The organism is Intrasporangium zincisolvens, from assembly GCF_034724055.1.
GTDB lineage: Bacteria > Actinomycetota > Actinomycetes > Actinomycetales > Dermatophilaceae > Monashia > Monashia zincisolvens.
Genome location: NZ_JAWIIL010000008.1, coordinates 115,145 through 172,375 on the forward strand (window position 1 = coordinate 115,145; position 57,231 = coordinate 172,375).

The window sequence follows — 57,231 nt, forward strand, 5'->3', positions numbered from 1 at the left end:
GGCGAGGCCGGCTGACGCGTCGACCAACGGCCGCTCGCCGGCGGGCCCCGCACGGGAGCGACGCGTCAGGCGCCCTCGAAGCGGCGCAGCAGCTCTCGGATCGCGGCCATCTCCTCGGCGAGCGCGTGCCGCCCGGCCCGGGTGATGGTGACCCACGTGCGGGGGCGCCTGCCGGCGTAGCCCTTCTCGACGTGGACCAGGCCGCTGCCGGCGAGCACCTCGATGTGCCGGCCGAGGTTGCCGTCGGTCAGCCCGAGGTTGGACTTGAGGTAGGTGAAGTCGGCCCGATCGGCCTCGGCGAGCAGGGCGAGGATGCCGAGGCGCGCCTTCTGGTGGACGACGTCGTCGAGCCGGCTGGTCGGGTGCGGCTCGTCCACGCCCGACGCGTCGGCCACCTCGACCGGGTCGACGGGCACCGCGTCGGGCGGGGTCACGACGCCACCGGCTCGCGGAGGCGCGGGGTGGAGGCCCCCGCACGACGACCGCGGAGGGCGACTCCGATCAGGACAAGACCGAGTGCGGCCATGACGACGAGGTCGGCCTGGACGACGACGTCCACCGAGACGGAGTCGTCCAAGCCCACGATCCTGAGCAGGTCACCGAAGCGGTTGGTGAAGAAGCCGAGGTGCGCGAGCGTCACGACGACGCCGAAGACGACGACCCACGCGGCGAGCCGCCGGTCACGACGACGCCAGGCGATGAGCAGCAGGGCGATGCCGATGAAGGCGGTCGGCGCCATGAACCCGACGATGCCGAACATCCCGACCATGCCCCATGCCGAGAACGGCAGGCCGAACGTCGCGATGAGGAGCAGACCGACACCGCCCGCGATCCAGGCCCCCGCGCCCGCCCCGGCCCCGCGTCGCCGGCTCCGGACGCCGAACCACACGCCGATGACGAGCAGGCCGGCGCCGCCGACCATGGCCCAGTAGTTGTCGACGAAGTGGGAGAACCACAGCTCGGCGTCGGTGCTGTACCTCGACTCCCCCGGGCCGAGGTCGGAGTAGAGCACGTTCTGCTCGACGTGGCTGACGGCCGCGTAGCCGAGCGTCAGGACGCCGAGGACGAGGAGCGGGATCTCGAGACCCCGGGTGTCGCGGCGGGCCACCCGGCGCAGCTGCTCGGTGCGGGTGAGGACGTCCTCGGCCGCGGCGAGCTCGGCGTGCCGTACGGGCTGGGCGGACTGGGCGGACTGGGTGTCGGACATCGGCTCTTCCTTCCGCGGCGGGCGCCCCTGTGCGCCCGATGCGTTAACTCTGCACTGCAGAGTAGTCATGCGTCAAGAGTTCTCGACATGACCAAGCCACCGCCGACGACCGTTGGGGCACCCGACCTGTCCCCGGCAGGCGTGTCGGCGCCGACACGCCGCGACCCCAGGTGACGCGTCGACCAACGGTCGTCCGGCGGCGGTGCTCCGGCACGTGGCGGTGCTCCGGCACGCGTCGACGCTCAGGCACGCGTCGACCGACGCCCTCCCGACGGCGGGACCGAGGGTGCGCGGAGCGGGCCTGCCGGCCCGGGCACCTGCGAAAGGGTCGCCCGGGCCGGCCCCTCCCACTCAACCCGCGGGTCGCTGCCGGCCCACGCCCTGCGCCATCCCCCAGACCGCCACCAGCAGGAGGGCGACGATGAGGCCGATGACGAGGACGACGAGGCCGGACGGGTTCTCCCAGAGCACGAGCACGAGGGCTCCGACGGCGAGGATCCCCCCACCGACGGCGAGTGTGTGGTGCGCCACGGTGTCGCCCACGGGCCCGCTGCTGAGCGAGCTCCACGAGCGGCCCGCGGCCTCGCCCACCCGGCGGCCGCCCCGTGCGAGGGCCGCGCGGCGGCCGAGCAGGATCGCGACCGCCGCGACGACGAGGGCGATGATGAAGACGAGGCGGATGCCGTCGCGCAGGAAGCGCGTCACGGTGTCGAAGACGTAGGCCGACGCCTGTGGCGACATGACGTCGGTGGGCATCTGGTCGAGGTAGATCCCTCGGACCACGACGAGTCCGATGCGCAGCAGCAGCAGGCCGATCGCGGTCCCGAGCGCGGCCCACATCAGGGTCTGACGCCGGCGCCCCCGGGCCAGCGCGATGGCGCCGGCGAACGCGACCAGGCCGATCCACGGCAGCCAGTTCGCCAGGGTGTTGAGCGTCCGGACGGCCTTCTGGGCCTTGTCGACGCCCTGGAGCCGGGCGATCTCGATCGTGGCACCCACTGCCGGGATCTGGGCCGCGACCGTCAGGCCGGCGGCGACGAGGCGCGCCTTGACGGCCTCGATGATCGGGCCGAGGTTGAGCAGCACGGCGCCGTTCGACACCGTGACCACCTTGCCCTGGTCCTCCCCGGTGAGGATGCCGACGAGGGAGTCGTGCGCGGTGCGGTTGGCTGCCGTCCAGAGGGTCGCGAACGCCTCACTCGTCACGGCGCGGTGCACGATCGTGGAGATGAGGCCCGACACCGCGTTCTCGATGGGGGCCTTGAGACGCGCGGCCTGCGGCGGGAGCGCCTCGTCGACGAGGGCGCCGATGTCGAGCCGGGCCGCGATCTGCCGGTTGACCGCCGCCTCGACGGCCGCCTGCACGTCCGGGTTCGTCGCGAGCGGTTCCATCGTCGCGACGTAGCGGTCGGTGTTGAGCACCTGGTTGCGGGCCCAGATGGCCGGCACCGCGAGGGTCAGGCACAGCGCGCCGATGATGACGAGGATGACGGCGCCCGTCGTGCGCGCCGCACGGCCCACCCGGACCGCCGTCGGCGACTCCAGCTCGGCATTGCGACGACGCAGCCTCTCGTTCTCCGCCTCGAGCGCCATGACGTCACCCGCGGACGCGGCGGCCACGGGAACAGCCCCCACGGGCACGTCCCCCGCGGCAAGGGCCCCCACCGGCACCTCCGCCCGGGGCACGTCGCCCAGAGAGACGTCCCCCGTGCGAACAACTCCCACGGGCACGCCCTCCGGAGGCACCTCCCCCGCAGGCACGGCCGCCGCGGGCCCGTCGCCCGTCGGCACGTGCTGCACGGGTACCGGCTGTGTCGGTGGAGTGGCGGGGCCTGCGCCCACCGGGTCCTGGTCCGTCGTCATGTCCGGTCACCTTCCCCACGCTCGCGTGCCCCTCGTGGGCGCCCTACCGCGACCCACGGGCCCCTGACGGCACGGCTGGTCTCGCGCCCACCATCGCGCCGGACGCGCAGCCCGCGCATCACGCTCCGGGAGTGAGGCGCTGCCGTGCCACACGGGCGCACCATCGGGCGCATGCCCAGCGACGCCGACGGTCCGGGTCAGGGACCGGGTCGAGCCGCCCGGCTCCTAGACCGGGGTCGGCACCTGCAGTCCGAGGCGGGACGACGCCTGCTGACCGCACGCGAGGAGCACGCGTCGGTCCGGCTCCTCACGGACGCACTGCGTGAGGACCGGGACACCGGCGGCGCGCTCCTCGCCGGCGCCCTCGCCTTCCGCCTGTTCCTGTGGCTGCTGCCGGCGGCGCTCGTGGTCGTCGCCCTCTTCGGCTTCTCCAGCCCGGACCGGGTGCGCACCGACCTCACCCAGGCGGGCCTCGGGGGCTTCATGGCCTCGACCATCTCGCAGGCCACGGCGCAGGCCCACCAGGGACGCTGGATCCTGCTCCTCATCGGCGTCGTGGCCCTCTACTCGACGTCGGTGGCCCTCGCCAAGGCGATGTGGATCGGCACGAGCCTCGCCTGGCACCTGCCCGTGGCCAGGCTGCACCGCTCGCCCCGCGCCGCAGCAGCCGTCGTGGTCCTCATGATGCTGGCGGTCACGCTCACGCTGGCGGCCGGCTGGGTGCGCTCCGTCGCGTACACCGTGGGGGTCGTCGTCACGCTGGTGATGCTCGCGCTGTACACGCTGCTCGGCTGGTACGTCCTGTCCGTCCTGCCGCGACCGGCTGGCGCGTCGGTGGTCGACCTGCTGCCCGGGGCGCTGCTCATCGGCGCGGGCGTCCAGGTGCTCCACCTCGTCAGCGCCTTCTACCTCGTCAACCGCATCAGCACCTCCTCCCAGCTCTACGGCGCCCTCGGCGCGGCCGCGACCGTCCTGCTCTGGGGCTACCTGCTCGCCCGCGTGCTCATCGGCGCCTCGACCCTCAACCGCACCCTCGGCCGGTACCGGGACGCGGCACGGCTGCCCACCGGGAACGAGCACGCTGCGGCGGTGCCCCTGCGCGGCCTGGCGGCCCGGCTCCGGGCCGACTGGCGCGACATCGTGGCGGGCACCCACACCGGCGGACCCGGCCCCTCCGACGGGCCGGATCCGACCGGGGCCGGGCAGGCCGCCGCTCTGACGGTCTGGCGCTTCGACGACGAGACCGGGGCGCAGGCGGCCGGCCGCACGTTGGGCGAGCTCGAGCGTCGCGGGGCCCTGCGCGTCCTCGACGCAGCGGTGGTCACCTGGCCGACGGGCGCCTCACGCCCACGGGCCTCGCAGCTGGCGTCCACGCGGGCGAGCGGGGCGCTCGGCGGCTCCTTCTGGGGCCTGCTCCTCGGGATCATCTTCTTCGCACCCGTGCTGGGGCTCGCCGTGGGCGCGGCGGCCGGGGCGCTCGGCGGTTCGCTGCGGGAGGCGGGGATCGGCGAGACCTTCATCCGGCAGGTCCGCGACGAGGTCACCCCGGGCACGTCCGCCCTCTTCGTCATGACCTCCGACGTCGACCTCGACGAGGTCCGCACGGCGTTCCTGGCCCATCACCCGACGCTGCTGCACACCAACCTCACGCCGGAGCAGGACGCCGCGCTGCGTGAGTACTTCGACGCTTGACTCCCGGGTCAGGGCACCGACGCGTCAGGCGGACGGGGAGGCGTCAGGCGGAGGCGTCGGCACGCTCGGACGCCGAGGCCCAGTCGTAGACGACCGAGGTGCGCAGCAGGACGTCGACCCCCGAGCGGTTCTCGCGACTGAACACCACCCAGAAGAGCAGGATCGGCACGAGCACGCACAGGAGCGCCCGCGCGACGGCCCGGACGGGCCCGATCCGCCGGCCGTGGGCGTCGACGACCCGCAGGCCGAGCAGGCGGTCGCCGTAGGTGCGCCCCGTGATCGCCCACGCGAGGCCGAGGTAGCAGGTGAGGAACGCGAGGAACACGGCCAGGAGCAGCTGGAAGCCGGGGTCGGGGACGGTGAACTCCCGTGGACGCAGCAGGTAGGTCACGGCGACGACGCCGCCGTACCCCACGGCGACGGCCACGACGGCGACGAGTCCGTCGACGATCCCCGCGAGCACGCGCGTCACGACGCCGGCCCGGTGGCCCTGCACCGACCGGGCCGCCTGCGGGACGGTGAGGCGCGCGATCGGACCCGGGCGCGGGTCCAGCGGCGGTTGCGCGGTCATGGTCGTCAGGGGGCCGGGTCGGGGCCGCCCGGATCCGGCCCGCCCCATTCACGGCGGATCTGCGGACGCGTCGGCGGTGTGCCGTCCCCGTCCTCGAAGGTCGGGCCGGGAGCCCGCTCGGGCCGGTGCAGCAGCCGGTCGACGACGTGCGCCACCCGCTCGTCGGCCCCGATCCCCTGCCGGCGGACCTCCCGGATCCCCTCGGAGGCCATCGACCCGGTGGAGCTGCGGATGATCCCGGGCAGGTCGATCCCCTCGACGACGACCTCGGCCAGGGCGACGAGGTCGAGCTTGGCGATGACCGCGTCGATGTCGGCCTGCGCCACGATGGCGTTGACGTCGATCCGGTCGATGATCCGCTGCAGGTCCACCCCGGCGACGATGCCGTCGATGTCGAGTGAGGCGACGACCGCACCGATGTCGGCCCGAGCCACGATGGCGTTGACGTCGATCCGGTCGATGATCCGCTGCAGGTCCACCCCGGCGACGATGCCGTCGATGTCGAGTGAGGCGACGACCGCACCGATGTCGGCCCGAGCCACGATGGCGTTGACGTCGATCCGGTCGATGATCCGCTGCAGGTCCACCCCGGCGACGATGCCGTCGATGTCGAGTGAGGCGACGACCGCACCGATGTCGGCCCGAGCCACGATGGCGTTGACGTCGACCCGGTCGACGATCTGCTGCACGTCCACGCCGGCGACGATGCCGTCGATGTCGAGTGAGGCGACGACCGCACCGATGTCGGCCCGAGCCACGATGGCGTTGACGTCGACCCGGTCGACGATCTGCTGCACGTCCACGCCGGCGACGATGCCGTCGATGTCCACGTGCTCCTGCACGACCTCGTCGAGGTCGACGAGGCCGAGCACCGAGTCGACGAGCCGCGGGGCCACCTGCTGGGCCACCGCGTACGCGCGCCTCGTGGCTTCCTGCCGCTCCTGGGTTCCGCGGGCGATCAGGCCGTCGACCCAGGGCACCGACCGCAGCTGTCGGCCAAGGGCGAGTGGCACCCAGGCCAGCGCGGTGACCGGGCGGGCGAGCAGGGCCGCCAGGCCGGCCATCCGGACGGCGCGCTCGACGACGAGCGCCACGATGGCGACGGCACCGTCCGCGACGTCGACCGGCGACCACCCGGGCGGCGCGCCACCGGCGTCGGGCGACGGCGGCGCAGGCGTCTCGACGGGCTCGTCCGGGGGTTCGATGAGCACGGTCTCTCGCTCCTCACGACGGACGGTGACGACCCCTCGATCGTCCGGCCCCGCGCGCACCCGCGCGTCATCCTCAGCGGGTGACCCGCCGCGTCGCGGTGGCGCCCAGACTGGGGGCGGACACCTTCCGGCTCCCCCGCGCTCGGCGGCTCCGGTCACTGCACGGGCCGCTGCACGGGCCACGACCCATCGGACCGAGGACCCCGATGCGACCACGACGCACCCCCACCCCAGTCCGCGCCGCGCGCACCGCCGCGTGCACCACCGCGCACGTCGCCGCAGGCCTCGTCACCGCGGTCATCGCGGTCGCCGCCCTCGGTGCGTGCTCCTCCACGACGGGCTCGGGCACGCCCGCGTCGGAGTCACGGCCGGTCAGCGGCTTCTCGGCCGTCGAGCTCGCCGGGGTCGGCACGGTCGTCGTCGAGCCGGGCACGACGGAGTCCGTCACCGTCGAGGCCGACGACAACATCCTGCCCATGCTCAGCTCGGACGTGGCGGGCGACACCCTCGTGCTCGGCACCGAGCCCGGGTCCTCGATCTCGCCGCGGACCCCGATCAGCTACCGGGTGACCGTCACCGACCTCTCCGGACTCCTCGTGAGTGGGTCGGGCGACATCACCGCCGGCGGGGCTGCCGGGCCGGCCCTGTCGGTCGCCATCTCCGGCTCGGGCACGATCACCACGGCCGGCACGACCGACCGGCTCTCCGTCGACATCTCCGGCTCGGGCGACTTCGCGGGCGGTTCGCTCACGGCCCGTGACGTCGACGTCACAGTCTCGGGCAGCGGCAGCGCCCTCGTCCACGCGAGCGCCACCCTGCACGCGTCGATCAGCGGCAGCGGCGACGTGCGCTACCTCGGGGAGCCGACGGTGACGAAGGACGTCAGTGGCTCGGGCGAGGTCGTCAAGCAGTAGCGTCCGGCGAGCGGCTCAGGCCTGCGGGCTGCGCAGGCGCGCCGCCCGCGTCGCGAGGTGGCGGCGCTCGGCGTCGTTGGTGGCCAGGCCGGCTGCCGCGTCGAGGGTGGCGGCCGCAGCGGCGTCGTCGCCCGCCATCTCGAGCAGCTGGCCGCGCACCGCGAGCCACCGGTGCGTGGTGCCGAGGCGGTCCTCGACCTCGTCGACGACCGCGATGGCGGCCCGCGGGCCGTCGACCATCGCCACGGCGACCGCGCGGTTGAGGGTGACGACCGGGTTGCCCGTGACCTCCTCGAGGAGGCCGTAGAGCGTGAGGATCTCGGGCCAGTCGGTGGAGGCGGCGGTGGGCGCCCGGTCGTGCACCGCGGCGATCGCGGCCTGCAGCTGGTACTCACCCACCGCACCGATCGCCAGGGCGCGCGCGAGCACGTCGAGACCCTCCGTCACGAGGGCGCGGTCCCACCGCGAGCGGTCCTGCTCGGGCAGCGGCACGAGCCCGCCCGACGCGTCGCTGCGGGCCGGAGTGCGGGCCTCGAGCAGCAGCATGAGGGCGAGCAGCCCGAGCGCCTCGGCGTGCTCGGGGACGGCGGCCACGAGCATCCGCTGCAGCCGGATCGCCTCGCGGGACAGCTCGACCCGCTGCAGGTCGGCCCCGCGCGTACCGGTGTAGCCCTCGTTGAACAGGAGGTAGAGCACGTGCATGGCCGACGCCAGTCGCGCGTCGAGCTCGCCGGGGTCGAACCGACGGAACGGCTCGCCCGACGCGCGGATCGTGGCCTTGGCGCGGCTGATCCGCTGGGCCATCGTCGCCTCGGGCACGAGGAAGGCGGCTGCGACCTCGGCCGTCGTCAGGCCGCCGACGGCGCGCAGCGTCAGCGCGATCGCCGACGCCGGTGTCAGCGACGGGTGGCAGCACATGAGCAGCACGGTGAGGCTGTCGTCGTGGCCGGCCGCGTCGGATGCCGGCACCTGCCAGTCCACGGCCCGCGCCTCGCGCTCGCGGCGGGCGCTGTCGCTGCGCCACTGGTCGACGAGCCGGCGCGAGGCCGCCCGCACGAGCCACGCGCGTGGCTCGTCGGGCAGACCGTCCACCGGCCAGTGCCGCGACGCGGCGATCAGCGCCTCCTGCACGGCGTCCTCGGCGGCGTCGAAGTCGCCGAACCGCCGGCTGAGGATCCCGACGACCTGCGGCGCGAGGGTGCGCAGCAGGCCGTCGAGCGGCGGCATGCTCAGCGGGTCGAGCCCGCCGTGCGCAGGAACGCGTCCATCTGCTCGGTGTCCGCCGGCGCCTGCTCCATGACCCGACGCACATGGATCGGCTGCTGCGTCGGGCGGCCCCCGCGCCCCGGGACGGCCGAAACCCTCGCGGCGATCTCGAGAGCCCGCTTCTCGGTGTCGACCTCGACGACCTGGAAGCCCGCGAGCCAATCCTTGAACTCCTGGAACGGGCCGTCCGTGACGACCGGGGCGCCGCCGTCGGACGTGACGATCTTGGCGAGGTCGGGACCGGTGAGGATCGTCGCGTCGACGAGCTCGCCGTTCGCGACGAGCTCGTCGTTGAGCGCCGCGTAGTAGTCGAGGTGCGCCTGGACCTCCGCGGGCTCCCACTCCGACATCGGGGTCTCGTCGGGGCCCGACTGGAAGTCGACGCCGATGAGGTACTTCGCCATGGTGCTCTCCTTCGTGTGGGGCGTGCCCAGCGTGGCACGCTCACCCCGTCGACGGAGCCGGAGGCGCGACCTCGACATCCGGCGGCGGTCCGCGACCACGACTGTCGAGGGTTGACGCCGGGACCCCGGCCTGTTGGCAGCATGTGCCAACGCCCCGACACCCGCTCCCTCGGTTGAATCCTGACCATGACAGCAGCGACCCCAGCGGCGTCCACCAGCACCGACGCGTCGGCCCGCCGGCGCCTGCGCATCGGGATCGACACGGGCGGCACGTTCACCGACGTCGTCGCCCTCGACGAGGACTCGGGCGAGCTCGTCACGACGAAGACGCCCTCGACGCCGAGCAACCCGGCCGACGGCTTCCTCGCCGGGGTGCGCAAGGTGCTCGACCTCATGGGCGCGAGCGGCGACGACATCACTGCCGTCTCGCACGGCACCACCGTCGCGACGAACAAGCTGCTCGAGGGCAAGGTCGAGGCGCTCGGCTTCGTGACGACCGAGGGCTACGAGTTCATCCTCGAGATCGCCCGCCAGGCCGTGCCCGACGGCTACGGCAACTCCTACTTCTGGGTCAAGCCGCCGCGCATCGTCCCGGCCGACTACGTCAAGACCGTCGGCGGTCGGATGGACTTCGAGGGCAACGAGATCCGCCCCTTCGACGAGGACGGCGCGGTCGCCGCCGCGCGGTGGTTCAAGGACCGCGGCATCACGACGATCGGCGTCTGCCTGCTGCACTCCTACGCCGACGACAGCCACGAGGTCGCGATGCGCGAGGTGCTGCGCCGTGAGCACCCCGACGCGGTCGTGTCGATCAGCTCGGAGGTACTGCGCGAGTACCGCGAGTACGAGCGCTCGATGACCACGCTCGTCGACGCTGCGGTCAAGCCCAACGTCAGCCGCTACGTCGCCAACATCCACCAGCGTCTCGACGAGTTCGTCGACAGCAGCGAGAAGCTGCCGTTCTACATCATGAAGTCCAACGGCGGCGTGCTCTCGGCCGACGAGGTCGTCCACCAGCCGATCACGACAGTGCTGTCCGGGCCGGCCGCCGGAGCGCTGGGCGCCGGGCTCATCGCGAGCCGCGCCGGCTTCGACAAGGTCCTCACCTGCGACGGCGGCGGCACGTCGACCGATGTGTCCGTCGTGCTCGGCGGCGAGCCGACGCTGACGACCGAGGGCTCGGTCGGCGCCTACCCGAGCAAGATCCCGATGATCGACGTCGTCACCGTCGGCGCCGGTGGCGGCTCCATCGCGTGGATCTCCCCCGAGGGCTCGCTCAAGGTCGGCCCGCAGTCCGCGGGCGCCGACCCCGGCCCGCTCTGCTACGCCAAGGGTGGCACCGAGCCGACCATCACCGACGCGCACGTCACCCTCGGGCGCATCCCCCCGCACCTGCTCGGCGGCGAGATCCCCCTCGACGTCGACGCGGCCCGGGCCGGCGTCACGGCCCTGGCGGAGCGCCTCCGGCTCGACTTCGAGCGCTGCGCCACGGGCATCCTCGAGATCTCGGCGTGGAACCAGGCCAACGCCCTGCGCCAGGTCAGCGTCAAGCGCGGTCTCGACGTCCGCGACTTCATGCTCGCGACGTTCGGCGGGTCGGGCTCGCTGCTCGCCTGCCGCCTCGTCGACATCCTCGGCCTCGCCGGCGTCGTCGTGCCGCAGAACCCGGGCAACGTCTCGGCCTTCGGCCTGCTCACCGTCGACGTCAAGAACGACTACGTGCAGACGGCCGTCGCGCGGCACTCGTCCCTCGACCACGCCGCCGTGCAGAAGACGTTCGACGACCTCACCGCCAATGCCGCGAGCGCCCTTGACGCCGAAGGCTTCCCGCGCGAGAGCCACCGCTACACGCGCACCGTCGACCTGCGCTACTTCGGCCAGGCCTACGAGGTGCGTGTCGCGGCACCCGACGGCGACGTCACCGAGGCGTACGCCGCCGACGTGGCCGCACGCTTCCACGACGAGCACCGCGCGCTCTACGGCTACGACTTCCGTAGCGACCCGACGCAGCAGGTCGAGTGGGTCAACCTCCGCGTGACCGGCGTCGGACCGATCACCCGTCCCGAGCTGCGCGAGCTCGAGCCCGCCGAGGGCGGCCCCGACGTGCGGGAGCGCGCTCACCGCAGCGTGCGACCGGTGTGCTTCGACGCCGATGCCGGCTACGTCGACACCGACGTGTGGTGGCGACCCGACCTGCGGGCCGGCGACACCGTGCACGGCCCCGCGATCGTCGAGGAGTTCGGCTCGACCGTCCCCGTCCACCCCGGCTTCGTCGTGCGCGTCGACGCGCTCGGCAACCTCGTCATCACCAAGGAGGCCTGACATGTGCTTCTCCTGCCAGACCGCCAGCACCCGCCTCGCTCCCGTCGACGCGGCCACCGGCTCGCACAACGGTGACATCCAGGGCGCCGGTCACGCCGGTGACGCGCCGGTCAACCCGGCCGGGCTCCCCACGGCGTACGAGCACGGCAACCGCCTGACGCCCGAGGGCACCACGGTCGACCCGATCCTCGTCGAGATCGTCGAGGGCACCCTCGCCAGCGTCGAGATGGAGGTGGAGACCGCAATCGCCCGCACGAGCCGCTCCCCCATGATCCGTGACGCGCACGACTTCCGGGCCGGCATCCACGACCGGCAGCTGCGCAAGCTGACCGGCCGCTCCTACAGCGCGCTCGTGCACCCCATCGTCCGCGACTTCCCGCTCGCCGAGATGGGCGAGGGCGACGTCTTCTTCCACAACGACGTCTACGAGTCCGAGGGCGGCATCGGCCACCTGCCCGACCTCTGCGTCACCGTGCCGGTCTTCTCCGGCGGCGAGGTCGTCGCGTTCGTCCAGGCGTTCGGCCACCACGATGACATCGGCGGCGCCGTGCCCGGCTCGATGCCGAGCAACGCGCAGACGGTCTTCGAGGAGGGGCTGTCCGTCCCGCCGATCAAGCTGTGGGACAAGGGTGTTCCCAACCAGGCGGCCCTGCGCATCATGACCCGCAACAGCCGCATGCCCGACAGCCTCGCGGCCGACCTCGACGCCGAGTGCTCGGCCTGCCTCATGGGCGCGCGCCGCCTCGGCGAGCTCTTCGAGCGTTACGGCCGCGACACGATCGAGGCCGCGTTCGACGCGATCCTCGACAAGACGACGGAGACCTACCGCCGCGAGATCCTCAGCAAGATCCCCGACGGCACCTACGTCTGGGAGGACTACGCCGAGCACGATGGCGTCGACGAGCCGAAGCTGCACACGCAGCGGATCACGTTGACCAAGCAGTCGACCGGCGGCCCCGGCCGCTCGGAGCAGTACCCGGACGGCGGCCCCAAGCTCGTCATCGACTTCACCGGCACGGCGCCGCAGGCCAAGGGCCCGATCAACCACTGCGGTGACTACGTCGGCGGCAACTTCCTCAAGAAGTGGCTGGCCCCGATCCTGCGCAACCTCGCCGACACCCCCGAGCGGATGGCCGAGCTCGACGTCAACGAGGGCATCGTGCCGCTCATCGAGATGAAGTTCCCCGAGAAGGGGACGCTGCTGACGCCGATCTACCCGGCGCCGACGAACGCCCGTACGTTCGTCATCCTGCGCCTGCTCGGCGTGCTCGCCGGCGTCGTCGCCAAGGCCGTCGACGGCAAGATGCCCGCCGACCAGGAGACGATCCGCTACACCGGTGTCTACGGCAAGGACCGCGACGGCAACGACTACCTCATGCGCGAGGTGCTCGGCGGCGGCTCGGGCGGGCGCTACTACGCCGACGGCGAGGACACGATCCACGTCGTGCCCGACAGCCGCAACCTGCCCACCGAGTTCACCGAGAGCCGCTTTCCCTTCATCGTCGAGCGGCTCGGCCTCGCGGTCGACTCCGGCGGCGCGGGGCGCCACCGCGGTGGCCTCGGCTACGAGAAGCACATCCGGATGCTCAAGGACGCCCACTTCATGTCGATCGCCGACCGCTCGATCCTCGCCTGCTGGGGCGTCAAGGGCGGCAAGGCGGGTCGCCCGTTCGAGGTGACCGTCGACGTCGGCGGCCCGGACGAGCGCACCGTCGACGCGCTCGCCGACGCCGAGGTGGTCAAGGCAGGTCAGGTCATCCGCATCCGCACCACCGGCGGCGGCGGCTGGGGCGACCCCCTCGAGCGCCCCTACGCCGAGGTCGAGCGCGACCTGCGCTGGGGCAAGGTCTCCCTCGAGGGCGCGCGCCGCGACTACGGCGTCGTCGCCGGCGGCACGAAGGACGAGCCGACGATCGACGCAGCCGCGTCCGACGCCCTGCGCACGCAGCTGCGGGCCGAGCGGGCCGACGAGCAGCCGTTCTTCGACCGCGGGCCCGGCTACGCCACGCTCGCGGCTGGTCAGCAGGCTGCAGACGTCGACTGGGTCTGAGCGATGCGGGCTCTCGTGATCGGCGCGACCGGCAAGACCGGTCGCGCCGTCACGCGCGCCCTGGCCTCACGCGGCGTCGACGTCCGTGCCGCCGTGCGGTCGGCGGACGCGGCGGACCGGGCGCGGGCGGCAGGCGCGCGGTCGGCGTCGGTCGTCGACCTCGAGACCGGGGCCTGCCTCGACGCCGCGCTCGACGGGGTCGAGGCCGTCTACCACCTCGCGCCCAACGTCCACCCCGACGAGGTCGGCATCGCCCTTCGCGTGGCGAGCGCCGCCCGCGTCGCCGGCGTCGCCCGGTTCGCCTTCCACTCGGTGCTCCACCCCGACGACGCGTCGATGCCGCACCACGTCCGCAAGGGCGAGGCCGAGGCGGTCGTGCGCGACCTGCACCCGGACGCCCTCGTGCTGCGGCCGGCGGCGTACCACCAGAACCTCCTCGACGCGGCCCGCGCGGGCCGCATCGCCGTGCCTTACTCGCTCGACACCCCGTTCACGAACGTCGACCTGGACGACGTGGCCGAGGTCGCAGCCCTCCTGCTCACCGGTGCGGCGTGGGACACCGGCGCGTTCGAGCTCGCGGGCCCCGAGCGGCTCTCCGTCCGTGAGCTCGCCGACGTCGCCTCGCGAACCCTCGGACGCGAGGTCGTCGCCGAGCGAACCAGCCTCGACGCGTGGCGTGCGGGGCCGGGGGCCAGGCTCAGCGCGTCGGCCCGGGACGACCTCGAGGCGATGTTCGCCGCCTACGACCGCGACGGACTCGTCGGCGACCCTGCGACGCTCGCCCGGCTGCTGCCACACCCATCCCGAACATGGTCCGCGGCCCTCACGGCCGGGTGAGAGCCGCGGTGTCATGCGGGGTCACGGACGGGGTGGGGACGGCGGCGTCAGTCGACGTCGCGCTCCTCGATCGTCTGGCGCACGGTGTTCGTCGGGAAGGTCGCCCCGCCCGGGTTCTCCTCGCGCGTCACGATCTTCTTGCGGTGGGTGCCCTTGCTGCCGTGCCAGATCAGGGCGCCGCCGGCGACCATGAGGATGACCCCGACGACGGGCAGGTTGATGACCGACGTGTTCGCCCGGACGGCGAACGTCAGGATCGCGCCGATGACGGCGAGCAAGACTCCGACTCCCACGATGTGCGGCCCCTTCCTACCGGGCTCGGCGGCGGCCCGGTACTGGCCTCTTTACCCGAAACTGTATCGCCGCTGACCTCCTCGTGACACCGGCCACCCGGCCCCGCGCCCGTCGCACGGCCCAGATGTGCCAATCGCGACGCCCGCCTCTGGCAGGAGGTGACAACGCCGCACGCGGCCGGCCGCTCCTAGGCTCGCCGCATGAGCCAGCCGACGCGGCCCACCGACGCCACGGCCGACGCGTCCCCCTTCCCCGCCGCACCCCTGCGTGTCGTCGTCGCGCTCGGCGGCAACGCCATGACGGGCCCCGACGGCAGCGCCACGCCACACGCCCAGCGTTCGGCCATCGGCCGCGCCATGGAGCACGTGGCCGACCTCGTGGCCCGCGGCACCGAGGTCGTCATCACGCACGGCAACGGGCCGCAGGTCGGCAACCTCCTCGTCAAGAACGAGCTCGCGGCGCACGTCGTACCACCGGTGCCCCTCGACTGGTGCGGCGCCCAGACCCAGGGCACCATCGGCTTCACGGTGCTCGACACCCTCGAGGCCTCGCTCGCAGCGCGCGGCGTCGAGCGCCCCGTCGCCGCCCTCGTCACCCGCACCCGCGTCGACGCCGGCGACCCCGGCTTCACCCGCCCGACCAAGCCGGTCGGCCGCTACCTCCCGCACGACCAGGCCCAGACCCTCATCGACCACGGCGAGACGTGGGAGGACCGCGGCGAGCGCGGGTGGCGGCGGGTCGTCGCCTCGCCCGAGCCGCTCGAGGTGCTCGAGACCCCTGCCGTGCGCACGCTCCTCGCCGCCGGCTACGTCGTCGTCGCGGCCGGCGGTGGTGGCATCCCCGTGGTGCGCGGTGGCGACGGACGCGTCCGCGGCGTCGAGGCGGTCATCGACAAGGACCTGACGGCCGCCCTCCTCGCCCGGGCCCTCGACGCCGACGTCCTCGTCATCGCCACCGACGTCGACCACGCGGTCGCCGGCTGGGGCACGCCCGAGGCGCACCCGATCGGACCCGTCACGCTCGACGAGCTCACGGCGTACGCCGACGCCGGCCACTTCGCGTCGGGCTCGATGGGTCCGAAGGTCGAGGCGGCGCTGCGGTTCGTCCGCGCCGGCGGGCGCCGGTCCGTCATCACCGACCTGTCCCGCATCGCCGACGCCGTCGAGGGCGGCGTCGGAACCGTCGTCGAAAACCACTGAAGAGAAAGGTCATCCACCGTGCCTGAAGCCATCGAGGTCCGCAAGGTGCCGATCCACTCCGTCTCCGACGCGTCCGAGCTCGCCAAGCTCATCGAAGACGGCGTCATGGAGGCGAGCCGCGTCATCGCCATCATCGGCAAGACCGAGGGCAACGGAGGCGTCAACGACTACACCCGCATCATCGCCGACCGCGCCTTCCGCGAGGTGCTCGTCACCAAGGGCGCCCCGGCCGACCAGGTCAAGCAGGTGCCGATCGTGTGGTCCGGCGGCACCGACGGCGTCATCAGCCCGCACGCGACGATCTTCGCGACCGTCCCGGCCGAGCAGGCCGAGCCCTCCGACGACCTGCGCCTCACGGTCGGGTTCGCGATGAGCGAGGCGATCAAGCCCGAGGAGATCGGCTACGTCGCCATGGTCTCGAAGGTCGCCGACGCGGTGAAGGTCGCCATGGAGCGCGCCGGCATCACCGACCCCGCCGACGTCCACTACGTGCAGACCAAGACGCCGCTGCTGACGATCCACACGATCCGCGACGCCAAGGAGCGCGGCCACCGGGTCTGGACCGAGCACACCCACGAGTCGATGGACCTGTCCAACGGCACCACCGCGCTCGGCATCGCCGTCGCCCTCGGCGAGATCGAGATGCCGACCGACGCCGACGTCATGCACGACCGGTCGCTGTTCTCCTCGGTGGCGTCGTGCAGCTCGGGTGTCGAGCTCGACCAGGCCCAGGTCGTCGTCGTCGGCAACGCCCGCGGCGTCGGCGGCCGGTACCGGATCGGCCACTCGGTCATGCAGGACGCCCTCGACGCCGACGGCATCTGGGCCGCGATCAAGGACGCCGGCCTCGACCTGCCCGAGCGCCCGCACACCTCCGACCTCGACGGCCGTCTCGTCAACGTCTTCCTCAAGTGCGAGGTGAGCCAGGACGGCCAGGTGCACGGTCGTCGCAACGCGATGCTCGACGACTCCGACGTGCACTGGCACCGCCAGATCAAGTCGGCCGTCGGTGGCGTCACGGCGTCCGTGACCGGCGACCCTGCGGTGTTCGTGTCGGTGTCGGCCGCCCACCAGGGCCCCGACGGCGGTGGCCCGGTCGCGGCGATCGTCGACCTCGGCGAGGGCGACCCCACCGGCTACCGCTGGACCCGCTGACCCGCTGACCCGCCATCCGTCGAGAGGCCACGAGCGGTCCCCGGATCACCGTCGAGAGGCCACGAACGGCGGTCCGACACAGGACGAGAGGCCAGCTTCTCCCGAAGAAGCTGGCCTCTCGTCGTGCCACCGGCCACCGAACGTGGCCTCTCGACGGTCGAGACGCCACCGAACGTGGCCTCTCGACGGTGAAGGGGGGTGGGTCGGTCTCTCAGTGGGCGAAGTGGCGGGCGCCGGTGAAGTACAGCGTCACGCCCGCGGCCTTCGCGGCCTCGACGATCTCCTCGTCGCGGATCGACCCACCGGGCGCGACGACCGCACGCACCCCGGCGTCGAGGAGGATCTGCAGGCCGTCGGCGAACGGGAAGAACGCGTCCGACGCGGCCACCGAGCCGCGGGCGCGGCCCTCGCCGGCGCGACGCACCGCGAGGTAGCACGAGTCGACGCGGTTGACCTGGCCCATGCCGACACCGACGGCGGCGCCGTCCTTGGCGAGCAGGATGGCGTTGGACTTCACCGCGCGGACGGCGCGCCACGCGAACTGGAGGTCGGCCAGCGTCGCGTCGTCGGAGGCGTCACCGGCGACCAGGCGCCAGTTCGCCGCGTCGTCGCCACCCGTCACCGCGTCGTCGTCACCGCGCACGACGGCATCGACGCGGTCGACCGACTGCACGAGCAGGCCGCCGCTGATCGCGCGGGTCTCGATCGGGTCGGCCGCCTCGGCCATCCCGGCGGGCAGGCGCAGGATGCGCAGGTTCTTCTTCGCGGTGAGGATCTCGAGCGCCTCGGGCTCGAAGTCCGGCGCGATGATGACCTCCGTGAAGACCGGCTTCGCCGCCGCCGCCATCGCCGCCGTCACGGTGCGGTTGGCCGCGATGATGCCGCCGTACGCACTGACCGGGTCGGTGGCGTGGGCCCGCTCGTACGCCTCCTCGATGGTGCCGCCGACGGCGATGCCGCACGGGTTGGCGTGCTTGATGATCGCGACGGTCGGCTGGTCACCGTGGTCGTGCGCGGCGCGCACCGCGGCGTCGGTGTCGACGTAGTTGTTGTACGACATCTCCTTGCCGTGCAGCTGCTCGGCCGAGGCGACACCGGGGCGCCAGTGCGTGTAGAGGGCCGCCTTCTGGTGCGGGTTCTCGCCGTAGCGAAGGGCGGCCGAGCGGTCGAACGTCGCGCCGGTCCACGCCGGGAAGCCGGTGCCGTCGGTCGTGTCGGCGTAGGCGTTGCCCATCCAGTTCGCGACGGCGTTGTCGTAGGACGCCGTGTGGACGAACGCCTCGGCGGCGAGGCGCTGACGCTGGCCGAGGGTGAAGCCCCCGGCGCCGAGCGCGTCGGCGACGGCGCCGTAGGCGGTCGGGCTCGTGACGACGGCGACGCTCGGGTGGTTCTTCGCGGCCGCGCGCACCATCGACGGCCCACCGATGTCGATCTGCTCGATGCACTCGTCGGGGGTCGCACCCGAGGCGACGGTCTCGCGGAACGGGTACAGGTTGACGACGACGAGCTCGAAGGCCTCGACGCCGAGCTCGGCCAGCTGCTCGAGGTGCTCGGGCTTGCGAGTGTCGGCGAGGATGCCGGCGTGGACCTTCGGGTGCAGCGTCTTGACGCGGCCCTCGAGGCACTCGGGGAAGCCGGTCAGCTCCTCCACCGGCGTCACGGTGATGCCGAGCGCGGCGATGGTCTTGGCCGTCGAGCCGGTCGAGACGATGGAGACGCCGGCGGCGTCGAGCGCCCGGGCGAGGTCCTCCAGACCGGTCTTGTCGTAGACGGAGATGAGCGCGCGCTTGATCGGACGGCGGCCGTCGGACATCAGAACTCCTGGCTGTGGGTGCTGTGGGCAGCGGTGTCGATGACTCCGGAGCACCCAGGCGGGCGATGCTCCGACCGTTCACTCCCTGGTGGTTGCCCACCTGCGCCAGTCGTGTACGGCCAGCGTAGCGGCCGCGGGGACGCCTGCCGAATCCGTCGCCGCGCCCGTCAGCCGATGCGGACCCGGCGCCCCTCGACGGCGAAGCCCTCCCGGGCCATGCGGCCGACGACGTCGACGAGCAGCTCGCGCTCCTGAACCTTGATCCGCTCGTGGAGCGTCTCCTCGGTGTCGTCGTCGGCGACGGGGACGACGCGCTGCTCGATGATCGGGCCCGTGTCGACACCCGCGTCGACGACGTGGCACGTGGTGCCGGTCACCTTGACGCCGTAGGCGAGCGCGTCGCGGACGCCGTGCGCGCCGGGGAAGCTCGGCAGCAGCGCCGGGTGGGTGTTGACGACCGTCGCGACGGCCAGGGCCGCCGGACCGAGGATGCGCATGAACCCGGCGCTGACGACGAACGCCGGCGACGCCTCGGCGATGCGCGCCGCGAGCGCCGCGTCCCACGCCGCCCGGTCGTCGTGGTCGCCGGGGGCGATGACCGACGCGGGCACACCGGCCCGCTCGGCCCGCTCGATCCCGACGCAGGGCCGGTCGGCCACCACGGCCGCGACGCGGACGCCGAGCGCCGGGTCGGCGGACGCGTCGAGGAGCGCCTGCAGGAGCGTGCCCGAGCCCGACACGAGGACGACTACGTCGACCGGCGCGGTCGGGCCTCCGGCGGGCGAGGTCGTCGGTGCAGCGTCGGGCTGGCTGGGGGTGGCCGCGGTCGTCACGCGCCGGAGTCTAACGACGCCGCCGTGGCCCCGTGCCGCCCCGCCGGTGGGCATGGGTGAGGATGGGGCACATGAGCCAGCCGCCCCGGAACCCGCAGCGCGAGGCCGAGATCGCCTACGCCCGCGAGAAGGCGCGGTACTCCCTGCCCGTGCCGCTCTTCGCGCTCGTCGGGATCACCGCGATGTACCTGCCGCTGCCGCAGCGGTTCGTCGCCCTGCTGCCGCTCGTCATCGCGATGGTGCTCGCCGTGCGGCTGCTGCGCTTCCTCACGCCGCGCCCGGGGCGCGAGAAGGTCTGGGCCGGGGTCGCCCTCGCCGTGCTGACCCTGCCCGTCATGTCGCTGCTGCTGCAGGCCCTGATGTACGGGCCGGTCAGCCGCTACGAGGACTGCCTCGCGGGGGCCCAGACGAACGTGGCCCGCGGCCAGTGCGAGCGGCTGCGCGATGCCAGTCCGCTCGGGTTCATCTCCGACTGACGCGCCCGCTGCCGGCCGACGCGTCGGCGCCCTGCTCTTCAGCGCTCCCGGTGCGCGATGCCCCGGCCTCGCCCGCGGCGTCCGACGCCTCCGATGCGCCAGACGCGCCTGATGCGCCCGACGCGTCGGAGCCCCCTCCGCTCTGCCGATCGCGCACGTGCAGGACCGCGAGCCACAACAGCGCGCCCGCGAGCACCTCGGCGGCGAGGGCCGCCGCGAAGGCCCCGACCGGGACCCCGACGCGCGAGAGGCGGTCGGTGCCCACCGCCCCGTTCGCGAGCGCCGTGAGGGCCACGACGACGGCCACCGGGAGCAGGGCGGCCACGGTGGTCGCGGTCACCCGCGCCCGGACGTTGCCGAAGAACTCGAGCTCGCGGTCGACGCGTCGGGCCTGCAGCGCACCGACGGCGACCGGCGCGAGGATCACCAGGTACATGGCGGCCGGGTAGTCGGCCGCCTGGGGCATCGCCCCGAGCACCGGCACGAGCGGCAGGAGGCCGGGCTGGGCGGCAGCCGGGCTGACCGCCCCGCCGAGCGCGAGCTGGAAGCCCGGTCCGGCGAGGAACCCGAGGGCCCACGTCGCGGCGTTGCCGAGCAGGGCCAGCTGGGCCAGCCCCAGAATGACGGTGGCCCCCGCGTTGACGCCGAACTCGTCCTGGACCGCCATGACCTGGCCCCACGACACGGCGAGGCGCGCCACGACGACGACCGCCCCGAGCGTCATCAGGACGCCGACCCCACACCAGCCGGTGCGCCACACCGCCGGCAGCCACGTCGGTCCGCGGCGGAACCAGGTGCGCACGAAGGCCGGCGCGGCGTCGTCCTCGGGGCGCAGGAGCACGAAGCCGAGGGCGAGCAGCGGCACGATCAGCGACCCGAGCACCGCTGCGGCCCCGGGCGTCGCCGGGCCGCCGAGGGTGAAGAGCGCGAAGACCGCGGAGCCGGCGCCGTACCCGACGACGAAGCCCGGCACGACGCCCCAGCGCGCCACCTGGCTCCACGCGTCGGGACCGACGCGGAGCCGCTCCGTGGCCACGACGCGTCGGGCGAACCGGAAGGCGACGTGCACGAAGACGAGCAGGAGCAGCACCGGCGTCATGGAGAGCGTCACCCCGGCGGCGGTGCCGACCGACTGGCCGTGACCGAGGAACCACACGGCGCTGCCCACCGACACCGCGGAGAACCACCCGAGCGAGCTCTCGGGTGCGGCCACCCAGCCGATGAGGGCGGGCAGGCCGACGACCGACCACGTACCGACCGCGGCGAGCAGTCCGGCGCGCAGGGCCGCCGGGACGGCGGACGACGGGGTGGGGCTCGTGGCGGGCAGCGGACTCACTCCTGACGGGCCGGGCGTGCGGTCGCCTCCATGGTCGGCGCTCGACGTGCCGGGGGCGAGCCCCCACGCCGGGCGCGGCCGAACTCTCACCCCAACTCCACACTGCCCCAAGCGGCGTGACGAACAGAGCAGTCGAACGGCCTGACAGGGGTGCGGCGGACGACGGAGACTGGAGATGAAAGGGAGTGACCCTCCATGACCACCTTCCGCTCCCGGGCCACGACGCTCCTCACCTGCGTCCTCGGCCCCCTTCTCGCCCTCGCCCTCGCGACCGCCGTCGCGGCCCCGGCTCCCGCCCAGTCGGTCGCGGCCCGCGCCTCGTCCGCCGCCGCCCTCACCGGCGTCACCGGCGTCACCGCGGCAGCGGTCGCCTACGCCGGCACCGTCTACCTCACCTTCGACGACGGCCCCAGCGCCACGTACACCCCACAGATCCTCGCGGTCCTGCGGAGGTACGGCGTCAGGGCGGTCTTCTTCGAGGTCGGGCAGAACGTGTCCTGGTACCCCTCGATCACCCGCACCCTGCGCACCTACGGCAACAAGATCGGCAACCACACGTGGAGCCACCCCGACCTCACCACGCTGTCGTCGGCGTCGGTCACCGGGCAGCTGAACCGCATGGAGAGCGTGCTCGGCTACCGGCCGCGCTGCGTGCGACCGCCCTACGGCGCGACCAGCGTCCGGGTCGCCGCGATCATCGCCGCCCGCGGCCAGCGACAGATCCTCTGGACCGTGGACCCACGCGACTGGTCGCGCCCCGGCACGTGGACGATCGTCAGCCGGGTCCTGCTGAACGTCCGCGACGGCTCGCGGATCCTGCTGCACGACGGCGGCGGCAACCGCTCGCAGACCGTCGCGGCCCTCGACCTGCTCATCCCCCGACTCCGCGCCCGCGGGTTCGTCCTCGGCCTCATGGCCTGCTGACGCCCACGCGGCCAAGACCCGGCGTCCGGCGGCTCCCTCCCCCGGACGTCGGCCGGGCGGCCACCCGTGTGGGTGGCCGCCCGGAAGACGTGCTGGAAGGACCGGTGCGTCAGCCGGCGAGGCCCTTCATGATCTCGCGCATGAGGTCGGCGGTCTCGGTCGGCGTCTTGCCGACCTTGACGCCGGCGGCCTCGAGGGCCTCCTTCTTGGCCTGGGCCGTGCCCGAGGAGCCGGACACGATGGCGCCGGCGTGGCCCATCGTCTTGCCCTCGGGGGCGGTGAAGCCGGCGACGTAGCCGACGACCGGCTTGGTCACGTGCTCCTTGATGTAGGCCGCGGCGCGCTCCTCGGCGTCGCCACCGATCTCGCCGATCATGACGATCGCGTCGGTGTCGGGGTCGTTCTGGAACGCCTCGAGGCAGTCGATGTGCGTCGTGCCGATGATCGGGTCGCCGCCGATGCCGACGGCCGAGCTGAAGCCGAAGTCACGCAGCTCGTACATCATCTGGTAGGTCAGCGTGCCCGACTTCGAGACGAGGCCGATGCGGCCGGTGCCCGAGATGTCGGCCGGGATGATGCCCGCGTTGGAGACGCCAGGCGTGATGAGCCCCGGGCAGTTCGGGCCGACGATGCGCGTCGCGCCCTTCTCCTTGGCGTAGTTGTAGAACTCCGCGGTGTCCTTGACGGCGACGCCCTCGGTGATGACGACGACGAGCGGCACCTCGGCGTCGACGGCCTCGACGGCGGCAGCCTTGGTGAAGGCGGCCGGCACGAAGATGACGCTGACGTTCGCGCCGGTCTGCGCGACGGCGTCGGCGACGGAGCCGAAGACGGGGACGCTGACGCCACCCTCGAAGTCGACGGTGGTGCCGGCCTTGCGCGGGTTGACGCCACCGACGATGGTCGTGCCGGACTTGAGCATGCGCTGGGTGTGCTTCATGCCCTCGGAGCCGGTCATGCCCTGGACGATGACCTTGGAGTCAGCGTTGAGGAAGATAGCCATGGTTGATCGTTCTCTCTCTCGGACTCTCGGGATCAGGCCTGCGAGGCCAGCTCGGCGGCGCGGCGCGCGGCGCCGTCCATCGTCGGCTCGATCGTCACGAGGGGGTGGTTGCGCTCCTGCAGGATGCGGCGGCCCTCCTCGACGTTGTTGCCGTCGAGGCGCACGACGAGCGGGCGGTTCTCCTCGTCGCCGAGCGCGTCGAGCGCGCCGACGATGCCGTTGGCGACGGCGTCGCACGCCGTGATGCCGCCGAACACGTTGACGAAGACGCTCTTGACCTGCGGGTCGGACAGGATGATGTGCAGGCCGTTGGCCATGACCTCGGCGCTGGCGCCGCCGCCGATGTCGAGGAAGTTCGCGGGCTTCTGGCCGCCGAACTGCTCGCCGGCGTACGCGACGACGTCGAGGGTGCTCATGACGAGCCCCGCGCCGTTGCCGATGATGCCGACCGAGCCGTCGAGCTTGACGTAGTTGAGGTCCTTCTCCTTGGCCGCGGCCTCGAGCGGGTCCGCAGCGGCCTTGTCCTCGAGGCCCGCGTGGTCCGCGTGACGGAAGTCGGCGTTGGTGTCGAGGGAGACCTTGCCGTCGAGGGCGACGATCTGCCCGTCCTCGGTCTTGACGAGCGGGTTGACCTCGACGAGCGTCGCGTCCTCGTCGCGGTAGACGGTCCACAGCTTCTGCACGACGTGGGCGATGGCCGCCTTGTCAGCCTCGTCGAAGCCGGCGGCGTCGACGATCTCCTGCGCCTTGGCGGCGTCGATGCCGGTGTTCGGGTCGACGGCGATGCGCGCGAGGGCGTCGGGGCGCTCGACGGCGAGCTGCTCGATCTCCATGCCGCCCTCCTTGGAGCACATGGCGAGGTAGGTGCGGTTGGCACGGTCGAGCAGGATCGAGAAGTAGTACTCCTCGGCGATGCGGGCGCCCGCGGCGATCATCACGGTGCCGACGGTGTGGCCCTTGATGTCCATGCCGAGGATCTGCTCCGCGTGCGCCTGCGCCTCGTCGGCGCTCTTGGCGACCTTGACGCCGCCGGCCTTGCCGCGACCTCCGGTCTTGACCTGCGCCTTGACGACGGTGACGCCGCCCGACGTCTCGCCGATCCGCTCGGCGGCGGCACGCGCCTCCTCGGGCGTCGTCGCGGTGGCGCCTGCGAGCACGGGGACTCCGTGCTTCTCGAACATGTCGCGGGCTTGGTACTCGAAGAGATCCACGGGTGGGGTCCGTCCTCGTCGTCGATTGGGGTGCTCGACTGCGCCGAGGAGGCGTCCGCCGGGCCACCCACGTGTGAACGGGGTCGGTCCTCGCGCCAGGGCGCAACCGAAAGAAGGCTGACCCTCGGACTCTAGTGCCCCCGGACCGGTGCCGATGTCACCGGGTGCGCGGGACGGGACGTGGATCACACCCGGTGTCCACGTCGTGGCCGCCACGCACCCGGCTGGCGTCGGCGTCAGGCGGACGCCTGCTGCGCGACGGGCGCCTCGTGCCCCGCGGCCGGGGAGCCCCCTCCACCGGCCGCGGGAGCCCACCGGCGCCACCACTCGTGGAGGCCGAGCCCGAGCAGCACGTCGGCAACGACGAGGAGCCCCAGTCCCAGCCACGTCCCGCCGGTGCGCGCCCCCGGATCCTCATCGGATCCGAGGAGGAGCGCGAGCATCCCGGCCAGGCCGGCGACGCAGAGGAGGGCCCGCAGCCAGACGCGTCGCGCCGACGCCGCGAGCGCCACCCCGACCGCGCCGGGCAGCAGGACCAGGCCCGGTCCTGCGAAGAGCAGCAGACCGGGCAGGGGCGCGAGCCGCCACCACCGCGTGCGGTTCGACGCCCGGGCGCCGGCGACGAGACCGAGGCCGCCGCCCAGCAGTGCGCTGAGGCCGAGGATGAACAGCGTTCCGGCCCAAGAGAACCCGGGTGTCGTGGAGAGAAGCCGCATGAAGACGCGGGCGAGGACGCCCCACGCCGCACCGAGGGCGAGGCCGGTGACCAGCCCGGACAGGAGCCGCGACGGTCCGCGTCCGCCGGTCGAGCGCGCGCGCATCGTCACCACTCCACCGGCAGGCACGCCAGACGGGCGCCGGCCGCGCCGGTGACCGGGTTGGTCGGCGCCGCGTGCACGACGACCGATCGCGCTCCGGACTGCACCGGGAAGCGCACGACCGCACTCGAGTCTCCCCCACCGGTGTCGTCGACGGTGAAGTCGAGCCAGACCTCCGTGGCCGGCGACACCGCCGGCGGCACGTGCCCGGCGTGCGCGTCGACGTTGTAGTGCCCCGACGCCAGCGCCGGCTGGCCGGTGGCGCAGGGCCCGTCGTGCAGGTGCGCACCGAACGTGCGGCCCGCGACCGACGGGTCGATGCCGCGCACGTGCAGCACGGCGGTCGTGCCCGACCCGTGACCGACGAGCTGGACGCGGGCCGTCGCGTGGTCGAACGGCCCCGCGGCGACGGTGTCGTAGTCGCGCATGTTCCCCGACGACCGGACCACCACGGCAGCAGCCACCGCCGTCGATGCCAGCGCGACCACCCCCGACGCCGCGACCAGTCCGGCCATCCCCCCGCGAATCCTCCTGTGATGCATGGCTTTCACGCCCTCCCTCGTGTTGTGTGTTCCTACACTGGAGACGGGCGCGCCGGCCTGCCGGGCGACAGGGATCTCCACAAAAAGAATTCGGAATCTTCCTGTCACCCGGACCGATCCGTCGCCCGTCTGTCGAGGTGATGGATGCCTTCCCTGCTGAGGTCGTGACCGCCGGAGTGGCCGGCGACGACTTCGACACCCAGGCCGCCGCGCTGTTCAACGCGGAGGCTCCATCACTGCTGCACCTCGCCCGGTTCTACGTCGACGACAAGACCGCGGCCGAGGACCTCGTGCAGGAGGCGTTCATCCGGCTCAGCCGCACCATGGCGCGCGTCCGGGACCCTGCTCGCGCGGCCGCGTACCTGCGCTCGATCGTCATCAACCTGGCCCGCGACCACAACCGTCGTGGGCTCGTGTCGCTGCACCACCGCCCGCCGGCACCCGACGACGCTCCCTCGGCCGAGGAGTCCGCGCTCGGGCGCAGCGCCCGCCAGGAGGTCATCGAGGCCCTGCGGGCCCTGCCCGGGAGGCAGCGCGACTGCCTGACGCTGCGGTACTACTACGACATGTCGCCGACCGACATCGCGGACGGCCTCGGCATGTCGGTGAACTCCGTCAAGACCCACCTCCAGCGAGGCCTCCGGGCCCTGCACGTCGCGCTCCGGGAGACGCCATGAGCGACATCGAACACCTCATCCAGGAGGCCCTGCGACCCGTGGGCGCCGCACCTCCCGCACCCTCGCGCGACCTGTTCGGCCGCGTCCTAGAGTCGGTCCACGACGACCAGCGCCGCCGGCGCAAGGTCCGACGCGTCGTCGCCCTCTGGGTGGTCGCGGTCGCGGCCGCCGCGCTCCTCGTGCTCCTGCTCACCCCCCGATCGGACGGAGACCTGCTCATGCCCTGGTGGATCCTCGAGCTCGCGACGACGGCGGTGCTCGTCGCCATCGCGGTGTGGCTCGGCCCCTTCATCAAGCGGTTCGGCCGCGCCTACGCGGCCGACGTCTTCCACGACAACCCGGCCACCGGCAAGAGCTACATCGTGCTGACCGACGTCGTCTACTACCTCATCTTCGCCGCGTACATCCTCTTCACGGTCCAGCTCGCGCCGCCGCACGACCAGTGGAACAACGTGTCGCAGACCGTCGTCGCCCCGCAGGTGCAGGCCGAGCTCGTCCGCATCGGCGGCATCCTGCTCGTCATCGGCGTGCTGCACGGGCTCAACATCGTGCTCATGCCCGTGCTCGGCCGGCTCTTCTCGCTCAACCGACGCGTCGACCGCGTCCACCGGGTCGAGCGCGCCGACCACGCGGACCGCGTCTGACCGGGCTGCGCCGGCGCCGCGTCAGGCTCCCGGGACGCGCCTGGCGCGGGCGACGCGTCAGGCGGGGTGGACGTTCGCGTGCACCCAGTCGACGATCTCGCGGGTCGTCGCGCCGGGCGTGAACACCTTGGCGACGCCGAGCCGCTCGAGCTCGGCGATGTCGTCGTCGGGGATGATGCCGCCGCCGAAGACGACGATGTCGCTCGCGTCGCGCTCGCGGAGCAGCTCGACGACGCGGGCGAAGAGCGTCAGGTGGGCCCCGGACAGCACCGAGAGGCCGACGACGTCGGCGTCCTCCTGGATCGCTGCCTCGACGATCTGCTCGGGCGTCTGGTGCAGGCCGGTGTAGATGACCTCCATGCCGGCGTCGCGCAGCGCGCGGGCCACGACCTTGGCGCCGCGGTCGTGCCCGTCCAGGCCCGGCTTGGCCACGACGACCCGGATCACGTCGGCGGTCACGGCACCAGGGGTCTCGCTCATGGGCCGAACTCTAGCCAGACCCGCCGAAGGCACAGCACGAAAGTGAGCAGTCCCGCATTACCCGGGGTAACGTCACCGCCGTGGGAGCCTCCGCACGCGTGACGACGCCGTCGCGAGCCGAGTCCGCCCCGGCCCGCCGGACGGGTGGCGCCAGGGGCGCGCTCGCCGCGGCCCGGGAGGTGGCCGCTGCCCTGCTGACGCCCACCGGCCTGGCCGGGGCTGCCGTCGAGGCCACGTGGATCGGCCTGCACATGGCGCTCTGGCCCGTGGGGCACCTCGGATCCCGCGCCACCGACCACCGCGACGGCTACCGCGTCGGGCACCTGACGCCGAGCCAGCGCGGCCTCATCGTCAGCGACGTCGAGGCGGCCGGCACGCCGATCCTGCTCGTGCACGGCATGGTCGACAACCGCTCGATCTTCACCGTCCTGCGCCGGGGGCTGTCCCGACGCGGCTTCGGGCGCATCGACACCATCAACTACTCGCTGTTCACCGGCGACGTGCGCGCCGCGGCCGCCGACCTCGGCGCGGAGGTCGAGCGGATCGTCGAGGAGACCGGCTACGAGCGCATCCACGTCATCGGCCACTCGATGGGTGGGCTCATCGCCCGCTACTACGTGACGCGTCTCGGCGGCGACGCGCACGTGCACACGCTCGTGACGCTCGGCACCCCGCACCGCGGCAGCTACCTCGCCTACGCGTGGAACAACGGCCTGACGCGCCAGCTGCGCCCCCGCAGCCGGCTCTTCGCCGAGCTCGCCCGGCCGGTGCGCGACTGCCAGACCCGGTTCATCGCGTACTGGTCCGACCTCGACCAGGTCGTCGTGCCGCAGCGCAACGCGGCCCTGCACCATCCCGACCTCAACGTGCACAACATCGCGCTGCACGGCGTCGGGCACATGAGCATCCCGATCACGAGCAGCGTCGTGCACGGCATCTCGGCGGCGCTCGCCCACCTCGACACCACCGGCGCGACGCTGACCCCGGGCGTCAGCCCCCTGCGCACCCGCCACACGCCCGAGCGCGGCGCGCCGAAACCACGCGGTGGAAAACCGCCACGGAAGCCGCAGATGCCCTAGGGTCGGGCTCAGTCGCGAACCCTCCACCGCGGCGCTGGCCCCCTGCGTTCTCAACCGTTTTTTGCGTAACGAAACGGTCACGTTACGCTGGGCGCTCGCATCCGGAACCGATAGGTCAGTTTTTCGTGCCCAGCAACAACAGCTACTCCGGCCGGCACCGGCCGCCCTCGAAGCCGTCACGGGGTCGACAGTTCGTCGTCCCCGTCGCTCTGCTCTCCTCGACCGTCGCCGGAGGCCTCGTCATCCGGCAGGCCGGCGCGCAGGAGCTGAGCCCCGAGGCCGCCGCCATGAAGAACGTGTCGAACTCCGTCGCCGGTCTCGGCCTCGCCGCCGACCCGGACGCCGTCGCCGCGGCCGCCGCGAACCGTGCCGGCGCCCGCTCCTCGCGCGACATGGCCCGCGACGCGAGCGCCATCATCACCCGCGCGACCACCTCGGCCGGGCAGGCCGCCGACGCCGCCGAGCAGGCGGCCGCCGCCGAGCAGGCGCGCAAGCAGGCCAGGGCCGACGCCGTCCGCAAGGCCAAGGAGGCAGCCAAGGCCCGGGCCATCGCCCGGGCCCACCGCTGGGTCGTGCCGGTCGCCGGCTACACGCTCACCTCGGGCTTCGGCTGGCGCTGGGGCAAGATGCACCCGGCCCAGGACCTCGCCGTCGCCACCGGCACCCCGGTCCACGCCCTCTCCAGCGGCACCGTCGTCTTCGCCGGCTGGTCCACCGAGGGCTACGGCAACATGGTCAAGATCCGCTACTGGGACGGCACCGTCTCGTGGATGGCCCACAACAGCCGCCTCGTCGTCTCGGTCGGCGAGGAGGTCGAGCCGGGTCAGCTCGTCTCCTACAGCGGCTCCACCGGCAACTCCACCGGTCCGCACGTGCACCTCGAGATCCACCCCGACGACGGCTCGGCCGTCGCCCCGCGCGCCTGGCTCGCCGCCCGCGGCGTCAACCTCTGAGCGTCCAGCGGCACCCGCAGCACCGACGCGACCGGCGTCACGACACGAGGCCCGCCCCATCCGGGGCGGGCCTCGTCGTGTGTCCGGCGGTGCGCGTCCGCCTCAGAGCGTGACTCAGAGCTTGACGAGGGGCGCGTAGCGCAGCAGCAGCCGCTTGGTGCCGGTGTCGGGCCCGAAGTCGACGTGCGCCATCGACTTGTCGCCCTCCCCCTCGACCCGCACGACGGTGCCGAGGCCGAACGCGTCGTGGCTGACACGGTCACCGGCGTCGAGCGAGATGACCGGACGCTTGCCCGGGCTGCGGACGCCGGGCCGGGCCGCGAGCGTCGCGACAGCCGGGCGGTCGGACCCGCGGGCGCCGCTGAAGGAGGGACCGAGCCGCTGCCAGTCGAGCAGGTCGCCGGGGATCTCGTCGAGGAAGCGCGAGGGCGGGTTGTACTGCGGCGCGCCCCACGCCGAGCGCACGGCGGCACGCGTCAGGTAGAGCCGCTCGCGGGCGCGGGTGATGCCGACGTAGGCGAGCCGGCGCTCCTCCTCGAGCTCCTTCGGGTCGCCGAGGGCGCGCAGGTGCGGGAAGGTGCCGTCCTCCATGCCGGTGAGGAAGACGACCGGGAACTCGAGACCCTTGGCCGTGTGCAGCGTCATGAGCGTGACGACGCCCTGGGCCTGCGCCTCGGGCTCGTCCGGGATCTCGTCGGCGTCGGCCACCAGCGAGACCTGCTCGAGGAACTCCTCGAGCGGGCCCGCCGGGGCGACGTCCTCGGGCTCGGCGTCGGGCTGCCCCGGCGTCGAGGTGGCCTCGCCCGTGACCTCGGCCTCGGCGACGTCGCGGGCCCGGCGCTCGTCGTACTCCTGGGCGACAGCGACGAGCTCGGCGAGGTTCTCGATGCGGGTCTCGTCCTGCGGGTCCTGGCTGGCGCGGAGCTCGGCGAGGTAGCCGCTCTGGTCGAGGACGGCCTCGAGGAGCGTCGCGATGCCGCCGCCGCTCTCGTAGACGAGCCGCAGCTGCTCGAGCATCGAGGTGAAGCCCTGGATCGCAGCGACCGAGCGGGTCGCGATGCCCGGGGCGTCCTCGGCCCGGCCGAGCGCCGCGACGAACGGGATGCGCTCGCGCTCGGCGAGGGCCGCCACGCACGCCTCGGCGCGGTCGCCGATGCCCCGCTTGGGCGTGTTGAGGATGCGGCGCAGGTTGACGGTGTCGGTGGGGTTGGACACGACGCGGAGGTAGGCGAGGGCGTCCTTGATCTCACGACGCTCGTAGAAGCGCGTGCCGCCGACCACCTTGTACGGCAGGCCGGTCCGCACGAGGACCTCCTCGACGGCGCGGCTCTGCGCGTTGGTGCGGTAGAACACGGCGACGTCGCCGGGCTTGACCCCGTGCTCGGCGAGGTCGTCGATCTGCTTGGCGACGAACGCCGCCTCGTCGTGCTCGTTGTCGGCGACGTAGCCGACGATCATCGCGCCGTCGCCGGAGTCGGTCCAGAGGTTCTTGGCCCGACGCCCCTCGTTGCGGGCGATGACCGCGTTCGCGGCGCGCAGGATGCGCTGCGTGGAGCGGTAGTTCTGCTCGAGCAGGATGGTGCGGGCGTCCGGGTAGTCCTTCTCGAACTCGAGGATGTTGCGGATCGTCGCGCCGCGGAAGGCGTAGATCGACTGGTCGGAGTCGCCGACGACGCACAGCTCGGCCGGCGGCACGGCGTAGGCGCCCTCCGGGCCCTTGACCTCGCCGACGAGCTCGCGGATCAGCTGGTACTGCGCCTGGTTGGTGTCCTGGTACTCGTCGACGAGCACGTGCCGGAACCGGCGCCGGTAGTACTCGGCGACGTCGGGGAAGGCCTGCAGGATGTTGACGGTCATCATGATGATGTCGTCGAAGTCGAGGGCGTTGGCCTGGCGCAGGCGGCGCTGGTACTGCGTGTACGCCTGCGACACGGTGCGGTCGTAGTGGGTGCCCTCGGCCACCTGCGAGGCGTACGTCTCCTCGTCGATGAGCTCGTTCTTGAGGTTGCTGACCTGCGCGGAGAAGCTGCGCGGCGGGTAGCGCTTGGGGTCGAGGTCGAGGTCGCGCAGCACGAGGCCCATGAGGCGCTGGCTGTCGGCGGCGTCGTAGATCGAGAACGTCGACTTCATGCCGACCTTGGCGGCCTCGCGCCGCAGGATCCGCACGCACGCGGAGTGGAAGGTCATGACCCACATCGCGCGCGCGCGCGGGCCGACGATGGCCTCGACGCGCTCGCGCATCTCGGCCGCGGCCTTGTTCGTGAACGTGATGGCGAGCACCTGGCCCGGCTGCACGCCGCGCTCGCCGAGCAGCCAGGCGATGCGGTGGGTCAGCACGCGGGTCTTGCCCGAGCCGGCGCCGGCCACGATGAGCAGGGGGCCGCCCTCGTGGACGACGGCCTCGCGCTGCTCCGGGTTGAGCCCTCTGAGGAGCGCGTCGGGGTCGAGGGGCGTCGGCGCGCCCGGCGTCGCGACGCCGCCCTGCGCGGCGGCCTCGGCCCACGTCGGCACGCCCCTGTCGGTGACCTCGCCGGCGCGCCCGGCCGCCGCTGGGGTGCCGGCCCCACCGCGATCGAATCCGGGCATGGGGAGGTCGTCGAAGAGCGTGCTCATGATGGGCCCCAGCCTACGTCGGACCACCCACACCGCCCGACCACGGCACGATGGGTGCATGACCCCCGAGCAGACCTCCGAGCAGGACCGCGGTGCGAGCACCGGCCCCGCGCCGCTCCCGGAGTGCCCCACCTTCCTCGTGCGGCCCGCCGACCCGCACGACGTGCCCGAGCTGCTGCGCCTCGTGCGGGCCCTCGCCCACTACGAGAAGGATCCCGAGGCGGCCGTCGCGACGCCCGAGCAGTTCACCCGGGCCCTCTTCCCGGCCGACGGGGCGCCCGTGGCGTCGGCGCACGTCGCCGTCCTTCCCGACGGACCCGTCGTGGGCATGGCGCTGTGGTTCACCACCTTCTCGACGTGGACCGGGCAGCCCGGCATCTGGCTCGAGGACCTCTTCGTCGACCCCGACGCGCGCGGCGGCGGCATCGGCACGGCGCTGCTCTCCGAGCTGGCGGCCACGTGCGTCGAGCGCGGGTGGACGCGTCTGGAGTGGACGGTGCTCGACTGGAACGCCCCCTCGATCGCCTTCTACCGCTCGCACGGGGCGCACCCCCTCGACGACTGGACCACCTTCCGCGTCGACGGCGACGCGCTGACGCGGCTGGCGACCGCCTAGCTCATGGCTGCGCGCCCCCGCCCCGGCGGGCCCGGCTCGCCCCGCAGGCCCGCCGCTCGCCCCGGGCGCCCACCCCGGCGGATGGGCTCGGCCGACGTGCTCTGGCTGACCATGGACCGTCCGACCAACCTCATGGTCGTCGTGTCCGTCGTGCTCCTGGAGTCGGTGCCCGACTGGGACCGCGTGCTCGACGTGCTGCGCACCCGGATCGTCGAGCCCTACCCCGTGTTCAGCCAGCGGCCCCGGCGGTCCGCGCGGGTCCTGGGCCGCTACCGGTGGGAGGACGACCCGGACTTCGACCTCGCGCGGCACGTGCGCCGCGCCACCCTCTCCGGGCGGGGAACGGCTGCCGAGGCCGACGCGGAGCTGCAGGCCTACGTCGAGGAGCAGCTCCCGCGTCCGTTCGACCGCACGCGTCCGCTCTGGGAGGTCCACCTCGTCGACGGCCACGGGTCGGGAGCGGCGCTCGTGTTCCGCAGCCACCACGCCCTCGCCGACGGGATCGCCCTGACGCGAGTGCTGCTCGGGCTGACCGAGGACGCCGGCGGCGTGCCCGGCGACCTCGTCGGGCCTCCGGCCGCGGCTGACCTGACGGCCCTGCCCGTCGGCGGTCCCGCGTCGTCCGGGGCCCTCGGCTCGGGCCTGCGGCTGGCCCGCGCCTCCGGGCGTTCCGCCTGGAACCGCCTGCGGTCCAAGGGGGCTCGTGCCGCTGTCACCGACGCGGCCGGCGTCACCCTCCGCACCGGCCAGGTCGTCTCCGACCTGCTGCTGACGACCAACCCGGCCAGCGCGGTCGGCGGCCTGCCGGGGCGGCGCAAGCGTCTGGTGTGGACCCAGCCGCTGCCGCTCGCCGGCCTCAAGGGCGTCGGCAGGCTCGTCGGCGCCACCCTCAACGACGTGCTGATGAGCGCCGTCGCGGGCGCCCTGCACCACTACCAGCAGGAGCACGGTCGCACGCCGGTCGACCTCGTGACGATGGTGCCCGTCAACGTCCGGCCGCTCGACGAGCCGTTGCCGCGCGAGCTCGGCAACCGGTTCGCCCTCGTCTTCCTGCGCTTCCCGAGCGGCGACGCGACGCCGCTCGGTCGCCTCGCCCTGTCCAAGGCGCGGATGGACTGGCTCAAGGCCTCGCCCGAGGCCGCCCTCACCTTCGCCCTCATCTCCGTCATCGGCCGCTTCCCGGCCGCACTCGAGCGCCGGGTCGTCGACTTCTTCGCCGACAAGGCGATCGGGGTCACGACCAACGTCGCCGGGCCGCGGCAGGCCCGGTACCTCGCCGGCGTCCCCGTGGCCGGGGTGCTGGGCTGGGTGCCCGGCTCGGGGCGCCACACGCTCGGCTTCTGCATCGTCACCTACGACGACACGCTGCGGGTCGGCATCATGGCCGACGAGTCGGTGGTGCCCGACCCCGAGGCACTGCTGACCGCCCTCGAGGAGGAGGTGGCCCTGCTCGTCCGCATCGGAGCCGCCGCCCCCGCCGCTCGCACCGCTGCCACCGCTCCGAGGGCCCGGCGGCGACGGTCGTAGGGTGGCGAGCATGACCACCGCCACCAGCGTCTTCGTCACCGAACCCGGCGACCGCAGCGTCCTCGAGCTGCGCGAGCACGACGTGCCCGAGCCAGGTCCGGGCGAGGTGCAGGTCGAGGTCGCGGCCGCCGGGGTCAACTTCATCGACGTCTACAAGCGCCAGGGTGTCTACACCGTGCCGACGCCGTTCGTCCTCGGGGAGGAGGGCGCGGGCACGGTCGTCGCCGTCGGCCCCGGTGTCGAGGGCTTCACGACGGGCGACCGCGTCGCGTGGTGCCAGTCGACCGGCAGCGAGTCGACACTCGTCAACAAGCCGGCCAGCGCGCTCGTCCACGTGCCCGACGGCCTCGACCTCGAGGTCGCCGCGGCGGCGATGCTCCAGGGCCTCACCGCGCACTACCTCGTGACGAGCACGTTCGCGGTGTCCGAGGGCGACGTCGCGCTCGTGCACGCGGCCGCCGGTGGCGTCGGGCAGCTGCTCGTGCAGTTGGTCACCCAGCGCGGCGCCACCGTCGTCGCAACGGCCGGTACCGACGAGAAGCTCGCCATCGCAACGGATCTCGGCGCCCAGCACGTCATCAACTACTCGCAGTTCTCGGCACCCGAGGACCTCGCGGCGGCGATCCGCGCGGCGGCCGGGCGCGGCGTCGACGTCGCCTACGACGGCGTCGGCAAGGCCACCTTCGACGCGTCGCTCGCCTCCCTGCGCCCGCGCGGCACGATGGTCCTGTTCGGCGGGGCCAGCGGGCAGGTGCCGCCCTTCGACATCCAGCGGCTCAACTCCGGCGGCTCGCTCTTCCTCACCCGCCCGACGCTCGGGCACTACGTGGCCACGCGCGAGGAGTACGAGTGGCGGGCCGGCGAGGTGCTCGGCGCCATCGCCGACGGCTCGCTCAAGCTCGAGATCGGCGGCCGGTACCCGTTCGGCGAGGTCGCCGACGCGTACGAGGCGCTCGAGGGCCGCCGCACCACGGGCAAGCTCGTCCTGGTGCCAGGCCGGTGACCCGGGTCCTCCTGCGCCACGACCGCATCTGGACCGGCGTCCCAGCCGGTGGCGACTCGCCGTGGACCGACGCGCTGCTCGTCGAGGACGGCCGCGTCGTGGCCGTCGGCCCCGACGCCCGCGAGGCCGGCGGTACCGGCTCGTGCGAGGTCGTCGACCTTCCCGGCGCCGTCGTCATGCCGGGCCTGCACGACGCCCACGTGCACACCGAGTGGCTGTCCCGCGACATGGCCTCGGTCGACCTGCGCGACGCCACGTCGCTCGAGGAGGCGCTCGGACGCATCGCGGCCCACGCGTCGACGCTCCCGCCCGGGGCCGGGCTGCACAGCGGGCGCTGGAACCACAACGTGTGGGACGTGCCGGTCCAGCCCGACCGACGCGCCCTCGACTCGGTCACGGAAGGCCGCCTCGCCGCGCTGGCGAGCGTCGACGGGCACACCCTCTGGGCCAACACGGCGACGCTTCGCGCCGCGGGCATCACCCGCGACACCCCCGATCCCGTCGGCGGCGAGATCGACCGGGACGCCGACGGCGAGCCCACCGGCATCCTGCGCGAGAAGGCCCAGGAGCTGCTGCTCGTCATCGACCACGACGAGGGACCGCTGCGGCCGTGGCTCGAGCGGTGCCAGCGGCGGCTGCTGTCGGTCGGCCTCACGAGCATCACCGACATCGACGGCGAGGACGCCCGCGACGCCTACGCCGCGATGCACGCCGACGCCGCGCTGCGGCTGCGCGTCACCAAGTGCACGCGCGACGGCGACCTGGAGGCGGCCATCGCCCAGGGGCGCCGGTCGGGCCAGGGCGACGACGTGTTCCGCGTCGGTCCGGTCAAGTTCTTCAGCGACGGCGCGCTCGGGTCGCACACCGCGCACATGACCGAGCCGTTCGTCGGCCACGAGGGCTGCGGCATCGCGGCCATGCCGCACGACGTGCTGCTCGAGCGGACGCTGCTCGCCGTGCGGTCGGGGCTCGATGTGGCGACGCACGCCATCGGCGACGAGGCCAACCGGCTCGTCCTCGACACGTTCGAAGCCGTCCGCGCGTCCGGTGGCGTCGGTGCCGACGCCCTGCTGCGGGTCGAGCACGCCCAGCACGTGCGCCCGGTCGACGTGCCGCGGTTCCGGGCGCTCGGCGTCGTGGCCTCGATGCAGCCGAGCCACTGCACGGCCGACCTCGACCTCGCCGACGCCATCATCGGCCCGCGGCGGCTCGCCTCCTACGCGTGGCGCACGTTCCTCGACGCCGGGGTGGCCGTGGCGTTCGGGTCGGACGCACCGGTCGAGGACCCGAACCCCTTCTGGGGGCTGCACGCCGCCGTGACGCGCCAGCGTGCCGACGGGTACCCGGTCGGCGGCTGGCGAGCCGAGGAGCGGGTCACCCTCGACGAGGCGGTGCACGCGTTCACCGTCGCGGCGCACGCGTCGGTCGGGCGCACCGACGTCGGTCGTCTGGCGCCGGGGCAGCTCGCCGACCTCGTCTGCCTCGACCGCGACCCGTGGGCGCTCGAGCACACCGAGCCGGCCGCGATCCGTGACACCCGGGTGCTCCAGACCCGCATCGCCGGCGACCTCGTCCACGACGCCTCCTGACCCACCTCCCCCGCGCCGGCAGGGCCCGCCACCACCCCGAACATCCACCGCGGTTCGGGATGACGACCACCAATCACCCAGCGCGACGCGTCCCCGCACGACCCGTGCTCAGCGGAGCGATGGTGGTCGTCATCCGGAACACTCTGGCGCGCGCCATGGTGGCCCGGACCCAGTCCTGCCGGGCCATCGCCTGACGGTGCGAGAACCGCAGCACGAGCCATCCGTCGAGGGTCAGCTCGTCGTAGCGCTCGCAGTCGATGTCGATCTGCCGCGGGTTGGTGTGGAACTCGTGGCTGTCGCCCTCGACGACGATGCGCAGACCGGCGTCGCTCAGGTCCGGATGGATGGTGCGTCCGGCACTGACGATCGGCGCCTGCGGAACGAGGTGCAGCCCGGCGACATCGAGCGAGATCGCGCGCAGCACCGACTCGAACGGGTTGGCCGCCTTGCCACTGGCCTCCTTCGCGACGCGCAGAGCGGCCGCACGACCAGAGCGCGGCACGGCCTGCGCCGCCTGAAGCAGGTCGGCGCGAGTCACCCGACGCGCTCGCAGCGCCGAGTCGGCGACCGCCAGGGCTTCGTCGAAGGGCAGCGTCCTCGCGCAGTCGATGACGGTGCGCAGCGGCGTCGTCACCTCTCCGTCGTGGACCTCGTGCGGGCCGAGGGCTCGCCAGTGCACCTGACATGCCCGCTGGTCTTCCGGCCGGACCCGTCGGCCACGAGGTACGGCAACCTCCGGCCGTGTCGGCTGGGTCTTGAGCGGCAGTCGCCACACGGCCGCGGCGCTTCGGCCGACCGCGACGCCGTTGACACGGCGAACCGCCCGACGGGCAGCCTCGGCGGTAGGCACGGCGTAGTGGCCCGGCGCGTCGCGCACGAGATTGCCCTCACGGACGGCGGCCGAGATCTCGCGACCCGTGAACCGCGGCGTCAGCTCACCTCTCCTGGCGACTCCGCCGAGAGCAGTGACGAATCGGACCAGAGGAGCGGCACTGGGCATGACGTCGACTGTGGCCCGTCGACAGAGGCGGCGAGCGCGTCATCCACAGCCGCCCAAGCCGTTCAGGATGACGACCACGAACGCCATCCCGAGGCCACCCCGAACACGCGCCGGCGCCGAACGACCCGATGATGGTCGTCATCCTGAACGGGCTGGCGAAGTGCGGTCAGCCGGGGACGACGGAGAGCAGGAGTGTCGCGAACCAGGTCAGCGCGCCGACGACGAGCAGGAAGATGCCGATGATGGCGACGTTGCCCGCGCCCTCGGCCCCCTGTGCTGCGGCCGCGCGACGCCGCCGGCGGCCGACGACGACGAGCACCGTGCCGGCCACCAGCCACACGAGCCCGATGAGGACGCCCGCGAGGACGCCTGCGTCCCAACGCATCCTGAGTACCTCCGCTTCAGCAGTGGGTGGTCACACCCACAGCGCCGCGACGGCGACGTTGACGACCGCCCCGCCGCCCGCGATGTCGAGGAAGGTGCCGGCGTCCTCGCCGCGCTTGGAGCGGGCGTGGCCGATCTCGGCCATCGCGGCCACGACGAGCGCGATGACGAGCTTGACGGCGATCTTCGTGTTGTTGATGTGGTGCTCCTCGTCCTTGAGCGCCTCGGCGATGCCGACGAGCAGGACACCGGTGACGATCTGGGCCCGGGCTCCCCACACGATCGGTGCGATGACCGTGCGCCCCGTGCGGACGGCGATCCAGCCGCCGACGATGGCGGCCATGCCGAGCAGGTGGAGCACGACGAGGAGGTTGTAGACGAGGTCCATGGCGGTCATCCTACGGAGCGTCGTAGTCGCGCTGCGCGAGGGCCCGCAGCGCGTCGAGCCGGCGCCAGGACCGGGTCAGGGGCACGGCGTCGATCTCGTGCGGCGCGAACCACCGCGCGTCGGCCGTCGTACCGCCGATGTCGTGGACGACGGGGTCGCCGGGCGACGGGCACGTGGCCGCGTAGACGATGCGCACGGCGTGGAAGTCCTCGACGACGCCGGAGGGCGCGCGTCCGAACCAGTGCGAGGACTGCACGGCCACAAGGTCGCCGAGCTCGACGCGCTGGCCGGTCTCCTCCCACACCTCGCGGTGCAGGCCGTCGACCGGCGCCTCGCCCTCGTCGAGGCCGCCGCCGGGCAGGCCCCACTCCCCCTCGACGTTGGTGAGGTTGGTGAACTCGGTGAGCAGCACGCCCCGCGCGCTCGTGACGACGGCGTACGCGGCGACGCGCTGGTGCGGCACGGCGGCGTCGCCCACGCGCACGTCGGGGTCGCGGAAGACGGTCGCCGGCGGCGGCACCTCACCGACGAGCGGGCTTGTGCGGTAGGCGATCTCGAGCGCGCCGTCGTCCGCCATCGACGAGGCGAGGGGCGCGTCGACGGCCCACCCGGCCAGGCCGAGCACGTGGACCGGGTCGGCGCCGTGGTGCAGCGGCTCCGACGCCACCCGCTCCCCCGACGCCGCGAGCGCGACGACGCGGATGCCTCCCGGCACGTTGGTCCTCACCGGCGCACCAGCCCGACGGCGCGCTCGTACTCGGACACCGCGAGCCGGGCCACCCGCGACCACTCCTGCACGGGAGGCTCGGCGAGGTTGCGGGCCCGCATCCGCGCCACCTCGGCGGGGTCGCGCGCGAGGTCGGCGATCGCGAGGGCCATGGCGTCGTCGCTGTCGACGACGCGTCCGTTGACACCGTCGGTGACGAACTCGCCGACGCCGGAGCCCTGCCGGCCGATGACGGGCAGCCCCACGGTGCGGGCCTCGAGGGCGGCGATGCCGAACGACTCCAGTCGCGCCGGCGACAGGTAGACGTCGGAGGCGGCGTAGCGCTCGCGCACCTCGTCGCGGCTGACGCGTCCGGGCAGGTGCACCCAGTCGAGGCCGTGATCGCGCACGTACCTCTCGACGCGACCGCGGTCGGGCCCCTCACCGAGCACCGTCAGCTCGAGGGAGCCGGGACCGGCGAGGGCAGCGGCGCGCTCGACGAGTGCGACGAGCGCGGCAGGCCGCTTCCGGGCGGCGAGGCGCATCGCGGTGACGAGGCGCAGCGGGCCGGGCGCCCGCTCGCCCGGGACGCCGACGGCCCATCGGGCGACGTCGATGCCGTTGGGCAGCACCCCGACGTGAACGCCGTCGCCGACGAGGCGGCGCAGCGGCTCGGCCGCCACGTCGGACACCGCCGACATCGCGACGCCGCGGGCGGCCCACCGCCGGACGAACCGGGCCGCGTCGAAGACGGGCGCGACGCCGGCCAGCATGCAGTGCCACGTCATCGCCGTCGGCAGGCCGAGGCCCACGGTGACGCGCGTGCAGTCCCACGCGAACGGGGACACGACGCCGGTCTGGACGTGCGCGACGTCGAAGCCGCCCTCGACGAGCCGGCGGCGCAGCTCCTTGGGGGCCCACGGGTTGACGGGCAGCTCCCACGGCATCCGGGCGGCGAGGCGGTGCACGGGGACGCCGTCGACGACGGTGACCTCGCCGTGCATCTGCCCCTCGGGGCCCCGGGTGGCGGTGAACGCCTCGACCTCGTGGCCGAGCGCGAGCAGCTGCTGGGCGAGGTCGTGGGTCTGCACCTCGATGCCGCCGAGCCGCGGCAGGTAACAGTCGGAGAGCAGCGCCACCTTCACGGGTCACACTCTGTCATGGGCCAAGATGGGGCCGATGCCGCACACTCTGGTCGCCTTCCACGCCCACCCCGACGACGAGGCCCTGCTCACCTCGGGCACGATGGCGCGCGCCGCCGCCGAGGGGCACCGCGTCGTCGTCGTCGTGGCCACCGACGGCGAGCTCGGTCTCGCCGCGAGCGAGTTCACGGGCGAGGGCCGGCTCGCCGCCACCCGCATGGACGAGCTGCGCACGAGCGCCCGCGCCCTCGGCGTCGCCCGCGTCGAGCACCTCGGGTACGCCGACAGCGGCCTCGGCCCGGACGTCGCCCCCGACCCGCCGGGAGCGACGCGGTTCGTGCGCGCCGACGTCGAGGAGGCCGCGACGCGCCTGGCCGCGATCCTGCGCGAGGAGGACGCCGACGTCCTGCTGCACTACGAGCCGAACGGCGGGTACGGCCACCCCGACCACAAGAAGGTCCACGAGGTCGGGGCCCGCGCCGCCGAGATCGCCGGCACGCCGACGGTGCTCGAGGCGACGGTGCCCCGCGACACCATCTGCCGGGCCATCGACCTCGCCGCGAAGGTCTACCGGTTCCCGCCGGAGTTCGACCGCTCGAGCTTCGACCGGGCGTTCTCGGCCCGCAGCGAGATCACCCACCGCATCAGCGTCCGCCGGCACATCGCGGCCAAGCGCGCGTCGATGCGCGCCCACGCCTCCCAGGCGAGCGCCGACGGCGGCGCCGACCGCACGCTTGCCGCGTTCCTGCGCATCCCCCGCCCGATCTACGACCTCGTCTTCGGTCGGGAGTGGTTCGTCGACCGGTCGCTGCCGCCGGGCAGCCCCGTGCGACGCGACGTCTTCGACGGCCTCGACTGACGGCCACGACTGACGCCGCGCCACCGCTCCACCCGTGCGCCGACGCGGGCGGTGTGAGTCCTGTCGCGGACGCCGGCCACGGCGTCGCGGCAGCACGATGATGGAGGGGTGAGGTGGCGTCGACGCGTACCCACGCTCTTCTTCCTCGCCTCCGCGGGCCTGCTGGGCGGCGGTGCCATCGTCGCCGTCGCCGGGCTGCGCAGCGGGAACGACGCGTGGGCCGAGGTGGCGCGCGCGCTGTGGCTCGCCGCGACGGTCCTCGGCCTCGTCGTGTCCTGCTGGACGACGGCCCGGGCCCTGGTCGCGCGGCGCGCCAGCGTCGACGTCGTGGCCGTCCTCGCCCTGGCGGGCGCCCTCTGGGTCGGTGAGACCTTCGCCGGCGCGATGATCACCCTCATGCTCGCGAGCGGGCAGCTGCTCGAGGCGCGGGCCGCCGCGCGGGCCGACCGCGACCTGCGCCTGCTCGTCGAGCGCACGCCCCGCACCGCCCGCCGCCGCGGGGCCACCGCGGTCGACGTCGTGCCGGTCGAGCAGGTGCTGCGCGGCGACGTGCTCGTCGTGGGCACCGGGGAGGTCGTCCCGGTCGACGGCCGGGTGCTCGGTCCCGCGAGCCTCGACGAGTCGGCCCTGACCGGCGAGCCGATGCCGGTCGAGCACCCTGCCGGCGACGACGTCCGCAGCGGCGTCGTCAACGCCGGCCCGCCGGTCGACCTCGTGGCGACCACCCTCGCGGCCGACTCGACCTACGCCCACGTGGTCCGCCTCGTCGAGCAGGCGCAGGCCGCCTCGGCACCGCTCGTGCGCACGGCGGACCGCTTCGCTGCCCTCTTCGTGCCGTTCACGCTGCTGGTCGCCGGCCTCGCGTGGTGGCTCGGCGGGACGCCCGTGCGGGCCGTGGCAGTGCTCGTCGTCGCGACGCCGTGCCCGCTGCTGCTCGCGGCGCCCGTGGCGGTCATGTCGGGGGTGTCGCGGGCCGCGCGGATCGGCGTCGTCGTCAAGGGCGGTGCCGCGCTCGAGGGACTCGCGGCCGGGCAGGTCATGCTCTTCGACAAGACCGGCACCCTGACGCACGGCCGCCCGGAGGTGACGTCGGTGGTCGTGCCGCCGCCGGAGTCGGGAGCCGGCACCGACGCGTCGGCGCAGGCCGATGTCGTCCGGCTCGCCGCGTCGCTCGACCAGGTGTCGCCGCACCCGCTCGCGAGCGCGGTCGTCGGCGCGGCCCGGGCCCGCGGCCTGCCGCTGACCCTGCCGACCGATGTCCGCGAGGTGCACGGCTACGGGCTCGAGGGACGCGTCGAGGACCACGTCGTGCGGCTCGGCAAGGCGTCGTGGACCGTCGGCGAAGACGTGCCGGGCTGGGTGGCCCAGGCCCGGCGCCGGGCCACCCTCGACGGCTGCCTCACGGTGTTCGCGTCGGTCGACGGCAGGCCGGCCGGCGTGTTCCTCCTCGAGGACCCGATCCGCGAGGACGCCCCACGGATGCTCACGGCGCTGCACGAGGCCGGCATCGAGCGGACGGTCCTCGTGACCGGTGACCGGCACGACGTCGCCGAGACCGTCGGGCGGGTGGTCGGCGTCGACGCCGTGCTCGCCGACCACGACCCCGCTGCCAAGCTCGCGGCGATCCGCGACGAGTCGGCGCACGCCCGCACCATCATGGTCGGTGACGGCGTCAACGACGCCCCGGCGCTGGCGGCGGCCGGTGTCGGCGTCGCGCTCGCGGCCCGGGGCGCCACGGCGTCCTCGGAGGCCGCCGACGTCGTGCTCACCGTCGACCGTGTCGACCGGCTCGCCGACGCCATCCTCATCGCGCGCCGGTCGCGGCGGATCGCCCTCGAGGCCGTGGTCGTCGGGATGGGGCTGTCGGTCGTGGCGATGGGCGCGGCGGCGGCGGGACTGCTGGCGCCGGCCGCCGGCGCGGTGCTCCAGGAGGCCATCGACGTGCTCGCGATCGCCATCGCGCTGCGGGTGCTGCTGCCGGGGCGGATGCACACCGTGTCGATGTCCGACGCCGACGTCGCGACCGCGCGGCGGCTGCGCGAGAGGCACGAGGTGGCACTGGTGGCCGTCGAGTCGATCCGTACCGTCGCCGACGGGCTCGACCGCCACGACCCCGACATCGCGCCGGTCGTCGCCCTGCTCGCGCGCCTCGAGCGCGACCTCGTGCCGCACGAGCGGGCCGACGAGGACGAGCTGATGCCGATCGTGACGCGGGCCCTGGGGGCGCCGGCCGCGCGCGGGTTGCGCCGCACGCACGCCGAGATCGAGCAGCAGGTCGGACGGCTGCGCCGCCTCCTCGACGACGTCACCGACGCGGGACGCGTCCGTCCCGAGGACGTCACCGAGCTGCGTCGGCTGCTCTACGGCCTCTACGCCGTGTGTCGCCTGCACAACGCGCAGGAGGAGGAGGGCGCGTTCGCGCTCGTCCCCCACACCGCGGGCACGCCTGCGGCACAGGCCGACCCGACGCCACCGCGTCCGTGACGCGCCGGCGTCGGGACGCCGCCGGACGACCGTTGGTCACCGCGTCGCCCCTCCCCGGCGTGTCGCGACGCTTTTCACGGCCCACCGGCGACCAACGGTCGCCGGTGGGGCGAAGACCTCCGACGCCCGACGCGTCAGGCGTCGGTGGGGCGCTCGAAGACGACCGCCATCGGGGTCTGCTCCGAGCCCTGGCCGAGCGGGTTGTCGGCGAACATCAGCTCGTAGCGCTCCTTGGAGCCGGGGGCGTCCTTGCCGAGCACGTTGCGGCCGATGTCGTTGGCGTCCATGACGACCGTGCCACCGAAGGTCGAGCGCCACGGCTCGGGCACCCGCTCGCGGATCGCGGCCGAGATGCGCGCGGCGACCTCGTCGGGGTCCTTCGGGCCGAGCTTGGCCGACACGTTCGCCGGGTACACCGAGTACTCGGTCGGCCCGTCGATGGCGCGGATGTCGCCGCCGACGAGGTCGTAGAACAGGCCCTTGCGCCCGATCAGCTTGCCGACGAATCCGCCTGCGGCAGCGAAGACCACGCGCGGCAGGCCGGCCTCCTCGATGGCCAGCTGCATCGTGAACGGCGAGCCGAGCCCGATACCGGCGGGGGTGCGCGTGACGTAGCGGGACAGCACGCGTGCCGAGCGGCCGACCTTGATGTCCCAGATGAAGTACGAGCGGCCCTGGGTGATGGCGACGATCTTCTCGGAGATGAAGTAGTACCAGCGGCCGGTGGTCGCGGCGGCGTGCTCGTCCCCCGCGGCCGGCAGGCCGTCGAAGAAGCGCGTGACGTAGGACAGCGCCTTGTCGACGAGCGGGTCCTCGCGGGTGAACAGCTCGGTGCGCAGCGGGTAGCGGCGCACGGGCGTGCCGTCGTCGGTGGTGAGGTCGAGCTGCTTGCGGGCGTTCGGCTCGTAGTCGGTCTTGACGCGTGGCTCGCCCTCGGGCTCCGGCTCGCGCTCGTCGAAGAACTCCTGGAGCCACAGCTCGAGGTTGAGCAGGCGCCAGATCGTGTCGGAGTCGACGGTGTTCGTGCCCTTGATCCAGCCCTCGAAGGCCTCGAGCACGGCGGTCTGGTCGACGTAGGGACGGTTCGCGAACGACTCGGACAGGAACTCGCCGTAGATGTGGTTCTTCAGCACCATGAACCACTCGCTCTGCGGCGTGACGGCCCCGACCTTGTCGCGGCGGTCGAGCACGGAGTCGGGCACGAGCCCGCGGACCGACTCGCGCAGCACCCGCTTGCCGACGCCGCCGGTGACGAACGCCTCGTCGGGCAGCGAGAAGACGAACCGGGCGAGGTCGCGGTCGACGAACGGCATCCGCACCGGCACCCCGGTGGCGCGGGCGTTCCGGTCGGCGACGCGCAGGCGCGCCGGCAGCGATCCGCGCAGCAGGTCGTCGAGGAGCCGCGCGCGCAGGCTCGAGTCCTCGGAGACGAACTGCTCCGACGCGTTCGCCGCGACGAACGCGGGCGACAGCAGCGACTCGACCGGGATCCGGCGGCGCCGGCGCAGCCGATCGGTCACGAGCGGGCGGCCACGACGCAGCAGCACCTCGGCGGACCGTCCGAGCTCGGACGCCGCGGCGCGCGCGTCGGACGCCCGCAGCTCGCGCAGGTGCACGAGGTGGTGCGCGCCGAAGCCGGCGAGCAGCTCGTCGGTGCCGGTGCCGTCGAGGACGGTGCCGTCGACGCCGGCGGCCTCACGCAGCAGCCGGTACTGGGTGTACGCGCCGGACGAGCCGATCGGCTCCTCCTGGGCCCGGACCAGCTCGCGCATGTCCTTCTTGAACTCGGCCGACGTGGGCTCGACGCGGTGGGCGTCGACGCGCGCGCCGACGGCCGCGAGCACGGCTGCGACGTGAGCGGTCTCGTCGGCGGCGGTGTCGGGGTAGGCGGCGGTCCACGCGTCGATGCCGTCGGGCGCCAGGCCGGTGCGGCCGTCGTTGCCGGCGAGCAGCGCGGTGAGAGCGGCCGAGCCGATGCCCCCGGACAGTGTCGTGCCGACGCGGCCGTCGGAGCCGACCCGGCGGCGCACCGCCGTGGACAGGTGCTCGCGCAGCCGGGTCGCCAGCTCGGGCGACCAGGGGCGCGGCGACCGTGCGGCGTCCTCGAGCTCGGCGCGCAGTCGCGACCAGCCGGTGCGCTCGGCGCTCGTGGCGTCGGCGCGCAGCGTCACGACCTGGCCGGGCAGGACGCGCTCGATGCCGGCGAAGAAGGTGTCGGCGCCGTCGTCGTGGACCCGAAAGCGCAGGTAGCGGTAGATGGCGCGGTCGTTCGGCCGCTTGTCGTAGCGGCCGCTGGCGAGGATGCCACGGATGTCGCTCGACACGAGCCAACCGTCGTCGACGCGGCACACGTGCAGCGGCCGCGTGCCGAACGGGTCGCGCGCCGCCGACAGGGTGCCGGTCTCGGCGTCCCACACGACGACGGCGAACTCGCCGCGCAGCCGGTCCAGGCCCGAGGGGCCCCACTCGACCCACGCGCCGAGGGCGACCTCGGCGTCGGAGCCGGAGGCGAGGTCGTGCCCGAGCGTCGTCAGCTCGGAGCGGACGTCGGCGGTGTCGAGCAGGTCGCCGTCGAGCAGGAGGGTGTGGCGCCCCGTGGGCGTACGGGCGACGGACGCGTCGGACGTGTCCTTCGGCGCCCCGCCGATCGCGCGCAGCGCGAGCGCGACGCCGCCGGATTCGAGGACCGTGACGTCGCTGCCCTGGGTGCCGTTGGTGCCGTGACCGCAGTCGGCCATCCGCCGCACGAGGTCGCCGTCGCCGTCAGCCCCGAGATGCCCGCTGATTCCACACATGGGCTCCACCCTAGTGTCGGGCGATCCGCTCGCCGAGCCGCCACGGCCAGCGCAGCAGCAGCCACAGGACGAGCGAGCCGAGCAGCACCGACCCGACGACGTCGCTGAGCCAGTGGAAGTGCAGCCAGAGCAGGCCGAGCACGACGAGCAGGGTCCAGACGGCGGCCGCGGTCCACGCCGCGCGGCGCCGGTGGGGCCGTAGCCGTGACACGATCTCGGCGAGCACGCCGGCGCACACGAGAGCCGTGGCCGTGTGCCCGGACGGGTAGGACCCGTCGTGCACGACGACGGCGTCGAAGCCCGGTGCCGCGCGGTCGATGACGGCCTTGCCGACGAGCACCGTGGTCGTCAGCAGCACGATCGCCGGGACCGCGACCACGACGGGCGCGGGTGACCTGCGTCGCCAGGACAGCCAGGTGGCGACGAGCAGGACGACCGCGACGCCGACGGCAGGGGTCGCGAGGTCGACGACGAGGAAGGCCAGCACATGGGGCAGCGTGGGCCCGCCGGTCTCTCCCGGCGTCAGGGCCAGGACGGCGTCGTCGAGGCGGTAGACCCGCCCCTCGCGCACGACGCCGACGGTCAGCGCCACGAGCGCGACGAGGAGCACCAGCGGCACCGTCACCGCCCACGGGTCTCGCCGCGGGCCGTCACGGCCCGCGCCGGTCACTCCCACTCGATGGTGCCCGGCGGCTTGCTCGTGACGTCGAGGACGACGCGGTTGACCTCTTCGACCTCGTTGGTGATGCGGGTCGAGATCGTGGCGAGGACGTCGTAGGGCACCCGTGCCCAGTCGGCGGTCATGGCGTCCTCGGATGCGACCGGCCGCAGCACCACGGGGTGCCCGTAGGTGCGGCCGTCGCCCTGGACGCCGACCGACCGGACGTCGGCGAGCAGCACGACGGGGCACTGCCAGATGTCTCGGTCGAGTCCGGCCTTCGTCAGCTCCTCGCGGGCGATGGCGTCGGCCCGGCGCAGCACCGCGAGGCGCTCGGCGTCGACGGCCCCGATGATGCGGATGCCGAGGCCCGGACCGGGGAACGGCTGGCGCCACACGATGACCTCGGGCACGCCGAGCTCGAGGCCGACCTGGCGGACCTCGTCCTTGAAGAGGGTGCGCAGCGGCTCGATGAGGGAGAACTGGAGGTCGTCGGGCAGGCCGCCGACGTTGTGGTGGCTCTTGATGTTGGCCGCGCCCTCACCGCCGCCCGACTCGACGACGTCGGGGTAGAGCGTGCCCTGGACGAGCCACTTGACGGGGTGCTCCTCGTCGCCGCGGTCGTGGACGACGTCGCGCGCGGCCTGCTCGAAGACGCGGATGAACTGCTCGCCGATGATCTTGCGCTTCGTCTCGGGGTCGGTGACCCCGGCGAGCGCGTCGAGGAAGCGCTCGCGCGCGTCGACGACGACGAGGTCGACGCCGGTGGCCTCGACGAAGTCCTTCTCGACCTGCTCGGCCTCGCCCTCACGGAGCAGGCCGTGGTCGACGAAGACGCACGTCAGCTGGTCGCCGACCGCCTTCTGCACGAGGGCTGCCGCGACGGAGGAGTCGACGCCACCGGAGAGGGCGCAGAGGACGCGGTCCTGCCCGACCTGCTCGCGGACGGACTCGACGAGGTCGTCGACGACGTTCGAGGCGGTCCACTCGGGGGCGATGCCGGCGCCCTTCCAGAGGAAGTTCTCGAGGACGCGCTGGCCCTGCTCGGAGTGCAGCACCTCGGGGTGCCACTGGACGCCGTAGAGGCGACGCGCGTCGTCCTCGATGGCGGCCACCGGCGTGCCGGCGGTCGAGGCCGTGACGGCGGAGCCCTGCGGGGCCTCCGTGACGGAGTCGCCGTGCGACATCCAGACGACCTGGCTCGCCGGCTGACCGGAGAAGAGCGTCGAGCCGGTGCCGCTGATGGCGGCGTTGGTCTTGCCGTACTCGCGGGCGCCCGTGCGGGCGACGGTGCCGCCGAGGGCCTGGGCCATCGACTGGAAGCCGTAGCACATGCCGAAGACCGGGACGCCGGCCTCGAGCAGCGCCGGGTCGAGCCGCGGGGCGCCGTCCTCGTAGACCGAGCTCGGGCCGCCGGACAGGATGATCGCCGCCGGCTCCTTGGCGAGCATGTCGCTCACCGCCATGGAGTGCGGCACGACCTCGCTGTACACGTTCGCCTCACGCACCCGGCGGGCGATGAGCTGGGCGTACTGGGCGCCGAAGTCGACGACGAGGACGGGATGGCTCTGCAGGTCGTGCGCGTCGGTCACGCGGACAGCCTAGTGGCTCGCGTCAGGGGCTCCGGACCCGCTCAGGCCCCGGCGTCCGCGTGCGCGCCGTCACCCGCGGCATAGGTCCGGGCGAGCATCCCCTCGATCTCGGCCGTGTTGCGGCGCTCGGCCACCCACGGCAGGACGGGCACGAACCCGGCGAGGAGGTTGCGGATGATGCGCAGCGGGCTCCACCCGACCTTGAGGCCGAGGTTGGCGACCGACGCCGCGTAGCCCATGTAGATGACGCCGTGGATCGGGCTCCAGTACTGCGTCAGCACGTTCGTCTGGTGCAGCGCGTACTTCATGACCATCTCGAGGATGAGCACGAACAGCGCGATGCCGGCGACGATCGCGAGGACGCGGTAGGCGGACAGGGCCGAGCGGATCTGCTTCGGCTTGGCGAGGGCCTGCGGGTAGGTGCTCACGTCGTGGCGCTCTCTCTCGTGCTGTCGGTCGTGCTGTCGGTCGTGCTGTCGGTCGTGCTGTCGGTCGTGCTGTCGGTCGTGCTGTCGGTCGTGCTGGGGATCGGGGAGGCCGGGGCTGCGGGGGCGACGTCCTCGTCCGCGTCCTCCTCGGCGCGGAGCATCTTCCAGAACATCCAGATCGCGAAGACGCCGAAGACCCACCACTGCACGGCGTAGGCCGCGTTGCGCAGGTTGAGCGGGGTGTCGAGCGTCGGTGGCGGGACGCGGGTGAGGGCGGCGTCGGTCAGGGTGGCGCCCGACGCGTCGGTGCCCGCGTGCTCGGCCGAGGCGAAGACGACGGCGTCGTAGAGGTCGCCGGGCCACTCGTTGACGAGCTCGGCGAGGTCGATCGAGCGTCGCTGCTCTCCCTGCAGGGGGTCGCCGGTGCGGGGGGACTCCCCCGGGCCGAGCGTGCCCAGGACCGTGACGGGCCCGGCCGGCGGCGTCGGGGCCGCGCCCGGGGCGCCGGCGACGAAGCCACGCAGCACCGCCACGGTGCCGGCCCCGGTGTCGAGCGGGGTGACGACCCACGAGCCGCTGCGGTCGCCGAGGCGTCGGTCGACGACGACGAACGAGCGGGACGCGTCGTAGCGGCCGGTGACGGTGACGGGGCGGTTGGACAGCTCCGGCGGGAAGGCGCGGTGCGGTGCGGTGACGTCCGCGAGGGGCTCGCGGGTCATCGTCGCAGCGGCGGCGATGGCGTCCTGTCGACCGTTGTCGCGGGCGACGCCGAGCTGCCACATCCCGAGCAGGACACACGCCGCGACGACGACGAGCAGGCCCGCGAGGGAGGCCACCCAGCGTGGGGTGAGCAGTCGGCGGAGCACCTCCCAAGGGTAGGTCACCGACCTCGGCGTCCCCGACGCCGGCCGCCGCCCGGGCGACGACGGGTCACGTCGCCGCGGAGGCGGGGCGGCGGGCGGCGTGCCAGACTCGGGCGCATGCACGGCCGGTCGACCCCTCCCGCCCGCGGTGCCGCGGTCGGCGCGCGCCCCGCGGCGCGCGCCGCGTTCGGCATCGGCACGGCCCTCGTGGCCCTCCTGCTCGCCGGCTGCGGCGTCACCGACATCCCGTCGGCGCCCAAGACCGTGACGGTCCTCGTCGACCCGCCGAGCACGCCCGCGCCGAGCAGCCCGGCCACCGAGACCCCGGTACCGACCCAGACCGCGCCGTCGTCGACCGCGGTCCCCACTGCCCTCGCCGCCGGCGCGCAGCGCGGCGCCCCGCACTCCTTCGCCGAGGCCGCGGCCCGGGTCGCCGGCGCCAAGCCGGCGGGCGGCGTCACCTCGGCGTTCGTCAGCCCGAGCGGCAACCTGCGGTGCGTCGTCACCGGTGGCGCTCCGGCGCCGGCGTGCGAGGTGGTCGAGGGACGCGTCACGCCCCCGAGCGCGGGGACGTGCAAGCCGGGCGGCGCGGCCGACATCGGGCGCATCGAGCTGACCGCCGGCGGGGCGGTCCCGGTGTGCAACGGCGACACCGTCACCCGCGCGGACGCTCCCAAGCTCGAGTACGGGTCGCGCACGTCGGCGCCGGGCCCTGTGCAGTGCGTCAGCGAGGAGTCCGGCGTCACGTGCGTCGACCAGGCCCACCAGCACGGCTTCTTCCTCGCCCGCCGCACCTTCGTCACCTTCTGAGCGACCGCCGGGCGGTCGCTGGGCGGTCGCTGGGCGGTCGCTGGGACGAGTGGTGCAAGGGCTCCATACCCTCCCGAAGGTCACGAATCGGTAACAACCCCGACCGTGATCTCGCCCGCGGACGCACCGGGCTTTGACTGGGGCGTCGCCCCTCGGGGGTCCGGCGACACGGGATACACAACTCACACCAAGGGGAAGTCTCGTGAGGCACACAGTGCACATGGGGCGGCGGGCCGTCGTCGGCATCGTCGCCACCGGCGCCCTGGTCGCCGGCGCGCTCGCCGCGTCGCCGGTCCAGGCCGCACCGAACACCGGGTCATCCGGCAACCAGAAGTCCGTCGGCAACACCAACGCCGACAACCTCCGCTCGCCGCTCGCCGTCCGACAGGACGCCGCGCGGCAGAAGGCCCTCCAGGCCCGGGTCAAGGGTGACCCCACGGCCCAGGGCAAGGTCGCCAAGGTCGGCGGCATCCAGGGCAAGGGACAGTACGTGCAGCTCGAGCGCGAGGGCACGGACAAGATCTTCGTCGTCATCGTCGAGTTCGGGGACCAGCAGTACCCCAACCCGATCTTCCAGGGACCGCCGCCGGACGGCAGCGCCACCGACGTCACCGGCCCGCGCCACAACGAGATCCCTGCGCCGGACCGCTCCGTCGACAACTCGACGCTGTGGCAGGCGAACTACGACCGGGCGCACTACCAGGACATGTACTTCAACCGGATGGCGAAGTACTACGAGCGGCAGTCCTCGGGGCGCTACTCCGTCGAGGGCGACGTCACCGAGTGGGTCAAGGTGCCCTTCAACGAGGCCCTCTACGGTCGCAACTACTGCGGCAGCATCGTCTGCCCCACGTCCAAGGCGCTCGTGCGCGACGCCCTCGCCGTGTGGGTCGACAACCAGCTGAAGTCCGGCAAGACGATGGCGGAGGTCCAGGCCTACCTGCGCACCTTCGACCAGCAGGACCGCTACGACATCGACGGCGACGGCAACTTCAACGAGCCCGACGGCGTCATCGACCACTTCCAGATCGTCCACGCGGGCGGCGACGAGGCGGCCGGCGACCCGAACCAGGGCACCGACGCCATCTGGAGCCACCGCTCCTTCGCCAATGTCCAGGGCGGCGGGCCGCTCGGCTCCGGCGTCAACATCGGCAACAACAGCGGCCTCGCCTCGAGCTCGCAGGTGCCGAACAACCCGACGGGGATCTGGGTCGGCGACTACACGATGCAGCCCGAGAACGGCGGCCTCGGCGTCTTCGCCCACGAGTTCGGCCACGACCTCGGCCTGCCCGACCTCTACGACACCTCCGGGAACACCGGCGGCGCCGAGAACAACACGGCGTTCTGGACCCTCATGTCCTCCGGCGCCAACATCGGCGACGGCGGCCCCGACGGCATCGGCGACGCGCCCACCGACATGGGCGCGTGGGAGCTCTTCCAGCTCGGCTGGCTCCAGCCGCAGGGCAAGCAGGGCCCGTTCTACGACGTCGCCCACGCCGGCACGCGCTCGTCGCACACGCTCGGCTCGAACGTCCCGGCGACGAAGAAGTCGCAGGCCCTGTTCACCGTGCTGCCCGACAAGCAGGTGTCGCTCGACATCGGGGCACCGGCGTCGGGCGGCTGGCAGTTCTACAGCACCCAGGGCGACGAGATCGAGACGACGATGACGCACACCGCCTCGCCGGGCACCCTGACAGCGAAGGTCAACTACGACATCGAGACCGACTGGGACTACGCCTACCTCGAGGCCTCGCCCGACGGCACGACGTGGACGCCGGTCGCGACCAACCGCTCGACGACGGCGAACCCCAACGGGCAGAACGAGGGCCAGGGCATCACCGGCGTCTCGGGCGCGTGGGTCGACCTCACCGGCACCCTGCCGCCCCGCACGACTCAGGTGCGGTTCCGCTACTGGACCGACGTCGCCGAGACCCGGCCCGGCATCCGGATCGACGACGTCGCGCTCAACGGGACCGTCATCGGCTCGGGCGAGACCGCCGACGAGGGCTGGACCTTCAACGGGTTCGTGCGCACGCAGCAGCAGTACGTCAAGGGCTACTTCAACGCCTACGTCGCCGAGAACCGCCAGTACGACGGCTACGACGCGTCGCTGCGCACCGCGTACAACTTCGGCTTCCTCGGCACGCGTCCCGACTGGGTCGAGAGCTACCCGTACCAGAACGGCCTGCTCGTGTCGTACTGGGACACCTCGCAGTCGAACAACAACGTCGGTGAGCACCCGGGCAAGGGCCTGGTCCTGCCCGTCGACGCGCACCCCGAGCTGAGCCACTGGCCTGACGGCACGCTCATGCGCAACCGCATCCTGTCCTACGACTCGACCTTCGGGCTCGAGGCGACGGACCCGATCACCTTGCACACCAACGGTGTCGCCGGGTCGATCGCGAGCAAGCCGGCGCAGCCCGTCTTCGACGACACGAAGACGTGGTGGGTCAACGCCGACGAGCACGGCGCGACCGGTGCCCACCCGGGCCGTTACCAGCCGGGCTGGTACTCGGTCGACGTGCCGAAGACCGGCACGACGATCCGCGTCGTGTCGACCTCGAAGCAGGGCGGCGACCTCAACGTCCTCGTCGCTCCCCGGTGACCCGCTGAACCGGTGACCGAGTGCCCCGTCGACGCCGCCGTCGACGGGGCACTCGCACGCGGCACGTAGGATTGGGGCTCACGAGCGCCGGATCGCCGGATGCGCGCCGTGGACGACCTGCCAACCCGACGACCGAGGGGCCGCCGTGGCGCACCTGCTCATCCTCCATCTCGCAGCAGCGGTCGTCGCACCCCTGCTCGCGAGGTACCTGCGCGCCAAGGCGTTCGCCGTCCTCTCCCTCGTGCCGGCCGTGTCGTTCGTCTGGCTGCTCACCGTGGCGGGCGACGTGCGTGACGGGCACGGCCCGGTCGAGCGGGTGCCGTGGGTGCCGGGCCTCGGGCTCGACCTCGACTTCCGCCTCTCGACGCTGCAGTGGGTGCTCGCGCTGCTCGTCACCGGCATCGGCGCCCTCGTCCTGCTCTACTGCACGTGGTACTTCTCCGACGACGACCCGACGATCTGGCGGTTCTCGTCGGTCTTCATCGCCTTCGCCGGCGCGATGCTCGGCCTCGTCCTCACCGACAACTTCCTCGTGCTCTACATCTTCTGGGAGCTGACGACGGTCCTGTCCTACCTGCTCATCGGGCACAACCCGGCGAGCTCGACCAACCGGCGCGCCGCGATGCAGGCCCTCGTCGTCACGACGTTCGGCGGGCTCGCGATGCTCGTGGGCATCATCGCCCTCGGCGTCCACCACACCTACTCGATTTCCGGGCTGCTCGCCGACCCGCCACCGCTCGACGCCGTCACCGTGGCGGCGGTCGTGCTGCTGCTCGTCGGGGCCCTGTCGAAGTCGGCGCTCGTGCCGTTCCACTTCTGGCTGCCGGGTGCGATGGCGGCCCCGACCCCGGTCAGCGCGTACCTGCACGCCGCGGCCATGGTCAAGGCCGGCGTCTACCTCGTCGCGCTCCTCGCGCCGGCCTTCGCCGGGGCGCCCGCCTGGCACGTGCTCACCCTCGGCCTCGGGCTGCTGACCATGGCGGTCGGCGGCTGGCGGGCGCTGCGCCAGCACGACATCAAGCTGCTCCTCGCCTACGGCACGGTGAGCCAGCTCGGCTTCATGGTCGCCGTCGCCGGGCTCGGTACGCGCACGGCGGGGCTCGCGGCCCTCGCGCTCGTCGTGGCGCACGCCCTCTTCAAGTCGACCCTCTTCCTCACCGTCGGCGTCGTCGACAAGGCCACCGGCACCCGCGACCTGCGCGAGCTGTCCGGCGTCGGCCGGCGGTTGCTGCCGGTGTCGGTGCCTGCCACCCTCGCCGCTCTGTCGATGGCCGGCGTCGTGCCGCTCGCGGGCTTCGTGTCGAAGGAGAGCGCGCTCGAGTCGCTGTGGCAGGACGTCGAGACCGGCGTGCCGCTGCCTCCGGCCTACGGCTGGCTCGCCATCGCCGGGGTCGTCGTCGGGTCGGCGCTGACGGCCGCCTACACGGCCCGGTTCCTCTGGGGCGCCTTCGCGACGAAGCCGGGGGTCGCCCCGACGCGGGTCAAGGTGCCCCACCCGGGGTTCGTCCTCGCCCCGCTGCTGCTCGGCACCGCGAGCCTGCTCCTCGGCCTGCTCGCCCCGCTCGAGTCGCCGTGGCTCATGCCGTACGCCGAGACCCTGCCGCAGGGGGCGCCGCCCGAGCCGCTCGCGCTCTGGCACGGGGTCACGGTCCCGCTGCTGCTGTCGCTGCTGTCGATCGCCGTGGGTCTCGTCCTCTTCTGGAAGCGCGACCTCGTGGCCCGGGCCCAGACGGGTGTGCCCGCCCTCGTCGACGGCGAGCGCGCCTTCGCCCGCACGCTGCGCTGGGTCGACCGCGGCGCGGTCGAGACCACCGCCGTGACCCAGCGCGGCTCGCTGCCGATCTACCTCACCGGCATCCTGCTCGTCTTCGTCCTGCTGCCCGGGGTGGCCGCGGTCACGCAGGGACAGCTGCCCTCGGTCCGCTTGTGGGACAACGCTGGTCAGGCCGTCGTCGGGTTGATCGTCGTGGCCGCCGCGGTGCTCGTCCTCGTCACGCGGCGACGCCTCACGGCCGTCATGCTCGTCGGCGTCACCGGCTACGGCGTCTCGACGCTCTTCATCGTGCACGGCGCGCCCGACCTCGCCATCACCCAGATGCTCGTCGAGACCGTGTCGCTCGTCGTGTTCGTCCTCGCGCTGCGACGGCTGCCGACGAAGTTCACGCGGCACCCGCACTCCCCCGCCCGCACCTGGCGTCTCGGGCTCGGCCTCGCCGTCGGCTGCGCCGTCGGAGCGATCGCGCTCGTGGCCTCCGGCGGTCGCTCCACCGACCCGGTGTCGGCCGGGTTCCCCACGCAGGCCTACGAGTTCGGTCACGGCAAGAACATCGTCAACGTGACGCTCGTCGACATCCGCGCGTGGGACACCCTCGGCGAGGTGTCGGTGCTCGTCGCGGCGGCCACCGGCATCGCCAGCCTCATCTTCGTGCAGACCCGCAACACCCGGCTCTCGAGCGCGAGCGCCAAGGAGCTGCCCTCGAGCAACCCGACCCGCGGCACGTGGCTGGCCGGCGGACGCACGATGCGCAAGGAGAAGCGCTCGGTGATCTTCGAGGTCGTGACGCGCCTCGTCTTCCACGTCATGCTCGCCGCGTCGCTCTTCCTGCTCTTCTCCGGCCACAACCAGCCCGGCGGCGGGTTCGCCGGCGGTCTCGTCGCCGGCCTGGCGCTCGTCGTGCGCTACCTCGCCGGAGGCCGGTACGAACTCGACGAGGCGGCCCCGTTCGACGCCGGGCTCGTCGTCGGGCTCGGGCTGCTCGTCGCCGTCGTGTCGGCCCTCGCGCCGCTCGCCTTCGGCGGCACGATCCTCGAGACCACGGCCGTCGACTTCACGCTCTGGCCGTGGGGCGAGGTGCACCTCGTGACGTCGGTGTTCTTCGACGTCGGCGTCTACCTCATCGTCGTCGGCATGATGCTCGACATCGTCCGCAGCCTGGGCACCGGCATCGACCGGCAGATCGCCGAGGAGGCCGACGCCGGAGCCCCCGACGACAGCACGACCCCCGTCGCCGCGGGGTCCGTGAGCGGCGCCACCACCGGGGAGGTGCACCCGTGAGCTCGCTCGCCCCCTCCCTCATCGAGAGCACCCTCGAGCCGAACCTGACCCTCGTGCTCGTCACGGTCGGCCTCGTCGCCGCCGGCACGGCGCTCGTGCTCGACCGCAGCCTCGTCCGCGTCCTGCTCGGGGTCGTCCTCATCGGCAACGGCGTCGCGGTCCTCTACCTCGTCGTCAGCGGGCGCGCCGGCCGGGCGCCGTTCGTCGGCGAGGACCCGGCCTCGATCAGCGACCCGCTCCCGCAGGCGATGGTCCTCACCGCCATCGTCATCAGCCTCGCCACCGTCGGCTTCCTCCTCGCGCTGTCCTACCGGCTCTGGCAGATCTCCGGCACCGACGA

General features: G+C 73.3%; 51 protein-coding genes and 1 riboswitch (2 of these 52 only partly in view). Of the genes, 24 read left to right on the forward strand and 27 right to left on the reverse strand.

Annotated features, from left to right (window positions below; translation table 11 throughout):
* On the forward strand, positions 1–15 hold the 3' end of the coding sequence (locus tag RY076_RS18555) for a carbon-nitrogen hydrolase family protein (RefSeq protein WP_323100664.1). The gene continues 909 nt to the left of window position 1, outside the view; only the last 15 of its 924 coding nucleotides appear in the window; its start codon lies off the left edge, out of view; the stop codon is at positions 13–15.
* A gap of 50 nt (positions 16–65) precedes the next feature.
* Here the strand turns inward: RY076_RS18555 and RY076_RS18560 are convergent, their stop codons facing one another.
* The 3 genes from RY076_RS18560 to RY076_RS18570 form a co-directional block, all read right to left on the reverse strand.
* The gene (locus tag RY076_RS18560) at positions 66–434 is read right to left on the reverse strand and encodes a winged helix-turn-helix domain-containing protein (RefSeq protein WP_323100666.1); all 369 of its coding nucleotides are present in this window, start codon (positions 432–434) and stop codon (positions 66–68) included.
* Positions 431–1,207, reverse strand: coding sequence for a hypothetical protein (locus RY076_RS18565; RefSeq protein WP_323100668.1), 777 nt, complete (start codon positions 1,205–1,207; stop codon positions 431–433). The genes RY076_RS18560 and RY076_RS18565 overlap by 4 nt, the downstream gene beginning before the upstream one ends.
* Positions 1,208–1,558: 351 nt before the next feature.
* Complete coding sequence (locus RY076_RS18570) at positions 1,559–2,827, reverse strand: hypothetical protein (protein WP_323100670.1); 1,269 nt, start codon at positions 2,825–2,827, stop codon at positions 1,559–1,561.
* A 414-nt stretch (positions 2,828–3,241) separates the two neighbouring features.
* Between RY076_RS18570 and RY076_RS18575 the strand changes: the two genes are divergently transcribed.
* Positions 3,242–4,762, forward strand: a complete 1,521-nt coding sequence (locus tag RY076_RS18575) for a YhjD/YihY/BrkB family envelope integrity protein (RefSeq protein WP_323100673.1) — start codon at positions 3,242–3,244, stop codon at positions 4,760–4,762.
* A 43-nt stretch (positions 4,763–4,805) separates the two neighbouring features.
* Here the strand turns inward: RY076_RS18575 and RY076_RS18580 are convergent, their stop codons facing one another.
* Complete coding sequence (locus RY076_RS18580) at positions 4,806–5,333, reverse strand: RDD family protein (RefSeq protein WP_323100675.1); 528 nt, start codon at positions 5,331–5,333, stop codon at positions 4,806–4,808.
* A gap of 5 nt (positions 5,334–5,338) precedes the next feature.
* On the reverse strand, positions 5,339–6,544 hold the full coding sequence (locus RY076_RS18585) for a hypothetical protein (RefSeq protein ID WP_323100677.1): 1,206 nt from the start codon (positions 6,542–6,544) through the stop codon (positions 5,339–5,341).
* Positions 6,545–6,750: 206 nt separating this feature from the next.
* Between RY076_RS18585 and RY076_RS18590 the strand changes: the two genes are divergently transcribed.
* Positions 6,751–7,458, forward strand: a complete 708-nt coding sequence (locus tag RY076_RS18590) for a head GIN domain-containing protein (RefSeq protein WP_323100679.1) — start codon at positions 6,751–6,753, stop codon at positions 7,456–7,458.
* Between the two features lie 15 nt (positions 7,459–7,473).
* Here RY076_RS18590 and RY076_RS18595 read toward each other — a convergent pair whose 3' ends face one another.
* Together RY076_RS18595 and RY076_RS18600 are read right to left on the reverse strand one after the other, a co-directional pair.
* On the reverse strand, positions 7,474–8,685 hold the full coding sequence (locus RY076_RS18595) for an RNA polymerase sigma factor (RefSeq protein WP_323100680.1): 1,212 nt from the start codon (positions 8,683–8,685) through the stop codon (positions 7,474–7,476).
* A gap of 2 nt (positions 8,686–8,687) precedes the next feature.
* On the reverse strand, positions 8,688–9,128 hold the full coding sequence (locus RY076_RS18600; RefSeq protein WP_323100683.1) for a YciI family protein: 441 nt from the start codon (positions 9,126–9,128) through the stop codon (positions 8,688–8,690).
* A gap of 186 nt (positions 9,129–9,314) precedes the next feature.
* Here RY076_RS18600 and RY076_RS18605 point away from each other — a divergent pair, with 186 nt between their 5' ends.
* From RY076_RS18605 to RY076_RS18615, 3 genes are read left to right on the forward strand one after another with little or no spacing between them, the layout of a single operon-like run.
* Positions 9,315–11,450, forward strand: coding sequence for a hydantoinase/oxoprolinase family protein (locus RY076_RS18605; RefSeq protein WP_323100685.1), 2,136 nt, complete (start codon positions 9,315–9,317; stop codon positions 11,448–11,450).
* A 1-nt stretch (position 11,451) separates the two neighbouring features.
* A complete protein-coding gene (locus RY076_RS18610; protein WP_323100687.1) occupies positions 11,452–13,500 on the forward strand; it encodes a hydantoinase B/oxoprolinase family protein in 2,049 nt (682 codons plus the stop codon).
* Positions 13,501–13,503: 3 nt separating this feature from the next.
* A complete protein-coding gene (locus tag RY076_RS18615) occupies positions 13,504–14,337 on the forward strand; it encodes an NmrA family NAD(P)-binding protein (protein ID WP_323100689.1) in 834 nt (277 codons plus the stop codon).
* Between the two features lie 47 nt (positions 14,338–14,384).
* On the opposite strand, the gene RY076_RS18620 is transcribed toward RY076_RS18615, so the two are convergent.
* The gene (locus RY076_RS18620; protein ID WP_323100690.1) at positions 14,385–14,630 is read right to left on the reverse strand and encodes a hypothetical protein; all 246 of its coding nucleotides are present in this window, start codon (positions 14,628–14,630) and stop codon (positions 14,385–14,387) included.
* 201 nt (positions 14,631–14,831) lie between these two features.
* Between RY076_RS18620 and RY076_RS18625 the strand changes: the two genes are divergently transcribed.
* Entirely contained in the window at positions 14,832–15,830 is a 999-nt protein-coding gene (locus RY076_RS18625) for a carbamate kinase (protein WP_323100691.1), read from the forward strand.
* 18 nt (positions 15,831–15,848) lie between these two features.
* Positions 15,849–16,985, forward strand: coding sequence for a barbiturase (gene bar / locus RY076_RS18630; protein ID WP_323100692.1), 1,137 nt, complete (start codon positions 15,849–15,851; stop codon positions 16,983–16,985).
* A 211-nt stretch (positions 16,986–17,196) separates the two neighbouring features.
* Here the strand turns inward: bar and purH are convergent, their stop codons facing one another.
* Entirely contained in the window at positions 17,197–18,798 is a 1,602-nt protein-coding gene (gene purH / locus RY076_RS18635; protein ID WP_323100694.1) for a bifunctional phosphoribosylaminoimidazolecarboxamide formyltransferase/IMP cyclohydrolase, read from the reverse strand.
* A gap of 45 nt (positions 18,799–18,843) precedes the next feature.
* Positions 18,844–18,921, reverse strand: a riboswitch (ZMP/ZTP riboswitch).
* Between the two features lie 44 nt (positions 18,922–18,965).
* Positions 18,966–19,631 (reverse strand): phosphoribosylglycinamide formyltransferase, encoded by a 666-nt coding sequence (purN, locus tag RY076_RS18640; protein ID WP_413785797.1) that lies wholly within the window; start codon positions 19,629–19,631, stop codon positions 18,966–18,968.
* Between the two features lie 71 nt (positions 19,632–19,702).
* Between purN and RY076_RS18645 the strand changes: the two genes are divergently transcribed.
* Entirely contained in the window at positions 19,703–20,107 is a 405-nt protein-coding gene (locus RY076_RS18645; RefSeq protein ID WP_323100695.1) for a hypothetical protein, read from the forward strand.
* Here the strand turns inward: RY076_RS18645 and RY076_RS18650 are convergent.
* Positions 20,094–21,533: a cell division protein PerM gene (locus RY076_RS18650; protein WP_323100697.1), complete on the reverse strand. Its 1,440-nt coding sequence runs from the start codon at positions 21,531–21,533 to the stop codon at positions 20,094–20,096. The two genes, RY076_RS18645 and RY076_RS18650, sit on opposite strands and share 14 nt — an antisense overlap.
* A gap of 105 nt (positions 21,534–21,638) precedes the next feature.
* Here RY076_RS18650 and RY076_RS18655 point away from each other — a divergent pair, with 105 nt between their 5' ends.
* Positions 21,639–22,367 (forward strand): polysaccharide deacetylase family protein, encoded by a 729-nt coding sequence (locus RY076_RS18655; protein ID WP_323100698.1) that lies wholly within the window; start codon positions 21,639–21,641, stop codon positions 22,365–22,367.
* Positions 22,368–22,476: 109 nt separating this feature from the next.
* Here RY076_RS18655 and sucD read toward each other — a convergent pair whose 3' ends face one another.
* From sucD to RY076_RS18675, 4 genes are all read right to left on the reverse strand, one after another.
* Positions 22,477–23,370, reverse strand: a complete 894-nt coding sequence (gene sucD, locus RY076_RS18660) for a succinate--CoA ligase subunit alpha (protein WP_323100700.1) — start codon at positions 23,368–23,370, stop codon at positions 22,477–22,479.
* Between the two features lie 32 nt (positions 23,371–23,402).
* Positions 23,403–24,581: an ADP-forming succinate--CoA ligase subunit beta gene (gene sucC, locus RY076_RS18665; RefSeq protein WP_323100702.1), complete on the reverse strand. Its 1,179-nt coding sequence runs from the start codon at positions 24,579–24,581 to the stop codon at positions 23,403–23,405.
* A gap of 236 nt (positions 24,582–24,817) precedes the next feature.
* Positions 24,818–25,402, reverse strand: a complete 585-nt coding sequence (locus RY076_RS18670; protein ID WP_323100703.1) for a hypothetical protein — start codon at positions 25,400–25,402, stop codon at positions 24,818–24,820.
* Between the two features lie 2 nt (positions 25,403–25,404).
* Entirely contained in the window at positions 25,405–25,914 is a 510-nt protein-coding gene (locus RY076_RS18675) for a hypothetical protein (RefSeq protein ID WP_323100704.1), read from the reverse strand.
* A gap of 191 nt (positions 25,915–26,105) precedes the next feature.
* On the opposite strand from RY076_RS18675, the gene RY076_RS18680 reads away from it, so the two are divergent.
* Entirely contained in the window at positions 26,106–26,618 is a 513-nt protein-coding gene (locus tag RY076_RS18680) for an RNA polymerase sigma factor (RefSeq protein ID WP_323100706.1), read from the forward strand.
* Positions 26,615–27,262 (forward strand): hypothetical protein, encoded by a 648-nt coding sequence (locus RY076_RS18685; RefSeq protein ID WP_323100707.1) that lies wholly within the window; start codon positions 26,615–26,617, stop codon positions 27,260–27,262. Before RY076_RS18680 ends, RY076_RS18685 begins: the two co-directional genes overlap by 4 nt.
* Positions 27,263–27,319: 57 nt before the next feature.
* Here RY076_RS18685 and RY076_RS18690 read toward each other — a convergent pair whose 3' ends face one another.
* Complete coding sequence (locus tag RY076_RS18690) at positions 27,320–27,742, reverse strand: cobalamin B12-binding domain-containing protein (RefSeq protein WP_323100708.1); 423 nt, start codon at positions 27,740–27,742, stop codon at positions 27,320–27,322.
* Between the two features lie 80 nt (positions 27,743–27,822).
* On the opposite strand from RY076_RS18690, the gene RY076_RS18695 reads away from it, so the two are divergent.
* Together RY076_RS18695 and RY076_RS18700 are read left to right on the forward strand one after the other, a co-directional pair.
* Positions 27,823–28,821, forward strand: a complete 999-nt coding sequence (locus RY076_RS18695; protein ID WP_323100709.1) for an esterase/lipase family protein — start codon at positions 27,823–27,825, stop codon at positions 28,819–28,821.
* 125 nt (positions 28,822–28,946) lie between these two features.
* Positions 28,947–29,774: a M23 family metallopeptidase gene (locus RY076_RS18700; protein ID WP_323100711.1), complete on the forward strand. Its 828-nt coding sequence runs from the start codon at positions 28,947–28,949 to the stop codon at positions 29,772–29,774.
* Between the two features lie 114 nt (positions 29,775–29,888).
* On the opposite strand, the gene pcrA is transcribed toward RY076_RS18700, so the two are convergent.
* Positions 29,889–32,387 carry a DNA helicase PcrA gene (gene pcrA, locus RY076_RS18705; protein ID WP_323100713.1) on the reverse strand — a complete coding sequence of 833 codons (2,499 nt, stop codon included), beginning with the start codon at positions 32,385–32,387 and terminating at the stop codon, positions 29,889–29,891.
* A gap of 58 nt (positions 32,388–32,445) precedes the next feature.
* Here pcrA and RY076_RS18710 point away from each other — a divergent pair, with 58 nt between their 5' ends.
* The 4 genes from RY076_RS18710 to RY076_RS18725 all read left to right on the forward strand — a co-directional run bounded on the left by RY076_RS18710 (position 32,446) and on the right by RY076_RS18725 (position 37,122).
* A complete protein-coding gene (locus RY076_RS18710) occupies positions 32,446–33,003 on the forward strand; it encodes a GNAT family N-acetyltransferase (protein WP_323100715.1) in 558 nt (185 codons plus the stop codon).
* Positions 33,004–33,084: 81 nt separating this feature from the next.
* Complete coding sequence (locus tag RY076_RS18715; protein WP_323100765.1) at positions 33,085–34,530, forward strand: wax ester/triacylglycerol synthase family O-acyltransferase; 1,446 nt, start codon at positions 33,085–33,087, stop codon at positions 34,528–34,530.
* A gap of 10 nt (positions 34,531–34,540) precedes the next feature.
* Positions 34,541–35,533 (forward strand): quinone oxidoreductase family protein, encoded by a 993-nt coding sequence (locus RY076_RS18720; protein WP_323100717.1) that lies wholly within the window; start codon positions 34,541–34,543, stop codon positions 35,531–35,533.
* Positions 35,530–37,122, forward strand: a complete 1,593-nt coding sequence (locus tag RY076_RS18725; RefSeq protein WP_323100719.1) for an amidohydrolase — start codon at positions 35,530–35,532, stop codon at positions 37,120–37,122. The genes RY076_RS18720 and RY076_RS18725 overlap by 4 nt, the downstream gene beginning before the upstream one ends.
* A 73-nt stretch (positions 37,123–37,195) precedes the next feature.
* Here RY076_RS18725 and RY076_RS18730 read toward each other — a convergent pair whose 3' ends face one another.
* The 5 genes from RY076_RS18730 to RY076_RS18750 all read right to left on the reverse strand — a co-directional run bounded on the left by RY076_RS18730 (position 37,196) and on the right by RY076_RS18750 (position 40,745).
* Positions 37,196–37,801, reverse strand: coding sequence for a hypothetical protein (locus RY076_RS18730; protein ID WP_323100721.1), 606 nt, complete (start codon positions 37,799–37,801; stop codon positions 37,196–37,198).
* A 487-nt stretch (positions 37,802–38,288) separates the two neighbouring features.
* Positions 38,289–38,507, reverse strand: coding sequence for a hypothetical protein (locus RY076_RS18735; protein WP_323100723.1), 219 nt, complete (start codon positions 38,505–38,507; stop codon positions 38,289–38,291).
* 30 nt (positions 38,508–38,537) lie between these two features.
* Entirely contained in the window at positions 38,538–38,903 is a 366-nt protein-coding gene (locus RY076_RS18740) for a hypothetical protein (protein ID WP_323100724.1), read from the reverse strand.
* Between the two features lies 1 nt (position 38,904).
* The gene (locus RY076_RS18745; RefSeq protein WP_323100726.1) at positions 38,905–39,621 is read right to left on the reverse strand and encodes an NUDIX hydrolase; all 717 of its coding nucleotides are present in this window, start codon (positions 39,619–39,621) and stop codon (positions 38,905–38,907) included.
* Entirely contained in the window at positions 39,618–40,745 is a 1,128-nt protein-coding gene (locus RY076_RS18750) for a glycosyltransferase family 4 protein (protein ID WP_323100728.1), read from the reverse strand. Before RY076_RS18750 ends, RY076_RS18745 begins: the two co-directional genes overlap by 4 nt.
* Positions 40,746–40,779: 34 nt before the next feature.
* Between RY076_RS18750 and RY076_RS18755 the strand changes: the two genes are divergently transcribed.
* Together RY076_RS18755 and RY076_RS18760 are read left to right on the forward strand one after the other, a co-directional pair.
* Positions 40,780–41,601 (forward strand): PIG-L deacetylase family protein, encoded by an 822-nt coding sequence (locus tag RY076_RS18755; RefSeq protein ID WP_323100730.1) that lies wholly within the window; start codon positions 40,780–40,782, stop codon positions 41,599–41,601.
* Between the two features lie 108 nt (positions 41,602–41,709).
* Positions 41,710–44,085, forward strand: a complete 2,376-nt coding sequence (locus RY076_RS18760; protein ID WP_323100732.1) for a heavy metal translocating P-type ATPase — start codon at positions 41,710–41,712, stop codon at positions 44,083–44,085.
* 134 nt (positions 44,086–44,219) lie between these two features.
* Here the strand turns inward: RY076_RS18760 and RY076_RS18765 are convergent, their stop codons facing one another.
* Genes RY076_RS18765 through RY076_RS18785 form a run of 5 tightly spaced genes read right to left on the reverse strand, consistent with a single transcriptional unit; the run spans position 44,220 to position 50,424 of the window.
* A complete protein-coding gene (locus RY076_RS18765; RefSeq protein WP_323100734.1) occupies positions 44,220–46,880 on the reverse strand; it encodes an asparagine synthase-related protein in 2,661 nt (886 codons plus the stop codon).
* 10 nt (positions 46,881–46,890) lie between these two features.
* Positions 46,891–47,505, reverse strand: a complete 615-nt coding sequence (locus RY076_RS18770; RefSeq protein ID WP_323100736.1) for a phosphatase PAP2 family protein — start codon at positions 47,503–47,505, stop codon at positions 46,891–46,893.
* A gap of 41 nt (positions 47,506–47,546) precedes the next feature.
* Positions 47,547–49,130, reverse strand: coding sequence for a glutamine-hydrolyzing GMP synthase (gene guaA, locus RY076_RS18775; protein ID WP_323100738.1), 1,584 nt, complete (start codon positions 49,128–49,130; stop codon positions 47,547–47,549).
* Positions 49,131–49,171: 41 nt separating this feature from the next.
* The gene (locus RY076_RS18780) at positions 49,172–49,558 is read right to left on the reverse strand and encodes a DUF3817 domain-containing protein (protein WP_323100739.1); all 387 of its coding nucleotides are present in this window, start codon (positions 49,556–49,558) and stop codon (positions 49,172–49,174) included.
* The gene (locus RY076_RS18785) at positions 49,555–50,424 is read right to left on the reverse strand and encodes an SURF1 family protein (protein ID WP_323100741.1); all 870 of its coding nucleotides are present in this window, start codon (positions 50,422–50,424) and stop codon (positions 49,555–49,557) included. Before RY076_RS18785 ends, RY076_RS18780 begins: the two co-directional genes overlap by 4 nt.
* A gap of 114 nt (positions 50,425–50,538) precedes the next feature.
* On the opposite strand from RY076_RS18785, the gene RY076_RS18790 reads away from it, so the two are divergent.
* From RY076_RS18790 to RY076_RS18805, 4 genes are all read left to right on the forward strand, one after another.
* Positions 50,539–51,231, forward strand: coding sequence for a hypothetical protein (locus tag RY076_RS18790; RefSeq protein WP_323100742.1), 693 nt, complete (start codon positions 50,539–50,541; stop codon positions 51,229–51,231).
* A 202-nt stretch (positions 51,232–51,433) separates the two neighbouring features.
* Positions 51,434–53,836: an immune inhibitor A domain-containing protein gene (locus tag RY076_RS18795; RefSeq protein ID WP_323100743.1), complete on the forward strand. Its 2,403-nt coding sequence runs from the start codon at positions 51,434–51,436 to the stop codon at positions 53,834–53,836.
* A gap of 145 nt (positions 53,837–53,981) precedes the next feature.
* Positions 53,982–56,891 (forward strand): Na+/H+ antiporter subunit A, encoded by a 2,910-nt coding sequence (locus RY076_RS18800; RefSeq protein WP_323100744.1) that lies wholly within the window; start codon positions 53,982–53,984, stop codon positions 56,889–56,891.
* Positions 56,888–57,231, forward strand: partial view of a Na(+)/H(+) antiporter subunit C gene (locus tag RY076_RS18805; RefSeq protein ID WP_323100745.1) — the 5' portion only. 220 nt of this gene lie beyond the right edge of the window; only the first 344 of its 564 coding nucleotides appear in the window; its start codon is at positions 56,888–56,890; its stop codon lies off the right edge, out of view. Before RY076_RS18800 ends, RY076_RS18805 begins: the two co-directional genes overlap by 4 nt.

What these genes read in the sequence shown, in the direction of transcription:
- RY076_RS18575 (WP_323100673.1), top strand. Translation starts at nt 3,242, where the DNA reads ATGCCCAGCGACGCCGACGGTCCGGGTCAGGGACCGGGTCGAGCCGCC.
- RY076_RS18610 (WP_323100687.1), top strand. Translation starts at nt 11,452, where the DNA reads ATGTGCTTCTCCTGCCAGACCGCCAGCACCCGCCTCGCTCCCGTCGAC.
- RY076_RS18645 (WP_323100695.1), top strand. Translation starts at nt 19,703, where the DNA reads ATGAGCCAGCCGCCCCGGAACCCGCAGCGCGAGGCCGAGATCGCCTAC.
- RY076_RS18600 (WP_323100683.1), bottom strand. Translation starts at nt 9,128, where the DNA reads ATGGCGAAGTACCTCATCGGCGTCGACTTCCAGTCGGGCCCCGACGAG.
- RY076_RS18790 (WP_323100742.1), top strand. Translation starts at nt 50,539, where the DNA reads ATGCACGGCCGGTCGACCCCTCCCGCCCGCGGTGCCGCGGTCGGCGCG.
- RY076_RS18670 (WP_323100703.1), bottom strand. Translation starts at nt 25,402, where the DNA reads ATGCGCGCGCGCTCGACCGGCGGACGCGGACCGTCGCGGCTCCTGTCC.
- RY076_RS18715 (WP_323100765.1), top strand. Translation starts at nt 33,085, where the DNA reads ATGGGCTCGGCCGACGTGCTCTGGCTGACCATGGACCGTCCGACCAAC.
- RY076_RS18740 (WP_323100724.1), bottom strand. Translation starts at nt 38,903, where the DNA reads ATGACCGCCATGGACCTCGTCTACAACCTCCTCGTCGTGCTCCACCTG.
- RY076_RS18565 (WP_323100668.1), bottom strand. Translation starts at nt 1,207, where the DNA reads ATGTCCGACACCCAGTCCGCCCAGTCCGCCCAGCCCGTACGGCACGCC.
- RY076_RS18625 (WP_323100691.1), top strand. Translation starts at nt 14,832, where the DNA reads ATGAGCCAGCCGACGCGGCCCACCGACGCCACGGCCGACGCGTCCCCC.
- RY076_RS18580 (WP_323100675.1), bottom strand. Translation starts at nt 5,333, where the DNA reads ATGACCGCGCAACCGCCGCTGGACCCGCGCCCGGGTCCGATCGCGCGC.
- RY076_RS18675 (WP_323100704.1), bottom strand. Translation starts at nt 25,914, where the DNA reads ATGGCCGGACTGGTCGCGGCGTCGGGGGTGGTCGCGCTGGCATCGACG.
- RY076_RS18590 (WP_323100679.1), top strand. Translation starts at nt 6,751, where the DNA reads ATGCGACCACGACGCACCCCCACCCCAGTCCGCGCCGCGCGCACCGCC.
- RY076_RS18755 (WP_323100730.1), top strand. Translation starts at nt 40,780, where the DNA reads ATGCCGCACACTCTGGTCGCCTTCCACGCCCACCCCGACGACGAGGCC.
- RY076_RS18710 (WP_323100715.1), top strand. Translation starts at nt 32,446, where the DNA reads ATGACCCCCGAGCAGACCTCCGAGCAGGACCGCGGTGCGAGCACCGGC.
- purH (WP_323100694.1), bottom strand. Translation starts at nt 18,798, where the DNA reads ATGTCCGACGGCCGCCGTCCGATCAAGCGCGCGCTCATCTCCGTCTAC.
- RY076_RS18690 (WP_323100708.1), bottom strand. Translation starts at nt 27,742, where the DNA reads ATGAGCGAGACCCCTGGTGCCGTGACCGCCGACGTGATCCGGGTCGTC.
- RY076_RS18655 (WP_323100698.1), top strand. Translation starts at nt 21,639, where the DNA reads ATGACCACCTTCCGCTCCCGGGCCACGACGCTCCTCACCTGCGTCCTC.
- RY076_RS18720 (WP_323100717.1), top strand. Translation starts at nt 34,541, where the DNA reads ATGACCACCGCCACCAGCGTCTTCGTCACCGAACCCGGCGACCGCAGC.
- sucD (WP_323100700.1), bottom strand. Translation starts at nt 23,370, where the DNA reads ATGGCTATCTTCCTCAACGCTGACTCCAAGGTCATCGTCCAGGGCATG.
- RY076_RS18615 (WP_323100689.1), top strand. Translation starts at nt 13,504, where the DNA reads ATGCGGGCTCTCGTGATCGGCGCGACCGGCAAGACCGGTCGCGCCGTC.
- RY076_RS18765 (WP_323100734.1), bottom strand. Translation starts at nt 46,880, where the DNA reads ATGTGTGGAATCAGCGGGCATCTCGGGGCTGACGGCGACGGCGACCTC.
- RY076_RS18605 (WP_323100685.1), top strand. Translation starts at nt 9,315, where the DNA reads ATGACAGCAGCGACCCCAGCGGCGTCCACCAGCACCGACGCGTCGGCC.
- RY076_RS18735 (WP_323100723.1), bottom strand. Translation starts at nt 38,507, where the DNA reads ATGCGTTGGGACGCAGGCGTCCTCGCGGGCGTCCTCATCGGGCTCGTG.
- RY076_RS18595 (WP_323100680.1), bottom strand. Translation starts at nt 8,685, where the DNA reads ATGCCGCCGCTCGACGGCCTGCTGCGCACCCTCGCGCCGCAGGTCGTC.
- RY076_RS18685 (WP_323100707.1), top strand. Translation starts at nt 26,615, where the DNA reads ATGAGCGACATCGAACACCTCATCCAGGAGGCCCTGCGACCCGTGGGC.
- pcrA (WP_323100713.1), bottom strand. Translation starts at nt 32,387, where the DNA reads ATGAGCACGCTCTTCGACGACCTCCCCATGCCCGGATTCGATCGCGGT.